The organism is Herbaspirillum sp. SJZ099, assembly GCF_007828355.1.
Taxonomy (GTDB): Bacteria; Pseudomonadota; Gammaproteobacteria; order Burkholderiales; family Burkholderiaceae_D; genus Herbaspirillum.
Genome location: NZ_VIUO01000005.1, coordinates 228418 through 286088, shown reverse-complemented (window position 1 = coordinate 286088; position 57671 = coordinate 228418). Strand labels below are relative to the sequence as shown.

Below are 57671 nucleotides of genomic sequence, written 5' to 3'. Positions count from 1 at the left end.
TCCCGCCTTCCGCCGATTTCTGGCAACAGGCCGTGCGCCTGTTGCTCATGACCGGCCAGCCGCTGGGCGACGCCTTGCGGTCGCAAGCCGGGGACGCGCTCGACTTTTCCTCCTGCCAATTGCTGGTGCCGGCGTTCTCGCATGCGCAGAATTTCAAAAACGCGCTGGCGCGCGAACTGGGGCGGCCTTATCTGGCGCCGCGCATCAATACCCTGTCCGGCTGGCTGGCGATGCTGCCGCCCGACGCGCAGGCGGCGCCCCCGGAAAGCGAACGCCTCATGCAGCTCTATGCGCAACTGCGCGAGCACGGCTGGCTGAAGAAAATGTTTTCCGCGCGGCGCAACGCCGATCTGCTGCCGCTGGCGCATACGCTGCTGTCGCTCTCGGACGAATTGACGCTGGCGCTCTTGCCCGAGATCCGCGCCCATGCCGGCGCCACCGATGCCGCGGACAACCGTTGGCGACAGGCGCTGGCGCAGTTGCTGGAACCGCTGGCGCCATCGGCGCACGGCATGCTGTCCGACGAGGCGCAACTGGTGTGGCAGGTCTGGAAGGGACAACTCGATGCCAGCGACCGCATTGCCCAGCGCTTTTCGGCGATGCTGGCGCTGGCCGGACGCGCCAGCATGCCGCTGGTCTGGATCGGCCCGACTGCGCCTGAACCCCTGGACGCCGCCTTCCTGAATGCCTATGCCGAACGCCAGACGGTGCGCGTGGTGACGCTGGACTGGCATCGGCAAGTCATCGCGCAGCGTCACCCCTTATATATGCAAGCCTGGCCCGAACTGGCGGACGACGCGGAGGGCGGATATCCGCCGGCCGATGCCGGCGCCCCGTCGCGTCCTGTGACGCTGCCCGTGTTGCCCGCCTTGTGCCCGGCCGGCGACCTGGAAGACGCCGCAGTGCAAAGCGCGCAGATCGTGCTGCGCTGGCTGGCGCAAGGCAAGCAGGAGATCGCCGTGGTCGCGCAAGACCGCGTGACCGCGCGCCGCCTGCGCGCCTTGCTCGAACGCGCGCAAGTAGCCGTGGCCGACGAGACCGGCTGGAAGCTGTCCACCACCCGCGCCGCCGCCGCGCTGGCGGCCTGGAACGAGGTGGTGGCCGCGCGCGGCGAAACCGGCGCCTTGCTGGACTTGCTGAAATCCCCCTTCGTCTTTCCCGATGACGCGGCCAAGGCCGACCGCGTCATGCGCATCGAGGCCCGCCTGCGGCGCTACAACATCGCCGGCGAATGGCAAGCGGTGCAGGGCGCCCTGGCCGATGTCGCCGATGGCGCGGATCTGGAATGCGTGGCGACGCTGGCGCGCCAGGCGGCGCAATTCGCCGGCCGCAAGACATTGGCCGCGTGGTGCCATGCCGAGCGCGCGATGATCGATGCGCTCGGCATGGCTGCCGCGCTGCGCCAGGATGTGGCCGGCGAGCAATGCCTGCTGCTGCTCGACGAGATCGCCGCCGAGCAATACGGCCTGGACGGCTCGGCGCTGCAGGACGAGTTCTCTTTCGCCGAATGGCGCGCCCTGCTCAACCTGCGGCTGGATGCGACTTCCTATATGCCGCCCATCGCCGACCGCCGCGTCGTGATGCTGCCGTTGAACGGCGCGCGCCTGCGCCGCTTCGATGCCGTGCTGGTGATCGGCGCCGATGCCGCCCACCTGCCGTCGCCGCCGCAGGAGACGCTGTTCTTTTCCAATGCGGTGCGGCGCGAGCTGGGGCTGGCCACGCGCGCTTCCCGCCAGCGCCAGCAATTGCGCGACCTGGTCGAGCTGCTGTGCGTGAACGACGAAGTGGTGCTGTGCTGGCAGACGCAGCAGGATGGCGAGCCGAACCCGGTCAGTCCCTGGCTGCAGCGGCTGGCATTGAAGCTGGCGCAGGAAGGCCTGCCCGCGCTGGAAGAGATCCGGTTGCCGCCGCCGCCAAAGACCTTGCCGGCGCAAATGTCGGCCATGCCGGCGCCGGCCGCGCCGGAATTGCTGCCGCCGAAACTGTCGGCCAGCGCCTATGGCAGCTTCCTGGCCTGTCCCTACCAGTTCTTCGCTTCGCGCATGCTGCGCGTGGCGGTGATGGATGAACTGTCCGACATGCCCGAGAAACGCGACTACGGCAGCTGGCTGCACGAGATCCTGACGCGCTACCACGAGACCGTGCGCGACGAACAGACCCCGGCGCCGGCGCGCGCGCCCTTGCTGGAAACCATCTCGGCCGAGGTCTTCAACCGTGCGCTGAACCAGCATCCGGCCGCGCTGGCGTATTACGCGCGCTGGCAGAAGGTGATGCCGGCCTACCTGTTGTGGGCTGGCGAGCGCGAAGCGCAGGGCTGGCATTTCGTCATGGGCGAGGAAGCCCTGTCGCACACGCTGGCCTGGGAGGACGGCGCCATCGAACTCTACGGACGGCTCGACCGCGTCGACGAGAACGAGCAGGGCGAACGTGCGCTGCTGGACTACAAGACGCGGCCGTTGGCCAGCCTGCGGCAAAAGGTCAGGGATGAAGACGACCACCAGTTGGCTTTCTACGGACTGCTGGCCGACAGTCGCATCGACGCCGCCCATTACGTCGCGCTGGAGCTGGGCGCGGACAAGAAGATCGGCGATGCCGCCGCCCCGGATTTCCCGCAAAGGCAGCAGATGCTCAAGCAACAAATTGGCGTCACCATGCAAGCGGTGGCGCATGGCGCCGCGTTGCCGGCCAACGGCATCGATTCCGTCTGCCAGTACTGCGACATGCGCGGCCTGTGCCGCAAGGGAGCGTGGCTGTGAGCAGGGACGGAAAACCGGCCGCCTATGAAGTCGACGGCGTCGCGGTCGACGCCGCCACATTCACGCGCGCGGCGTGCGACCCGCGGCATTCGGTGGTGGTCGAGGCCTGCGCCGGCAGCGGCAAGACCTGGCTGCTGGTGGCGCGCATGCTGCGCCTGTTGCTGGCCGGCGCCCAGGCGTCCGAACTGCTGGCCATCACCTTCACGCGCAAGGCCGCGCAGGAAATGCGCGAACGCCTGATGGAGCTGTTGCACCAACTGGCGCTGGCCGATGACGATGAGGCCGCCGGCCTGCTGCGCGAACGCGGGGTGGCCGAGGCCGATCTTGCGCGCTTGTTGCCGGTGGCGCGCGGCCTTTACGAACGGATCCTGTCGAGCGAGCAAAGCCTGTCCATCGACACCTTCCATAGCTGGTTCGCGCGCCTGCTGCAGATCGCGCCGCTGGCGGCCGGGGTGCCGCATGGCTACACGTTGACCGAGAAGAACGGCGAGCTGCTGGACGAGGCTTATCGCCGCTTCATGCAAAGCCTGCGCTCGCCCAAGGGCGCAGCGGTCAAGGCCGCCTTGCTGGAACTGTACGAACTGGCCGGCGACTTCAATGCCCGCAATCTGCTCGACGCCTTTCTCGACAAGCGCGCCGAATGGTGGGCCTCGACCCGGCAGGACGATGGGGAGGGCGAGGGCGAACCGACGCCGCTGGCCTGGCTGGAACAACTATGCGGCAGCGACGCCCGCCTCGATGCGCGCCTGAGCTTGTGGGACGACAGCGGCCTGCGCGAACGCATCGGCCAACTGGCGCTCCTGCTCGGGCAGGGATCGGCCGCCAACAAGGCGCGTGCGACGGCGATCGAAACGGCGCTGACCGAAGGCGCATCGCTGGACAATTTCGACGCCTTGTTCAGCCAGTTCTACGACGACAAGGACAAGCCCCGCAAGAACGGCAAGGTGAAAGCCTTCCTCGCGGCGCTGGCCAGGCATTACGACGCCGATGAAGAGGCCGCGCTGGAAGCCTTCGAACAGGATTTCAACGCCGCCGGCGAGGCGCTGGCGGCGCTGCAGCAACGCAGCAAGGAAAAGACCGTGCTGCAATTGAACCGGGTATTGTTCGGCGCCGGGCGCGCCTATCTCGATTTCTACCAGGAAGTGAAATCCGAGCAGCGCGTGTTCGACTTCGCCGACCTCGAATGGCAGGCCTATCGGCTGCTCAACGACGAGGCCAGCGCGGCCTACCTGCAGACGCGCCTGGATGCGCGCTACAAGCACATCCTGCTCGACGAGTTCCAGGACACCAACCCGCTGCAATGGAGCATCGTGCGCTCCTGGCTGCGCGCCTATGGCGGCGATGTCGAGCAACCCAGCGTGTTCGTGGTGGGCGACCCCAAGCAATCGATCTACCGCTTCCGCCGCGCCGAGCCGCGCGTGTTCGTGGCCGCGCGCGAGCTGCTGCGCGAGCAGGGCGCGGCCATCCTGCGCGCCAACCAGACGCGGCGCAACGCCAGCGCGGTGGTGGCGCTGCTGAACCAGTCTTTCATGCGCGGCGGCAATCCGCTGTTCGCGCAGCAGACCACCTTGGGCATCGATGGCGGCGAAGTATGGCGCTTGCCGCTGGCGAAACCGGTTGAAGCGGAAGCAGAACAAGCGGAGCAAGAGGGCGCCATCGCCTGGCGCAACCCGCTGACCACGCCGCGCGAAGAAGAAGAGGACGAACGTCGCCGCCTGGAAGGCGAAGCGTTGGCGCAGGCGCTGCTCAAGGCTTACCGCGAAGTGCCGGTGGTCGAAGGCAAGTCGGAGCGGGCCATGCGCTGGGGCGACATCATGCTGCTGGTGCGCAAGCGCACCCACCTGGCCGCTTATGAAAGCGCGCTGCGCGCGGCCGGCATCCCGTTCATCTCCGACCGGCGCGGCGGGCTGCTGGAGTCGCTGGAGATCGCCGACCTGATCGCCTTGCTGACGTTCCTGATTACGCCCAACGACACGCGCGCGCTGGCGCATGTGTTGAAAAGCCCGATCGTCGGCGCGACCGACCGCGACCTGATCCAGATCGCGATTCGTGGAAAATCGGGCGGCGACGCCGACAGCGGCCACTGGTGGCAGCGCATGCAAGCCATGCAGCGCGACGGCAGCGCCTCGGCCGAGATCGTGCGCGCGGTCAACCTACTGGAGCGCTGGCTGCAAGCCGCGCCCCATCTGCCGGTGCATGACCTGCTGGACCGGATCCTGCACCAGGGCCAACTGGTGGCGCGCTATGCGCAGAACGCCTCGCCGCTCACACGCAGCCAGACCTTGGGCAACATCGCGGCCTTCGTCGAGTTGTCGCTGAACATGGATGCCGGGCGTTATCCCAGCCTGCCCAAATTTATCGACGCCTTGCGCGCGCTGCAACGCAGTGCCGGCGGCGATGCGCCCGACGAGGCCAGCGTCGATGCCGCCGCCGATGCGGTGCGAATCCTCACCGTGCACAGCGCCAAGGGTCTGGAAGCGCCGGTGGTGGCGCTGCTGGACGCCAACCACAGCGACTCGGTGGATGACAACGTCGGCATCCTGTGCGACTGGCCGCAAGACCGGGACGCGCCCACCCATTTTTCCGCCTTCGGTCGCCGCAGCGAGCGTGGCCGCGCGCGCGCGCACCTGTTCGCCGCCGAGGAATCGTTCCGCCTGCAGGAAGACTGGAACCTGCTGTATGTCGCCGTCACGCGCGCCAAGAAATTGCTGCTGGTGTCCGGCGTGGCCGGCACCCGCGGCGCGAGCGAAGGCGGCTTGCAGGAAGGCAGTTGGTACCAGCGCCTGTTTGCCGCCGAGGCGCCGGTGCGCGATATCGCCATTGAGGCGGTGGCCGGCGCTGCGGCGGCCGATGTGGCGCCGGATGTCGAGATCGCCTTGTTCGATCCGCATCCGATGCCGCCCTCGCTGTTCGGCATGCCGGCCGATGACGAAGGGGACGCGCCGCCGGCTGTCGCCGAAGACGGCACATTGGCAAGCAGTGCCGCCATCGACGAAGGCGTGGCGCTGCATGCCTTGCTGGAGCGCCTGACGTATGCGGCGCACTGGCCGCCGCAGGTGCCGCCGGCGCCCGTGCTGGCGCGCTGGCTGGGCATTTCGGCGGAGATGGCGAAGGTAGTGCATGCGCAGGCGCGGCATGTGTTCGCGCAGCCGGAGCTGGAGCGTTTCTTCAATCCGGCGCTGCACCGCGCGGCGCGCAACGAGATGGAAATCGTCACGCCAGGCGGCGTGCTGCGCTGCGACCGCGTGGTCATGTTCGACGACGAGGTCTGGGTGCTGGATTACAAACGGCGCCTGCTGGACAGCGAACGCGCCGATTATGCGGCGCAGCTGGCGCGCTATCGCAGCGCGCTGATGTCGGTGTTTTCTGACAAACGAATCAGGTCAGCACTGATTACCGCCGACGGACGGTTTTGGGAACAATGAGGCTCCCCTAAATGATTGTCTCTGGAGTCAATGTGCTGCGGATAAATTCCGGACGACGAAAATCAAACGAAGAAAATCAATTATTCCGTTGTAATATAAAAAAGACCATCGCGACGAGCGGCACCATCGGTCGGCCCAGATAATCGGCATCGCCATCATCGGGCAAGCATCCATCGACATGTCGGACAGCTTGCCGGCGCTCGCGCGATCTGCATGATGCATGCGTGCATCGGCGGTTTCAATAATCCGAATCATTTTCAGGAGGAGATATGGAGTGGGCTCTTCCGTCTTTCACCCTCGCACAGACGCTGCAATGGAATGCCTTGCTGGTATTCGGCGGCCTGCTGCTGTTTGGGCTGATCGCGGGCTACGTAGTGTCGAAGTCGCCTTGGGTGCCGCGCATCACCGGTTATCTGCTGGTCGGCTTCGTGCTCGGCGCCGGCGGCCTCAACCTGCTCTCGGGCGAGGTGCTCAAGGTCACCAATGTGTTCGCCGATATCGCCGTGGCGCTGGTGGTCTACCAGCTCGGGCGGTATGTCGACATCGGCTGGCTGCGCCGCGAGAAGTGGCTGCTGATCACCGTCGGGACCTCCGCGGTGCTGTGCTTCGTCTTCGTCAGCGTCGCGCTGACCTGGTTCGGCTCCGATCCGGTGATGGCGCTGTTGGGCGGGGTGATGGCGATCGCCACCGCGCCGGCCGTGGTGCTGGTGGTGCTGCGCGACCTCAAGGCCGAAGGCCAGGTCACGCGCCGCCTGGCGGCGATGACCGCGTTGAACAATTTCGTGGCGGTGCTGGCCGCTTACGCTCTGTTGCCGGTGATTGCGCATGAGGCCGGCACGCCGGTCTCTACGCTGATCCAGCACACGCTGTATTCGCTGTTCGGTTCGGCGCTGCTGGCCTATCTGACTTACTGGCTGATGATGCCGCTGGCGCGCCTGCTGGGGCGCGAAGGCAGTTCGCAGTTCGTGCTGGTGATCTCGGTGATCGCGCTGGCCATCGGCGTGGCGCATGCGCTGCACCTGCCGGTGATGCTGACCATGCTGATCTTCGCCATCCTGTCGAAAAACCTGGATCGCCAGTTCGACCTGATGGAACTTGAGTTCGGCGTTGCCAACGAACTGTTCGTGGTGATGCTGTTCGTCACCGTGGGCGCATCGATGCGCCTGTCGGACCTGACCGTGGTCGGTTTTTCCGTGTTGATCCTGATTGCCGCGCGTTTCCTGGCGATGGGGTGCGGCATCTTCCTGTTCGCGCGTTTCGCGCGCATGAACTGGCGCCAGGCCGGACTGCTGACTTTAGGGACCTTGCCCATGACGGAAGTCGGGGTGGGGCTGATGCAAACCGTGTCGTCGCTGTACCCGCACACGACCGCCAATGCGTTGCCGCTGCTGGCGGGTTCATTGATCGCGCTGGAGTTCCTGGGGCCGGTCGCGACGCAGTTTGCGCTGATCAAATCTGGTGAAAGTGGACGCGAATGAATACCGAGACACTGACCCGAAACGAGCCCGGCCTGGATGCCGGCGCCCAAGCCGGACATGCCGGGCGCCCGCAAGGCAGCGCCGGCATTTTGCCGTTCAGTTCGTCGACGCCATTCACGATGGGCATCGAGCTGGAGCTGCAACTGGTCAACCGCCGCAACTACAACCTGGCCAGCGATGCGGTCGACCTGCTGAACTGGATCGCCCCACGCGAACTGCAAAAGCAGATCAAGCTGGAAATGACGCAAGGGATGATCGAGCTCAATTCGGACATCCACACCCGCGTCGATGAGCTGATCGAGGAGCTGAAAGGCTTGCGCGCCGCGCTCAACAATGGCGCGCGCTATCTCAATATCGACGTCTCCGGCGGCGGCGCGCATCCGTTCCAGCATTGGAACGAGCAGCGCATCACGCCCAGCGAGCGCTTCCATCACCTGCACGAGAAGTACGGCTACCTGGCCAAGACCTTCACCGTGTTCGGCCAGCATATCCACATCGGCGTGCCTGACGGCGATGACGCGCTTTACCTGACGCATGCTTTCTCGCGCTTTGTGCCGCACTTCATCGCGCTGTCGGCCGCCTCGCCGTTCTACCAGGGCGCCGATACCCGCTTCGATTCCTCGCGCAGCAACGTGGTGCGCGCCTTCCCGCTGTCGGGGACGGCGCCGGTGCATACCAAGTGGGCCGAGTTCGAAACCTATTACGACGAGCTCATGCAGATGGGCATCATCGCCAGCATGAAGGATTTCTACTGGGACATCCGTCCCAAGCCCGAATATGGCACCGTCGAAATCCGGGTCTGCGATACGCCATTGACCATCGAGCATGCCGCCCACCTGGGCGCGTATGCGCAACTGCTGGCGCGCTGGGTGCTGACCGAGCGGCCGTTCACGATCACCGACGACTTCTACCTGCTGTACCAGTACAACCGTTTCGAAGCCAGCCGCTTCGGCCTGAACGGCATGCTGGCGCTGCATGGCGCCACGCCGTCGGCGTCGCGCAAGCTACCCATCTTCGAACACCTGCTGCAGCAATTGCAGCTGCTCGAACCCTATGTGCAGAACGAGGCCGAGCATCAGACGCTGCAGCGCCTGCGCCGCATGGCGCATGACCGCCTGTCCGACGCCGGCTGGCTGCGCCAGATGTTCACACAGCGCGGTTCGCTCAACGACATGATGCGCTTGTCGTCCGAACTCTGGATGGGCGAGTCGCCGCCGCCTTACTTCCAGTAAATCGGTCTGCGGCAGCTGCGGGGGCGGGTATCGAAAGATGCCGGCCCCTTGTCTTTGTATGTCCGGATCGCGGACAATCACGGTTTTGAACCAAGCTCGGGCAGCATCCGAGATGTGTGCCGGAGATGAGATGAGTTCCCAACAGTTTGATGTCGCCGTGATCGGCGCCGGCGCCGCCGGCATGATGTGCGCCGCCATCGCGGGGCAGCGCGGGCGCAGCGTGGTGCTGATCGACCATGCGAGCCGCCTGGCGGAGAAGATCCGCATCTCCGGCGGCGGCCGCTGCAACTTCACCAATGCCGGCGCCGGTCCGCAGCACTATCTTTCGCAGAACCCGCATTTCTGCCGCAGCGCCTTGTCGCGTTATACGCCGCAGGATTTCATCGGGCTGGTCAAGCGCCATCGCATCGGCTTCCACGAGAAGCACAAGGGGCAACTGTTCTGCGACGATTCGTCCGACGACATCATCGCCATGCTCAAGGCCGAATGCGATGCCGGCCACGTCGCCTGGCGCATGCCATGCAGCGTGGCGCAGGTGGGCAAGAGCGGCGAGTTGTTCCGCATCGACACCAGCGCCGGCGAGATCCTCGCCTCCAGCGTGGTGATCGCCACCGGCGGCTTGTCCATTCCCAAGATCGGCGCTACCGATTTCGCCTACCGCATCGCCAGGCAGTTCGGCCTCAAGGTGGTGGAGACGCGTCCCGGCCTGGTGCCGCTGACGTTCGATGGCCGCGGCTGGGAGCCCTTTGTCGAGCTGGCCGGCATCGCCTTGCAGGTGGAGGTGGAGACCGGCGCCAAGAAAGAGCGCGGCTACTTCCTGGAGGATTTGCTGTTTACGCATCGGGGATTGTCGGGCCCGGCGATCCTGCAGATTTCCAGTTTCTGGCAACTCAGCACGCCGCTGACGCTGAACCTGCTGCCCGGGGTTGACGTGGCCGAGGCGCTGATTGCGGGCAAGGGGACGCTCAAGAAGAGCCTCGGCAATCTCCTGGCGCAGTGGTTGCCCGGCAGGCTGGCCGAGGGATGGCTCAAGGTCAATGGCTTCGACAGCGGCGCCCGGATCGCGGATATGCCGGACAAGGCGTTGCGCCGGCTTGGCGATTCGCTCAACCGCTGGGTGATCCTGCCCAGCGGTTCGGAAGGCTACCGCAAGGCAGAGGTGACGCTGGGCGGCGTCGATACCCGCGAACTGTCGCAGCAGAGCATGATGGCGACCAAGGTGCCCGGGCTGCATTTTATCGGCGAGGCCGTCGATGTCACCGGCTGGCTGGGCGGCTACAACTTCCAGTGGGCCTGGGCCTCGGGCGTGGCGGCGGGGTCGGCGGTCTGATTCGCTATTCTTGTCGCATAACAAGCCGGGTACAGTTCATGCGCGGCCTTAGCTTGCCGGGAATAAGTGGTTGATTTTTATCCGATTTTTACGTTCCGGGTGGAAAAAATGCCACGTCTGGCCTTCCAATCGGGGTTGCAGTCTGCTAGAATCGCTTTCTTTGCTAATCCAACCTAACCTTTTTGGTTTGAATTTACATGACCACTATTCGTGTTAAAGAAAACGAGCCGTTCGAAGTCGCAATGCGCCGCTTCAAGCGCACCATTGAAAAGACCGGTCTGCTGACCGAGCTGCGCGCGCGCGAGTTTTACGAAAAGCCGACTGCAGAGCGCAAGCGCAAGCTGGCCGCTGCCGTGAAGCGCCACTACAAGCGCATCCGCAGCCAGCAACTGCCGAAGAAGCTGTACTAAGAATTTCTCGCCGCGTGCTCGCGCGGCTGATGTGCAAACCCGCTCCGGTGTTGGTCCGCAGCGGGTTTTCGCATTTTTCGCCAGATTGTGTTTGGCGGCCCCCGGCGCGGCGGCGGGTTTGGCGGTTTATTTGTCAGCGGGTTTATTTTTATCTCCGCGGCCGCATATAGAAAGAACCCGGACGCGATGTTTTATTCTGGCGATAAGCCCATCTATGTTCTACGATCTTAAGGATCGGCAACACGGGCATGCCAGTTGCGTCGTTGCCTGCGCCGGCGGCCAGTCCGCCGCCACGGCAAGAACAACCAATCATCTACCTCATCTTCGGAGCACCTAATGGGTTTGAAAGAGCAGATCACGGAAGACATGAAGGCCGCCATGCGCGCCAAGGATACGGGCAAGCTCGGCACCATCCGCTTGTTGACGGCCGCGATGAAGCAAAAGGAAGTGGATGAGCGCGTCGAACTGACCGATGCGCATGTGCTGGCCATCATCGAGAAGATGATCAAGCAGCGCAAGGATTCGATCTCCCAATTCGAAGCCGGCGGCCGCCAGGACCTGGCCGATATCGAAAAGGCCGAACTGGCCGTGCTGGCCGCCTACATGCCGGCCGGCTTGTCCGAAGACGAAATCAAGGCCGAAGTGCAGGCCGCGGTGGCCGCCACGGGCGCCGCCGGCGCCCAGGACATGGGCAAGGTGATGGGCGTGCTCAAGCCCAAGCTGGCCGGCCGCGCCGACATGACCGCGGTGTCCGCGCTGGTCAAGGCCGCGCTGTCGTCCTGATCGCCGTTTCCGATTTCCCGCACGCAGCCTTCCCCAGGTGATTCCACAGTCGTTCATCCAGGATCTCTTGACCCGCGTCGACATCGTCGACGTGGTGGGTCGGTATGTGCAGTTGAAGAAGGGCGGCGCCAATTTCATGGGCCTGTGCCCCTTCCACAACGAGAAATCCCCCAGCTTTACCGTTAGCCCGACCAAGCAGTTCTACCATTGCTTCGGTTGCGGCGCGCATGGCACCGCGATCAGCTTCCTGATCGAATATTCGGGCATGGGCTTCGTCGAGGCGGTCAAGGACCTGGCCCAGAACGTGGGGATGGTGCTGCCGGAAAACGAAGACCGCATTCCCCCCGCGCAGCGCGCCGAAAACCAGGCCAAGAGCATGGCCTTGTCCGACGTCATGGCGCGCGCCAACGATTTTTACCGCCAGCAATTGCGGACCGCGCAGCCGGCCATCGATTATCTGAAGCGGCGCGGCCTCACCGGCGAGATCGCGGCGCGCTTCGGGCTGGGCTATTCGCCCGATGAATGGGACAGCCTGCGCCAGGTGTTCCCCGAGTACGAGAACGAAGCCCTGGTCGAGTCCGGGCTGGTGATCGACAAGAGCGAAGAGGGCGGCGGCCACCGCAAGCGCTACGACCGCTTCCGCGGCCGCGTCATGTTCCCCATCCGCAATACCAAGGGCCAGGTCATCGGCTTCGGCGGGCGCGTGATGGATGGCGGCGAACCGAAGTACCTGAACTCGCCGGAAACGCCGTTGTTCCAGAAGGGCAGCGAACTGTACGGCCTGTTCGAGGCGCGCCAGGCGATTCGCGAGGCCGGTTACGCGCTGGTGACCGAAGGCTATATGGATGTGGTGGCGCTGGCGCAATTGGGCTTCCCGCAGGCGGTGGCCACGCTGGGAACGGCTTGCACGCCGATCCATGTGCAAAAGCTGTTGCGCCAGACCGACCAGGTGATCTTCAGCTTCGACGGCGACTCTGCCGGCCGCCGCGCCGCACGCCGCGCGCTGGAAGCCTGCCTGCCGCACGCATCGGACAACAAGACCATCAAGTTCCTGTTCTTGCCGGCCGAACACGACCCGGACAGCTATGTGCGCGAAATGGGCGCGGCCGCCTTTGAGGAGCAGATCCGGGAGGCGTTGCCGTTGTCGCAGTTCCTGTTGCGCGAGATCATCGGCGACAACGACCTGCGCACGCCCGAAGGCCGCGCGCATGCCCAGTTTGCCGCCAAGCCCATGCTGCAGGCCCTGCCGGCCTCGGCCTTGCGTTTGCAGATCGTGCGCAGCGTGGCGCAGGCGACGCAGTCGACCCCGTCCGAGATCGAGGCTTTGTTCGAACTGGAAAAGCCGGTGGCGCGCGTGAGGGTGGCGCCGCCGCGGGGCAAGCGCACCGCTCCCGTCGGATTGGAGCGCCAGATCATGCGCCTGCTGGTAGCGCATCCGCAACTGGCCGCCGACCTCGATGCCGAGGCCTTGCAGGCGATCGGCAACATCGCCCCCGACCGCGCGCAGATGCTGGAGCATCTGGTCGGCGTGGCGCAGGGCATGGGGGAGCAGGCCAGTTTCGCCAGCCTGGTGGAACATCTGCGCGAGGCCGGGCCCGAGTTCGATTCGATGATCGCCGAGATTGCCTCCGAATCGGAATCCGAGTTCGACGTCGTCCGCGCCGAAATGGCCGGCGCCATACGGCTGAGCAAGATTCGCGCGATCGAGGAGGAAATGCAGGTGCTGGCGACCGCCAACCTGCGCACCGAAGCCGAGCGCAATCGCTACCGCGAGCTGATGCAGTACAAGGAAGCGCTCAAGCGCCTGCCCGGCCCGGCCGTGGCGAACTGAGCATGGCATCGCCTGCGCGATCCGGGAGATCAGGGGCGGCAGGAGAAAAGGGCCGATTGTCGCCAGGCCGAGAAAGAAAGCGTCAATGAAGGGTAAAGCGGCGCAAATTACCGTCATTTGCCCACTTGAAGGGTGGTTTTCACGGCTTGATCGGAGGGAAAAGAGCCCCATATCTGCTATACTATAGGGCTTTAGTTCCGCCGGATGGCTCTTGCTTCTTACCCTGGCGGCCCTGCGCGGCGCTCACCGGAACCAAGCGGCGAGCGTATCGCAGGAGCGGTAAATGCGACCCCCGGAATGACGAAACTGCCTGTTTTCCGGAATCGCAGGGTAGAGAGGAAAAGGAACGTTGCGCGTGCAGCCGGAGTCTACCGGGTTGTCCAAGCCGGTACCGAAGTTGCATCATTAGCATGACTTGATTGGCGCAATGAGTAAATCTCAATTGGCAGTTGATTCTATGGCAAATGCAATGAAGAAACCCGCAAAAACTCCAGCAGCGTCCGTAAAGAGCACGAAAGCGGCAGCGACGGTAAAATCCGCCGCTATTGCGAAGACCCCCAGGGCGATGGCTGCCAAGCCGGCAGCCAAGGCGACTGCAGCCGTGACCAAAGCAGTGAAATCGACGGCCAAGACTGCGACAGCAGCAACGCCGAAAAAAGCGGTAGCCAAGGCAGCTCCCGTCAAGCCGGTACGTGCAGCAGCGCCCAAAGCGACTGCGGCGCCAGCCAAAAAGTTACCTCAAGCCGCCGAAAAAGCGGTTTCCGTGAAATCGAAGACTTCCGTGACCACCAAGAAACCCGAAACCAAGACCGTTAAGACGACCAAGGCAGCACAGGTCGAAGCCAAAGACGCCAAAGATGTCAATGCAGCAGCGAGCGCGTCGTCCAGCGTAAGCCAAACCACTGATGCCGCTGCGCTGGCAGCCATCGACACTTCCGGCTATATCTTGCCGAGCGTCAAGGTACCGGGCCGCCGTGGCCGCAAACCCAAGGAATTCCAGCCTGAGAGCGACGAAATCGCCGCGCTCAACGCCGTCGAGCGCGCCGAACTGAAGGCCGTCGACAAGGCCAAGGCCAAGGACCGCAAGGCCAAGGAAAAGGCCTTGCTCAAGGACGCCTTCTCTTCCGACACCGAGGCCAGCGAAGAAGAACTCGAACGCCGTCGCCAGAAGCTCAAGACCCTGATCAAGCTGGGCAAGGAGCGCGGCTTCCTGACCTTCTCCGAAATCAACGACCACCTGCCCGAAAACATCGTCGATCCGGAAGCGATCGACGGCATCATCGGCACCTTCAACGACATGGGCATCTCGATCTACGAGCATGCCCCTGACGCCGAAACCCTGCTGCTGTCGGACAACGTGGCCAACGTGGCCAGCGACGACGACGCCGAAGCCGCAGCCGAAGCCGCGCTGTCGACGGTGGATTCCGACTTCGGCCGCACCACCGACCCGGTGCGCATGTACATGCGTGAAATGGGTTCGGTCGAGCTGCTGACCCGCGAAGGCGAAATCGAGATCGCCAAGCGCATCGAAGACGGCCTCAAGGACATGATCCAGGCCATTTCCGCCTGCCCGACCACGATCGCCGAGATCCTGGCCGCGGCCGACCGCATCTCCAAGGATGAGATCAAGGTCGACGAAATCGTCGACGGCCTGGTCGACCTGAACGAGTCCGTGCAGCAAGTCGAAGCCGCCTCTTCCGATGAAGAAGACGCGGACGAAGAAGACGAAGACGAGGACGAAGAAGAAGACGAAGGCGAGAGCAGCGGCTCCGTCGCCGGCGCCGCCGGCTTCTCGGCCGAGCAGCTGGAACAGCTCAAGCGCGACGCGCTGGGCAAGTTCGGCGTCATTGCCCAACAGTTCGAGAACATGCGCAAGGCCTTCGAGAAGGAAGGCTACAACTCCAAGCCCTACGTCAAGGCGCAGGAAATCATCTCCAACGAACTGCTGGGCATCCGCTTCACCGCCAAGGTCGTCGAGAAGCTGTGCGATACCCTGCGCGCGCAGGTCGAAGAAGTGCGCCAGGTCGAGCGCCAGATCCTGGATGTGGCCGTCAACAAGTGCAACATGCCGCGCGCCCACTTCATCAAGGTGTTCCCGGGCAATGAAGTGAACCTGGACTGGGTCGACGGCGAAGTCGCCGCCAACCATGACTACAGCGCGGTGCTGGGCCGCAACGTGCCCGCCATCAAGGAACTTCAGCAAAAGCTGATCGACCTGCAGGCGCGTGTCGTGCTGCCGCTGCCGGACCTGCGGGGCATCAACAAGAAGATGGGTGCCGGCGAGAAGAAGGCGCGCATGGCCAAGCGTGAAATGACCGAGGCCAACCTGCGCCTGGTGATCTCGATCGCCAAGAAGTACACCAACCGCGGCCTGCAATTCCTCGACCTGATCCAGGAAGGCAACATCGGCCTGATGAAGGCGGTGGACAAGTTCGAATACCGCCGCGGCTACAAGTTCTCGACGTATGCGACATGGTGGATCCGCCAGGCGATCACCCGTTCCATCGCCGACCAGGCGCGCACCATCCGTATCCCGGTGCACATGATCGAAACCATCAACAAGATGAACCGCATCTCGCGCCAGATCCTGCAGGAAACCGGCGCCGAGCCGGATCCGGCAACGCTGGCCATCAAGATGGAAATGCCGGAAGACAAGATCCGCAAGATCATGAAGATCGCCAAGGAGCCGATCTCGATGGAAACGCCGATCGGCGACGACGACGATTCGCACCTGGGCGACTTCATCGAAGACAACAACACGCTGGCCCCGGCCGACGCGGCGTTGCACGCTTCGATGCGCGGCGTGGTCAAGGATATCCTCGACTCGCTGACGCCGCGCGAAGCCAAGGTCCTGCGTATGCGCTTCGGCATCGAAATGTCGACCGACCATACGCTGGAAGAAGTCGGCAAGCAGTTCGACGTGACCCGCGAACGTATTCGTCAGATAGAAGCCAAGGCGCTGCGCAAGCTGCGCCACCCGTCGCGCTCCGACAAGCTCAAGTCCTTCCTCGAAGGGAATTGATCTAAGGGGTGTAAGGGAAAGCCGGCGAGGATGCTAAAATCGCCGGCTATCTTTTTGGCCCTCTAGCTCATGCTTGGTTAGAGCAGCGGACTCATAATCCGTTGGTGCCGTGTTCGACTCACGGGGGGGCCACCAGTACCAGAAAGGCTTTCAGTGCTATATGTGCTGAAAGCCTTTTTCTTTGTCTGTGCAACCGCAGTGTAACCAGTTGTTTTCAATCTAATTCCATTCCTATCAGTCACAAATTGTGCCGTCTTACGGATCGCTTCTTGATCCTCTGATTGGTTTGGCATGTGTCGCGCCCGCCGTGTCGAAGGAGGTGCGCGTGATCGACGCCGTCATGCTCCGCCACCATGCGCTCGAGCTTTTCATTCTCAGATTCCAGGTTTATATGGCGCCGCGCATCAGCGGCCTCCATACCGCCGAATTTATTTCCCAGCCGGTAAAAAGCTTGCTCCGTAATGTTGCGGCGCTTGAGCAGATCCGACCTCTCCCCTGATTTGAGTAGTGCGGCGATCTAGAGTCCAATCACGTAGTCAGGAGCTTGGACATGAAGACGCGATTCACCGAAGAGCAGGTCATCGGCCTTATCGATGTCATTGAGGGATTATTGAGAATTTTCGCTCCCTGTGAGGGGGAGGCCGATAATTTCGCTCGAAAGACTGTCTTGCGTCTTTCCAAATGAACCTACCAGAAAAGGCATGAGGCAGTGCGCTAACCCACACGCCAATTAGTGAACATCGTTCTCGCTATCCGATGCCAATGGTCTTATTTTCAAAGAAAGGTATCGGCGGGATAAAGATGGAAATACTAGGTAATAAAGTCAGCATGATTTTCGATAAGGAAACACTGCGTGTCTATTGTCGAACGGGTTGGAGCGGCCAATGTAATGACCGGCCGGATATTGAAATCCGCCATGAAGATCGGCCTGCCGAGGTAATGACAGAAGTGCTGAAGACGCTGTCCGTCATCTATCCGTCGATACAAAACCGCGTTGATATCGTTATAGGCAGCCCTTGGGCGCATTCTGTCGTATTGCCCTGGGCCGACTATGCATGGTCGTTGCGGACCTGGAAATCCTATGCGCAGGCCCAATTTGCCGCGCGTATGCCAGATATGCAATTGAAGATTCGCATTCTGGATGAAGAGCATGGCTACTCCAGGATCGGCGTGGGAATCCACTATGGTTTTCAGATCGCCATCAGGCGCGCGGTTGCTGAAGCAGGATGGAAGATATCGGGTATGCGCGACTTGTTGTCGTTCTCGCTTTCTGCCAATGCCGATGCTATTCAGGACGAGGATTTTTGCTTTCTCCTCGCCGAAAAAGAAGTTGTTACATGCCTTTTCCGGCACCGCAGGGAGTGGCGCAACGCAGTTTCCTTTCCCCGGATCGATAACACGATCGTCGAGTGGATCAAGGTAGGCGCACTGATTTCAGGGCAGCCGGAGCCAGAAAAAGTCTACGCGATTGGTACTGATTTTCTCGGGTGTACAAAGAAATTCGTCACTCGCCAAGTGCCGGATCGTCCGCTTGGACTGCCTCTCCAGCATTCGTATTGCACTGCCTGAAATCGTCGTCTTCCTCCTCCTTGTTAGCCGTTCGGTGATCGGCATGAGCTCGATTTAGGAATGGGCCTATTGAAATCATGATTTTTTGAGGGAATGGCCCATATCAGGCGGAGTCGGATTTTTTTAGAATTTCGTACTGCATATAAAAGTTTATTTGGTCAGGAGACTGTTTGAGCGACGCCGTGTCGGCGAGCCTGGGGATGCATTGCTTTTGCGTCATCGGTGCCGTTTGATGGAGCAGTCGAGTTTCCTCGGCAATTTTTCGTTAGACAGCGCTTAGCATGTGAGTCATGTGCTGGGCGAGCGGTCTGGCGGTGGCGAGGTTCTATTGGATTTTTAGATAAATTTATGAGGTTTTCAGTAGTGGACATCAAGAATCGTGATTTTGATTTCGGGCGCCAGAGGGGCTTCACCCTGATCGAGGCGCTGGTTGTAATGATCGTAGGTATCGTCATTCTGGCGGCGGCGGCTGCGGGTATCGGCAAGCTGTTCCGGTCGTCGGAAATTGCGACGGAGTCGGGCAACATCACCCAGATCGCGGCCAGCGTGAGAGCGCTCAAGAGCGGCGTGGACGGATACAAGGGGCTTGACAATGCCTTGGCCATTCAATACAAGGCCATTCCCTCCAACATGGCGCAGGACGCGAAGACTGGCGCCATCCTCAATGTCTGGACGGGGCAGGTGGACATCAAGGCCTCGGCGAACGATCAGGCTTTCTCCATCACGTACCCCAAGGTTCCGGAGGAGGCGTGCCAGCAGCTGCTGCTGAAGCTGCGCAGCGGCGGATGGGCCTCGGTGACGACGGGAGGGGAAGGCGGCCAGGCCATCACGCCATCGTCATCCTTGGCTGATGTCCGGAAGGCTTGCGCCAGCCCCGACAGCAACACCCTCACGTTTACGTCGCTTTCTTAAATGGGTGCATCCAGGCGCGAGGAGGAAATTGCGTTGCTTCATCGTGTTTTCTTCTCGGCTTTCTTGTTTGCGCGGGAGAGTGGCGAATGAATTGGGGCGCGGCGGCCGCCTTTCCTTTTTTGGGTGAGTGCTGTGCCGGCTTTGTAGGTCTTTGCGTCGGCAGTTTCCTCAATGTAGTGATACATCGGTTGCCGCTGGGATTGTTCGGGCGCGAGGGAAGTGGCGGGGGCGGGTGGGGCATATGCTTCTCGCGGTCCCGCTGCTGCCATTGCCGTGGCGCGATCGCGGCGAGGGATAACGTTCCGCTGCTCAGCTACCTCCTTCTGCGTGCGCGCTGTCGGCATTGCCGCGCGAGAATCTCGCCGCGTTACCCCATTGTCGAAGGCTTGGTCGCACTGCTCTTCGTGGTTGCCGCGATCCACGCGGAAACGGAGTACGCATTAGCCGGGTTCTGCGTGTTGGCGGCGTTTCTTGTGGTCTTGGCCGCCATCGATCTGGATCACCTCATTTTGCCCGACGTGTTGACGGTGCCGCTCATCGGATTGGGCGTCGCTTTCAATGCGGGGCCTGGATTCATCGCGCTGCCTTTGTCCCTGCTGGGGGCGGTCGTGGGCTACGCGTTTCTTTGGAGCGTGGCCAGGGTCGCCGGGCGTATCGCCGGGCGCGAGGCATTGGGGCGGGGCGACGCGAAACTGCTGGCGGCGCTGGGCGCCTGGCTCGGGTTCGGGGCGATCGTGCCGGCGGTGGCGCTGGCCGTGCTGGTCAGCGCACTGGCGATGCTGGTGATGCGCCTGCGGCGCGGGGCCGATGCAACTTTCCATACTTTACCTATGCCATTTGGCCCCAGCCTCGCAGCCGGCGGAGTGCTTGTGGCGCTATACAACATTTGAGGCACGATTATGCGGATCACACGCCCCACACCAAAAACGCTCACCGGGCGAAGGCGGAATGCAGGCTTTACCTTGATCGAGGTAACCGTTGTGATCATTGTGATGACGGCAATGTTGGCTGCTGGAGCCGCCTACCTGAACCGATACAACGACAGCATCGCCAATGAATTGGTCGCCGGCCAGATGCGACGGCTGGGCGACGCGGCGGGGCAATACGTGGCTGACAACTATGAAAAGCTGAGCAGTCAGGAAGGCGGCGCCTTGCTTGATTGGCGCGACATGAAGCGCTATCTGCCGCCGGGTATCGACCAGGACACCGTGAACCCGTTCGGCCAGAGGTACAACGGCGCGCTGAGGGTTGTTCCCTTGAAGGACGACAACAAGCGTATCGAGGTGCTGATCTTCACCGAGCCGGCGCGGGGAGCCAAGCAACCCGACGTGGCGACGCACTCGATGAAGGTGGCGCAGCTCATCGGCGCCGGCGGTCTTTATCTGGATCATGACGGTCGCAAGCCGGGAGCGCGCGCCGTGTACTGGAGCAGTTACGGCCAAATCAATGACCAAAGCAGTCTGGACGGATTCTTTAAGAATAAGCCCGCTGCCGTTGGGCAGATTTTCTACGCGCCGTTCATGCGCGACACCTCCGGTCCGGGGACGCTTGCCGGTGACCTGCTGCATCGCAAGAAGACAGATGGTCATCCTGAATGGAACAAGATGGAAACCGACATCGATATGTCGAAACACAAGATCGATAATGTTGCGAGCGTCGATTTCTCAGGAGCATGGTCGGGAAGAAATCCATCGATTTATGTAGATCAGCGAGGTACTTCTGTCGTTGTCGATCCCGGCGATGGCGGGCGCATTGTGATGGGAGTTGACGGAGCTAATCCAACGGCGGACGTGTTGGCCAACAATTTAAGGGCAGGTGGTGACGTGGAGTTTGGCCAGCGTGTCAACATGACCGGAAAAAAATTTCATTCCGAGGGGGGACGTTGTGATGGTGTGGGCCTGACAATGACTCGTCTGGGGCGTCTCATGACGTGCGTCCGGGGGATCGGCGGTCCTGAGCGGGGGGGCGTTTGGCGGCCAGTCGCGTATAGGTTGGACGAGAGCTATGTTGGGCGATTGAATGAGGGGCGCTCTGGAAGCGATTCTGCCGGAAAAAAAATGCGGTCGGGTAACTGGGATCGTATCGTGAACAACAATCTGACACCTGTTACCGTGATTGTGGCGAAGGCTAAACCGAACATAACTGACGCTTGTGCGATATACGTTTACGAAACACCCATTAGCATCACACCCTTTCGCTCGATGCCGAAAATGAATGACTTCCCCGAAGAGGATGAGTTACCCATTGCGGAGACAGCTATGGAGGCAGGTTATCTTCCTGATGGCTGGGCCTCCGTAGGGGATGGTGGAATGTGTAGCCTCACTTTTGTTGCTCGCGCCAATGCGATTTATTATGTGGTTTATGGCGGTGGTGGTGAAAAAGGGGAGTACGCAGTGCTCCAACCTGACGACTAAATATATGTGAGCGTTCGAAGTGGTACTTGCGCATACAGTCGGAGGAATATCACCGCCGTTTGTCATGCAATCGCTTTCTTCATTTCTGAGCTGAGGTCACCCGGTTCACGGGTGACGCTGATGTTGCCCTCCTCTTCCAAGATTCACTGACTTGCGGTCCGATTCAGATGCGCTTCGTTTCGATTGGGGAGAGGGCGCACGCCTGATATTTCAGTTCTGACTCGATACGCTGAACGTGGCGCTCAAGCGAGAGGGTTTTTCGTTCAAGCGCTACCGCCTGTCGCTCAAAACACAACACTCGCAGGAACTCGTCGTGCAGCAGGCCGCGATCGACCCGCCGCGGCAGGCCGGGCGCGCGAACGCCATTCGCTTGCACTGCCTCGACAACGCAGGCTTTGCGGATATCTGGCGGTTCAACGTAGCTGGTCACCACGACAATTTCTCTCAGATCGAGTCGAGCAAGCGCTGCCAACGCAGCAACTCCAATTCAACACTTGAGGCAGATTATGTGGATAAAACGCCCAACATCCAAGGCATGCGCCGGGCGCATGCGAGCCGAAGGTTTTACCTTGATCGAGGTGACCGTCGCGCTCATCGTGATGGCGACGATGCTGGCCGCGGGAGCCGCCTACCTGAACCGGTACAACGACAGCATCGCCAATGAATCGGTCGCCGGCCAGATGCGACGGCTGGGCGACGCGGCGGGGCAATACGTGGCCGACAACTATGAAAAGCTGAGCAGCCAGGAAGACGGCACCTTGCTTGATTGGCGCGACATGAAGCGCTACCTGCCGCCGGGTATCGACCAGAACACCGTGAACCCGTTCGGCCAGAGGTACAACGGCGCGTTACGGGTCGTTCCCTTGAAGGATGACAACAAGCGTATCGAGGTGCTGATCTTCACCGAGCCGGCGCGGGGAGCCAAGCAACCCGACGTGGCGACGCACTCGATGAAGGTGGCGCAGCTCATCGGCGCCGGCGGCCTTTATCTGGATCATGACGGCCGCAAGCCGGGGGCGCGCGCCGTGTACTGGAGCAGCTACGGTCAACTGACCGATCAGAGCAGCCTGGCCGGTTTCTTCAAGAAGACGCCCACCGCCATTGGGCAGATTTTCTACGCGCCGTTCATGCGCGACACCTCCGGTCCGGGGACGCTTGCTGGTGACCTGCTGCATCGCAAGAAGACAGATGGTCATCCTGAATGGAACAAGATGGAAGCCGACATCGATATGTCAAAACACAAGATCGATGATGTGGCGAGCATTAAGTTCTCTGGGGACGGGCAGGGGAAAAGTCCATCGATTTATGCAAATCAGTCGGGTGGTCCTCTCGTAATCGATCCCGGTGATGACGGCCGTATTGTAATGGGCGCCGATGGAAATAATCCGTCGGCAGGCGTGGTGGTGAACAGCTTGAAAGCAGGTGGCGAAGTGGCGTTTGGCACGAAGATCGTCATGGCCGGCAAGGATTTTTACAGCGAGGGGGAGCGTTGCCATGCTTTGAGCATGACAATGAATGAATCCGGGGACCTCATGACATGCGACTCGAAGAGCCGCGTCTGGCGGCGGCTCTCATATGCGACGCAGTATAGATATACCGGGCGATTGAGAGAGGCGTCTAAATCTTTTGCTCAACATTTTCCGTCTGGTCGTGCGGATGTGGATGCGGTGCGCTATTCGGAAATCAGAAATTCCACGTGGGATTACGTTGTTAACAATTATGATGAACCTGTTACCGTAATCGTGTCGAAGGCTGCAACTCCCAATTCCGTGATGACAGGAGATGATACGAGAATGATAAAAAACGGAAATTACCCTTGCGGAATATTTGTTTATGAATCATTAAATGGCCGGTGGCCGTCTGAGAATGAGCTCCCCATTGCAGAGACAAGCATGCCGTCATTCGATACTGGCGTAAAGGATGCCGCGATATGTAGTCTCACTTTTGTTGCCAGAGCTAATACGACTTACTATGTAGCTTATTCCGGCCAGATGTTTGATCCCAACGATAATGCGGAAAATATTCGTGGCGGGTATGTGGTCCTCCACCCTGACAGCTAAATATATGTAAGCGTTCAAAGCGATACTCGCGCATATGGCTGGAGGGATATTGCTTCCCAAAAGGCCTACTTGGCAGGTTTACTGGGAAACAAGCCGCGCTTGCCGATTTTTGATCGGCCGCGCACGCGAACGCCATTCGCTTGCACTGCCTCGATAACGCAGGCTTTGCGGATCGCTGGCGGTTCAGCGTAGCTGGTCGCCACGAGAATTGCTCTCGAGACCGAGGCGGACGAGCGCTGCCAACGCAGCAACTCCAATTTGCAATTACCGACCAGTTGGGCGCTTATGCCGCGCGCCGGCTCGGCATTCGTATGCGCGGATTGAACTTGCCATCGCCTTTCTCCTGGCTCGCCTTTCGATGATCGGCTCGAGCCCGATTTGGGAATCGGCCTATTGAGATCGTGATTATTTTGAGGAGATGGCCCATATCGGACGGGGTCAAATTTTTTTAAAATTTCGTATTACATATAAAAACTCATTGGCCGGGAGATGATTTAAGTGGCGGCCATGTCAGCGACTCTGAAGATGCATTGTTTTTGCTTTCGTGTCGTTGGTGTTGTTTGCTGGAATAGTCGCGTTTCCTCGAGAATTACCCGTTGGGAAATGTCTTGCATGTTGATCTTGTGCTGGACGAGCAGTCCGGACGGTGGCGAGGTTCTATTGGTTTTTGGATAAATTTATGGGGGCTTAGTGGTGGGCATCAATGATTGTGGTCGTGATTTCGAGCGCCAGAGGGGCTTCACCCTGATCGAGGCCCTGGTCGTAATGATCGTGGGTATCGTGATTCTGGCGGCGGCGGCGGCGGGTATCGGCAAGCTGTTCCGGTCGTCGGAAATTTCTACTGAGGCGCAGAACATCACCCAGATCGCGGCCAGCGTGAGAGGGCTCAAGAGCGGTGTGGGGGGATATAAGGGCCTCGACAATACCTTGGCCATCCAATACAAGGCCATTCCCGCCAATATGGCGCAGGATGCAGATGCTGGCATCATCCTCAATGTCTGGACCGGAAAGGTGGCGATCAAGTCCTTGCAGGACGATCAAGCCTTCTCCATCACCTATCCCAAGGTTCCGGAGGAAGCGTGCCAGCAGCTTCTGCTGAAGCTGCGCAGCGGAGGATGGGCCTCGGTGACGTCGGGAGAGGGGGGCGGCAAGGCCATCACGCCATCGTCATCCCTGTCTGACATCCAGGCGGCATGCACCAGCCCCGATAGCAACACCCTCACATTTACGTCGCTGTCGTAAATAAAGTCCGCGCAAGCGAGCGGGCCGGGTAGGGATTGACCGGCCCTGTGTTGGCGGCGTTTCTCGCGGTCCTGGCGACCGTCGACCTGGATCACTTCATTTTTTTCGATGCGATGGCGCTGTTGCTCATCGGATTGGGCGCCGCTTTCAAATGCGGGGCCTGGATTCATCGCGCCTCTTTTTCTCCTCCTCGGGATCTGCGCGACTTTCCATTGCCGTCCGGAGCAAGGGGCGATGGATAGAGATTGAACAGTAACTATGTGGCCTCTTTCGATTGTTTTTGTCATTGCCATGTTCTTCGCCCATTTCATGGCGGGAGTTTCGGCAAAGGAGCAGCACGTTCAGGATATGCGCCTGCGCGAGAACACCGCAACCATGTTCCGCAGCTACGACGCCGCCGGCGCCGCGATGCTTGCTGCCGCCCCCGCGTTGACGGGCGCCATTGATCGCGCACGCATGGCCCAGGCCTTGAGTGACTTGCACATGGGATGGGTTGGCGTCGATGGATGGTGCGATGGCGGCGCCGGCGCCGGAAAATGTCGCTGGGGGGCACTGGCGGACGACGGGCAGTTCTATGTCTACCGCAAAGATCCTGGTGAAGGCGTTCTGCTTAACGGCGTCTATCACGATCTCCTTGTATGGACCTCTGGGCCCGACCAGATGGGTTTCAAATCCGGCTCGAAACTGCTTGATGCCGGCGGCGCGCCGATTCTCGGGAAAATACTTCCCGCGTCGGTACAGCGCGCAGTACCGGATGGTTCACTGATCAAGATTCTTTGATTGACAAACCGCAATGACGCCTTCCCACGCTGTGCGGCGTGGGAAGGCATGCGGCCTAAGGAAATTTTTATGGAATTCAAGACGACGATGAAGAAGAGATTGATTTGCACCCTGTCGGCGTGGGCCTGCGCCATCAGCGCCGGCGCGCATGCCGACCCCGCAGCACAGCCCGGTCCTCAGGCCTCCTCCGTCTCCGCGCAAGAGGCTGCGGCCGGCGCGGTCTGGCAGGCGCTCCCGGGACAGAGCCTCAAGGAAGTGACCGCCACGTGGGCAGGAATGGCCGGTTACGAGCTGGTGTGGGATGCCGGCTACGACTTTCCCATACGGGCCGCCCTGCAGATGCAGGGCGATTTCGTCGGGGCCATGACCAGCCTGTTCAATGCCTATGTCGCGGCCGATCGCCCACTGCTGGTCGACATCTACAAGGAACAGAAACTCGTGCGCGTACAGGCGCGGGGAGAATAACCATGAATATGAGCAAGAACACGATACGCACCATGATCCGGCTCGGCGTGGCCGCCTCCGTAGTCACCGCCCTTGGTGGCTGCACTTCGGTGATTCGCGGCGCGGAAAGCGCCAACGAGCGAGGGATGGCCGAGGCCGGCGACCGGATCGCCGCGATGCGAGCCGTGCAGGCGCCAGCCGTGCGCGTGCATGAGCAAGGTTATTGGGTGGCGACAAAATCGCTGCTGCTGGAGCCGAAGTCGCAGGACGTCGCATGCGATCTCACGCTCTATGAAGCCAGCCCGGTGACGTTGCGCCAGTTTGCAGACAAGGTGTCGCGCATTTGCGGCGTACGTGTCCACGTCAGCGCCGATGCGCTGCATACGCCACGCAATGTCGGTGCGGACGATGCCGATAAATCCGGGAAGAATGGTCCCCGCACGATCAACATCGGCCCCTCGCGCGCCGGCGCGACCGCGCCGCCGCCGGAACCGAAGGTCTCGCTCAACTGGCAGGGGCCGCTCTCCGGCCTGCTCGATTCGATGGGCTCGCAACTGGACCTTCACTGGCAGTTCCGTGACGGTGCGGTGTACGTGTTCCGCAACGAAACGCGTACCTTCCAGATTTACGCGCTGCCGGGAACGGACGCGCTGTCCAGCAGCGTTGCCACCGATACCAGCGCCTCGGTGGGGGTCAGCGGCGGCTCGCAGGGCTCCGCGAGCGGCGGCGGTGGTGGCGGTGGACAGCAGGGCGGTGTGAGCGGCCAGGGCGGCAGTGTGCAATCGGTTGCCACCACGCTGACCAGCTCGGTGATGGACGACGTCGCCAAGGCGGTGTCCGGCATGCTTACCCCCGGCCAAAGCAAGTTCACGCTTTCCAAGGCCACCGCGTCGATGACCGTGACCGATGCCCCGGACGTGCTCGACCGCATCGCCAGGTACATCGACCACGAGAACAAGCTGCTGACCAAGCAGGTGATGCTCAATGTCAAGATTCTCAACATCGACTTCGATCGTACCGACCAATACGGCGTGGACTGGAACCTCGCTTACAAGAGCGCCCGCGCCGGCGGAGAGCTGATCAGCAACAACGACGTGCTGGGAAACAGCGTCAACGTCCATATCCTCAAGGGACCGTTCAAAGATTCCTCGCTGCTGCTCAAGGCGCTGTCCAGCCAGGGCAAGGTCACGGTGGTCACGCAGCCATCGGTCACCACGCTGAACCTGCAGGCGGTGCCGATGCAGGTGTCCACCCAGACCAGCTATGTCGCCTCCATTACCAACACCCTGGTGGCGCAGACCGGCAATTCCGTCGGCATCGAGCCCGGACAGGTGACTTCCGGCTTCAACATGATGCTGCTGCCGTACGCGATGGCCGACAACCAGTTGCTGCTGCAGTACAACATCAGCCTGAGCAGCCTCGACAAGCTGGAGACCTTTGGCGACAAGGCCACCGGCCAGGTGCAACTGCCCACGGTAGGCCTGCGTGCGTTCGCGCAGAAGGTTCGGTTGCGCTCCGGCGAGACGCTGGCGCTCTCCGGATTCGAGCAAAGCACCGATACCAGCAAGCGCGCGGGCATGGGCAGCCCCGATAATTTCCTTCTGGGCGGCAGCCGCTACGGCCAGCAGCGTCACGGCGTCACCATCCTTCTCATCACGCCAGTGGTGATGGACTGACCTATGGCCAGGATCAATCAAGAGGCGGCCCAAGCCATCCAGACCCAGCATTACGGCAAGCCTCTGGTGGCCGGCCTGACGTGGCAGCCGCCGGTCGCCAAGCTGAGTCGCGCGGCCATGCAACGCCAGGGTCTCCAGGGCGGTTTCGGCGTGACGGTGCGGCGTGCGACAGGCACGGGCATACAGGTGGGCTACGGGCCGAAGGGTATCGGCGATCCCGGCGCCCATTCGTTGGCTGTCCTGCTGGCTGAGGCGGTGCGCAAACAAGACTGGATCGGCGCCTTCCGCCTGTCCGATACCCGGTACGCGCTGGTCGGCGTGCGGCAAGGCGCAATCATGGCCGGCCGCGACGTTATCGGCGCGCGCGGCGAGGTCGAAGCGTTGTTGCGCGAAACGGTGCAGTTGGGCGAAGAGGCCGGCGAACGGTGGGAGGCCATCTATGCGCCCAAGGAGTTCGAAACGGCGTGGCCGGAAGTGCATCTTGTGCAGTTGCTGCCGAAATCGGCGCTGCGGTCGTCGGCGGGCAGGCTGGAGTCGTTGACCAGCGATCTGACGCAGCAGCAAAAGAAGCTGTTGCTGGGTGTCGGCGCGGCCGTGCTGCTTCTGGGTATCGGCGGCTGGGCGTGGCACGACCTCCGCGCGCACCATCGGCAGGAAGAGCTCCTGCGTCCGCCGCAAACCATCGAGGCGCCGCCGCCGCATCCGTGGAAGTCGCAGGCAAGGCCTGCCGCGCAACTGGCCGTCTGGAAACATGCCATGGCGAAAATTCCGCTGTCGCTGGCCGGATGGCGAGCCGAGTGGATCCGGTTCGACGCCGGTTCGGCGACGGTTTCCTATCGGCGCGACGGCGGCATGTCCGTCGACGTGTTCCAATCCACGGTGGCCGCGGTGTTCGGCGACGGCGCACATCTTTCCCAATCGGGAGAGCGGGGCGAAGTCGCCATTGGAGTCGTATCGCCGGCCGGCGAGGACGAGCCGTTGCATTCGGCGAATGCGGCGAACGTCGAATTCGCTTCGCACTTCCAGTCGCTCGGACTGGCGCCGCCCAAACTGGCCAAGCGCGCGGTCGCGCAGCGGCTGGGGGGCGCGGCCGATTGGACGGGCTACAACTGGACGCTCGCCACCGACGTTCCCCCGGAGACGCTGTTCGGCGAGGAATTCCCCGGACTGCGGCTCACCACGATGCAGGTTCTCTTTTCTGAAAGCACTCCGCATTGGGTGCTCAATGGGATTTTCTATGCGAAAAACTAATATGAATGCTTTGTTGCTTGGCGTATCGGCCATGCTTGTATTTTCCGCGGCTCACGCCGAGCCCCGGTCCACTGGCCAGGACGCGCCTGCCGTGCCTGCCGCTATGGCGCCGGCGCCGACTGCATCGCCGGCATCCACCGCCGTCGATGCGGCAGATAACGCGGTGGCCGCGCAGTTGGAGCAGTTGCAGACGGAAGTGATGCTGCTCAAGGCGCGCACGGCGCGGGCGCAGGCCCAGGCCGAGCTCGACAATGCTTCAGGCGTGGCAAGCTCCGGGACCGCAGGCGGCATGCCGGCGGTGAAGGCCATCTTCGGCCGCGGCCAGACCCTGAGCGCGACGCTGCTGCTGGGGAATGGGGCCACGATTGACGCACAGGTCGGCGACAACTTGCCGGGCGGGTATCGGGTATCCCGCATCGGCGCCGGTAGCGTGACGTTCATCAAGGGCGGGCGCGAGATCAAGACGGGCCTTGCCGTCGGCGGAACCGGATTGCCCGCGATGCAGAGCGGCCCGCTCATGCTCGCGCCCCCCCTGCCGGGTCGTGGTTGAGGACAGGGAGGCGATGAATTACACGCTTCCCGACCTGGTTACCCTGGTTCGCGAGGGCACGCCCGTGCTTTCGCTGGAACAAGGTGTGCTTGAGGTCGCCGAGGACAATCGCGGGTTGATGTGCCTGATCGGCGTCCCGCGTCAGCCCGGGCATGGCATCCTGGTTGTGTCGTCCTCGCATCGCCTCGATCCCCACGTGCTCAGCTATCAGGAAACGATACGGCGACACGGGTTGTCCCACGAAGTGGTGGTTTCCAGCATGCGCAATGTGCTGGATCTGTACCGGCTCGGCAAGGGACGATATCGCGCGCCGGTCGGCACGGAGTCGGAGGCTCAGCGTTACATCATCGAAATGGTTCGCGAAGCGGTGACGCTGCGCGCCTCCGATATACACATCGTCGCGCGCCACGATTACTGCGAGATCCGGTGCCGCATCGATGGGTATTTGCGTCCGATGGGACAACTCCGGTCCGAGGAAGGGCCGCGCCTTTGCGCAACCATCTATCAAAGCATGTGCGACGTGGCGGAGCCGACCTTCAAACCGATGCAGGCCCAGCGGTCGCGCATGAAGGACGAGTTCCTCCGCGAATGCGGGCTGTCAGGCGCGCGCATCAATACCCGTCCGCTCGACCGCGGGATGATGATGGTGCTGCGTCTACTGTATGCCGATACCCCGGGCGCCGCCCCGACCCTGGCGGATCTGGGATATCTGCCGGAGCAATGCGAGGCGTTGGACGAACTGATGGAACACCGGACGGGCGTCGTGCTGCTGTCCGGTCCCACCGGCAGCGGAAAAAGCACCACGTTGAAAGTGGTGATGCAGAAACTGATGGCCGAGAACACGGGCATCCACCTGCTGACGCTGGAAGACCCGCCGGAATACGAGATCGAAGGCGCGAACCAGTCGCCCGTGGGCGGCGAGCGCGGTAGCAGCGCCGGCGTGGAGCAGGAATGGGCCAACGCGATCGCCGACGCGATGCGGCTGGACCCCGATGTCATCATGGTGGGCGAGGTGCGCGATGCGGTGACCGCCAAGATGGCTTTCCGCGCGGCCATGACCGGCCACCTCATCTGGACCACCATCCACGCCAACGATGCGCTGGCGATCCTGCCGCGCCTGGAGGACGAAGGCGTGATGCAGTCGCTCCTGACGGATTCCACGCTGGTGATCGGTCTCGTGAATCAGTCGCTGGTGCAGCGGCTGTGTTCCGACTGCAAGATCCCATTGAAGGGCAACGAACACCTGCTGGGGCCGCGTCTGCTCAAGCGGCTCCAGCGCTATTGCGACCTCGACGGCATCTGCCTCCAGGGCGACGGTTGTGAAAGCTGCAAGCAGCAAGGCACGGCCGGAAGAACGGTGGTAGCCGAAGTCGTGCGCACTTCGCCCGGCCTCATGCAGGCCTACGTGCGCGGGCATCACCTCGAGGCGACGCGCTACTGGGTCCGGCACAGCAATGGCATCAGCAAGATCGACGCGCTGATCCGCAAGATCAACGACGGGCTCGTCGACCCGCGCGCCGGCGAGCGCATTGTCGGACCGATCCAGCCGGCCGGCGCCTCTTTGGATTCATTGGAAGCAACCTCATGAACAGTGCACTGTTGGAACGTCTCAACCATCGGATCGCGAAGCTCCAGTTCGGCGCCAAGAAGCGCGTGCGCTTCTATGGCCACCTCACCATGATGCTCGAGAATCGCATCATGCTCATCGATGCGCTGCGCGAAATGCACAACGTCGCCAGCGAAGACGGCAGGAAACCCGATACCAGCGATGCCATCATCCTGGAGAGCTGCCACGAGGCGGTCAGCGAGGGCAGCTCTCTCGCGGACGGCCTGCGCCCCTGGGTGAATGCCAACGAGGTGGCTGTCATCGCCGCGGGCGAACAGTCCGGCGACATGCGCAGCGCCTTCCAGGACGCCATCACGATGATCGAGGCGGGTTCGAAGATCCGCGGCGCGATCGCCGGCGCGGCGATTTATCCCGTAGTGCTGCTGACGATGCTCTGCGTGCTGCTGCACATCGTGGCGGACAGTCTCGTACCGAAGCTGTCCGCAGTTTCCGATCCGGAAACTTGGGATGGCGCCGCGTACATCCTCTACCGGCTGGGAACATTCGTCGACCATTACGGACTCTATGCGCTGGCGGGCGCGCTCGTATCGATCATTGTCATTGGCATCTCGCTGCCCCTGCTGGGCGGCCGCCTGCGCATCTTCCTCGACCGTTTCCCGCCCTGGTCGCTGTACCGGGCGATTCACGGCAGCATCTTCATGCTTAACGTCTCGCTGCTGATCCGCGCCGGCATGATGCTGCAAGCGGCGCTCGAACTGCTCTACGAGCGCGCAGGCTCGCACTGGTTGCGCCAACGCATCGAAGCCACGCTTGAGAACATCGCCGGCGGCGCGGGTTTCGGCGACGCCTTGCATGACACAGGCTACAACTTCCCCGACCGCGAGGGCATCAGTTACCTGCGCCTGTTGTCGCGCCTGCAGGGCTTCGACCAGTCGATGGCCAAGTTCGCACGCCACTGGCTTGACGAAACGATCGCCAAGGTGCAAGGCGCCGCACGAGGCTTCCTGCTGGCATCCATCCTGCTGATGGGCGGCATGCTGGTTCTCGTGGTTTCGGCGGTATCCGACATCGAAAACGCCATCCAGCAATCCGTCTCGCAGCCTGCGGGTTAATCTTGAAACGTAGTCGCATGGACATTGAATCCCCGGCAGAGCTGCGCGAAAGCTTGATGAGCGAGCTTCGCGAGGCCTGCGGCCCCCTCATCCTCGATGCGCTGGACGACAGCGACGTCGTTGAGGTTCTGATCAATCCCGACGGCACGTTGTGGATCGAATCCCACGGCGCGGGCATGCGCATGGCGCAAGCAGACTTTCCCGCCGCGCGCTCGCGCGCAATCCTGCGTCTTGTCGGCCTGCTTCAGAAGTCGCCGGCCGGCGAAGGCGCAGCGATCATCGAGGGCGAGTTTCCGCTCGACGGCTCGCGCGTTGCCGGGCTTTTGCCGCCATTGGTGGCGGCGCCGGCCTTTGCGTTGCGCAAGCATTTCCCTGCGGTGCTTTCGCTGGACGATTATGGAAAAAGCGGCGTCATCAGGCCGATCGGCGCGTTGCCATTTCGTAGCGCAACCGAAGCCACTGCGAGCAAGGTGCGCAGTTTCGCCCACCCGATCGACGCCATCCGCGAGGCGGTATCGCGGCGCAAGAACATCCTGGTGATGGGGGGAACGGGCAGCGGCAAGACAACGCTGGCCAATGCCATCCTCAACGAAATCGCCAGGCAGTGCCCGCGCGACCGCATCGTCGCCATCGAGGACACGCAGGAATTGCAGGTGACGGTGGATAACCGTGCGCTGCTGCGCAGCAGCAAGGAAATCGACATGCGGCAATTGCTGCGCGTGACCATGCGGTTGCGCCCCGATCGCATCGTGGTGGGAGAAGTGCGCGGCGGCGAGGCCTATACTTTGCTCAAGAGCTGGACTTCCGGCCACCCCGGCGGGGTGGCCACGATGCATGCGAATTCCTCCGAAGAAGGTTTGCAGAAACTGGCGCACTACATCTACGAAGACCCGGCGGCGCAGAGCTTCAGGCCCGATGCCATCGGCTGGATGATCGCCAGCGCCGTTAACCTCATCGTAGTCATCGAGAAGCTCGCCTCCGCACCCGGGCGCATGGTGACCGAGATCTGCGAGGTGACGGGTTACATGAACGAGCGCTATACCCTCAACGTGCTGCGGTTGCAGACCGGCACGGGGCGTAGCGAGTACAAACTGCGGATCTGAGGCCGGGTCATGGTGAGGCATCTTTCTGTCGACGGGCTTTTCACCGCCACGCGCCGGGTCGCGTTGGTGCTGGCGTTCTCGGTGCATGCGGCGCAAGCGGCGCACGGCGCCTCGTCGCCAGCCCATGTGGCGGCAAACCTGGACGAACGGATCGCCTGTTCGATCGCCGCGGCGGTCAAGTTCCAGATTCCGGTGAACGCGATGCTTGCCGTGGCCGAACAGGAAGCCGGCCGCCCAGGTTTGAGGGTGAAGAATAGCAACGGTAGCTTTGACCTCGGCGCCATGCAGATCAATACGGCCTATCTCGTGGAGCTGAAGAGATACGGCATTACCGCGCAGGATGTGATCGCCCCCGGTTGCTATCCCTATGAGTTGGCGGCCTGGCGTATTCGTGGGCATATCCTCGCCGACCGCGGCGACATGTGGACCCGTATCGCGAACTATCATTCGCGCACGCCCAAATACAACGCCGTGTACCGCCGCGCCGTGATGGTGAAAGCGGGCAAGTGGGCGGAATGGTTGAAGGTTCGGTATCCGATATACGAGGTCAATGAATTACCCCGGCTGGACTAGACACTTTGAACGCGTACCTTGCCGTGACTGGTTGGCAAGGTACGCGGCAGTCTTTTCAAATGGAGCCACCTCTGATGAGTCTATTGCGAAATTCTTCCGCATGCTGCAACTCAAATGCATCGTCAAGTTGTTTATGCCGACGGATTTTTAGTGTTTCTATGCCGACGTCGCCGATAAACCTTATCAGGGTATCCAACAAGGTTTGCGCTAACGCCTCATCAGTTAAAGTAACGCGGAATATATAAAAAACATGATGCGTGTCGGGATGTAAGCTCATGCATCCACGCTGCCCGATACCAAGCATAAAATTAATTTCGAGCATGTCAGCATATATTTTTGCTGTGTCATCTGATGGGCTCCCCATGTCTATGTAGACAAGTATTCCCTCCGTATCCCCGGTTGTATCGTGGAAAAACGAAATCGTATGATCGTTCATGCGCAATTTTCCACCGCCGAGAAGATGCCTCTTATCTACAAAACCAATCAGTCCACACAGCTCCGTGATCACGCGTTCATAGTTTGATACTGACACGGTTAATTCTCCGCTCTACTGCTGCCCTCTGCAGGCGATGGCATCCTGCGGAATCTTTTTGCCGCGTGAAAACCCGCCAAATTCCGGTCCTGTGTGACGGAGTTTCTTTCTGCTAAAAAGATTTCGTCTTTAACCAGTTCAACGGAAAAATCGTCTCCAAATTTGCTTTCCATAACAATGACGTCGTTCATGCCAAGTAACTCTCTTGCCATATTGCCGACTTCAATGAAGTTACCCGTCGTGATCACAATTGGTTTTGTCGACGGCAAGCGAGTACTCAGGTCTTTTTCCTTTTTACTGCTCATTAATTCCATGATTTTTTCTGCCTGATATTCCATGGGATCAATAACGTCGAGAGAACGACCTAATTTTCTTAATGCGGCTTCTATATGCGGCTTCAAAGCCGGGTAGTGGGTGCAGCACAACCACAGTGATGTAGCATCGTCAGGGATTTTCCTTACGTATTTTTCAACTGATTCCTGAAGTTTTTCAGTTACTTCCGGTTCAGTACTCAAGTGATCAAGCTTGTTTATCATGCTTGCCCATTCTGTTGCGCCGATACGGAACTCCGGTGGTAATGACATCTTCTTATCTGATGCCTGCTTGAGGGCTTCCTCATATTTATTGAGGCCATTTGTTCCCGGCGCTACGACGGCAGGCGTTGCAATGATTGCAGGCTTGTCGCCACCATGATTTACCATGGCCTGCGCGGTTACCTCGATCAAGTCCAATATACGATTATTAACACCCTCCTTCGCCTCTGGAAAAGCTGTGCAAGCGGTATTGCACGCCATTGCAATGACATCGACACCTACAGCATTTGCAGTTTTCAGACCATTCCCAACCAGTGAAACCAGGGTATCCCGGGACTTGTCGCCATAAACAGCATTACCATGGTCCACCACAATGACAAAACGAGCTGTCTGCTGCGATCGCACGGAAATGAACGCTGCTAAATTCTTTGCTGCAATTAAACCGCCATTGCTGGAATCAAAGGCAGCAATTAAGAATGGCGCAGCATTCTGAGGGATGGAGCGGCTAATAAAACCACGATGCATGTTGTCAACAACGCTTTTCAGTAGCGTCACCATTGCGTGATGTACGCCAGGAGCAAACCCATCGACGCCTGTATGCGCTTTTCCATCAACTGACGGCTCTCCAGCAATACGACTCCGGGTAATGCCATCTACCGCACCGGCATCGAGCATGGCATTAATCATGGCAACTTCCTGCTCGGGTGTATGTAATTTTTCGAGCTGACCATGTCTGGCCAATAAAACAGCCGCAATTGCTTCAGCCCCAAAATTCGAGTTCCATGCGGTGACAGGGTATCGCGCCGGGACTGCTGCTTTCATCTCCGAACCATCTATCGCCTTTGGTATGCCGTGAAGGCCACCCATGCCTGCCTCGTTGCCTCCATCACCCACTCCAATGGTAGTAATTTTGAGTTTGTTCGCCTGCAACAGAATTTCGTCTAGCGACGAATTGAAAGAACTGATATCGTCTCCCCGCATGTTGCGTTGAACACCATCAGAATTGCGAGATGGAACCTCAATTGCTACAACGGAATCTGGCATTTCATCACGCAATAATTGTCCGGCGATCGAGCTGATATCGCTTGCGCTCTTAATTGGAAGAGATTTAAATTTTGCGTACTCGGCAAGTTTTGGATTGAGTACATTCAATGCGGCTTTGAGTACGTTGCGATTTTCCCTGTCGGTGACAAATGTCACTACTGTTCCCAATTCATTGAGCGCATGGGCCAACGCGGCAGTTCCTCCAGGTCCATCGGTCTCGGGCATACCTTCTGCCACGTTGAATCCGGTCAACAACATAACCTTTTTTGCGCTCTCCAGGGATTTTGCGGCATCTTCTGCTCCTCCCGGATGAAAGAATTTCCCCAAATCCCGGTTGTTATAGCATTGGAGAAGCGCGTCCAGATTTGACTTCTTCGATTCTGCATGGTCATCACCTGAAGAAGACGCTTGCGACAACGATTGTTGGCCACGTTGTATCGGTTGAAAACTAACACGTGAGGTGACAGGGATCATGAGAATGCTCTTTCCAATGTACTAGTCAACAAAAACTATTTTGATCAATGTAATAAAACTGCGCGTGAATTCAATCTTTCTGCATGCCTGCTAAATTAAGTTCTTTACCGCATGTTTCGGGTAATAGCAGGCAGGCCAGAATCACGATGCCATAGCAAGCAACAGCGATCAATCCAATGCTCTGCCCCAATGGGATACTGGCACTGAGATAGCCGATGAGTGCAGGACAAATAGCGCCAAGCGCCCGGCCGAAGTTGTAGCAAAATCCCTGCCCAGAACCACGTATATCGCTTGGATACAATTCTGACAAATAGGCACCTATACCTGCAAACAAACCGGAGAGAGAGAAACCAAGCACAAAACCGGCTATCAACATCAGATCATTGGCAACCGGAATATTGGTATATAACAAAACCACGGCGGCACTCAGGGACGCAAATAGCATGAAACAGCGACGGCGACCTAACGCATCAGATACCCAGGCGCCTGCCAAGTAACCTGCAAAGGAACCTCCGATTAATACCAAAAGATAAAGACTGGTATCAAGAATAGAGAGATGTTTCTCATTGTTGAGAAAAGTCGGAAGCCATGTCGTGATTGAATAGTAGGCGCCTTGCATGCCCGTTGCTAAAAGACTCGCCAGTATTGTGGTGCGCAGCAGGCTAAAACTGAAGATACGCAGGAAATCATTACGTTTGCCAGTTTCGCGAATGCGCATTTGCTGCGCAAGAAAGACCGGCGACTCCTGCAGGTTGCGGCGGATATACAGTGCCAGTAGCGCTGGCAGAATGCCAATCCAGAAAAGGATTTTCCAGGCCCATTCCGGTGGCAACACGGCATACGCCCCCCAGAAGGCCAAAGCTGATGCGCCCCAACCCACTGCCCAACTGCTTTGCACCAATCCCGAAGCCCTGCCGCGATAACGCGCCGAAACAATTTCGGCAGTCAATACCGCCCCAACCGCCCACTCCCCGCCAAGGCCAAATCCTTGCATGGCCCGCGTAAAAAAGAGTTGAGGAAAAGAATTGGTGAATCCGCTGAGGAAGGTGAAGAAAGCAAACCATACCACTGTCCATTGCAGTACACGAACCCGTCCGAAGCGATCAGCCAAAATTCCCGCTATCCAACCGCCAAGGGCGGATGTGAGCAGCGATCCCGAGGCGATATAGCCTGCCTCGGTTGTACTCATGTGCCAGATTGTGAGCAGTGTTGGGATCAGAAAGGTATAAATCATGTAATCAAAACCATCCGTCGCGTAACCAATGAAGGTTGCCGCAAGGGTTCTTCTTTCAGTTTTTGTAATATGTCTCAACCACATAAGAACCATCCAATCCAGATAGATAACGACTAGAGGAACATCCCGTACGTTTCTATACTGATCAGCTTAGGAGCTCTGCATTCAGCAGATCAGTCACAAGCATGCAGCCTGGAGCGTGGGTGATGCAAAATTCCGGGCATGCAGCAGAAATGGCGGCCTGAGGGGTAACACCGCAGGCCCAGAAAACGGGTAGTTCATCGTCGAGTATGGCAACCGCATCTCCATAGTCTGGTCGACTAAGATCATTGATGCCAATCAGTTCGGGGTTGCCGATATGAATCGGAGCGCCATGCAGGCGTGGAGTTCGGGCGGTGAGTTGAACTGCGTGAATTGCGTCAGCAGCCTTGAGCGGGCGCATCGAAACGACAGTTGGGCCGGCGAAGATGCCAACCTGATTTGTTTGTATATTGCTGCGGTACATCGCTACATTGCGTCCTTCGGTCACATGACGCAATGGAATCCCGGCTTCTAACAAAGTGTGCTCGAACGAATAGGAACAACCCAGGGCAAAAGTAACAAGGTCCTCTCGCCACCATTCGCGTAAATCAGTGACATCCGCTACGCGCGCGCCGTGTTTCCATATGTGATAGCGGGGTACATCGGTACGGACATCAAGATTACGTCCCAGCACAGGCAGCAATGGGGCCCCCGGCTCAGACCAGGTAAACAGGGGGCAGGGAATCGGGTTCAGTTCGCAAAAGCGCCGAAAATCTTCAGCCAAGTTAGCCGGCAGGATCACAAGATTAACTTGAACATGTGCGCTCGCCAAACCACTGGTATGCCCGGAAAGTCGTCCATCACGAGCAGCCAGGCGCACTTCCAATGCGCTGGATTGCGATGTTAAGCCAGATAGTTTCCGATCCTGGGAAATAGTAAAGTTATGCATTTTTGTCTCCTGACTAACACTGAGACCCCTGAGACCCGATCAAACGAAATATGACAAACGGCAAGTTTGTGTTTTTCGGGAACCCAGCAGGTATTTTTATAGTTGATTAGTTGTTGGTTTGGAACTAATGTGTTCCGACTCGGAATCTTGGATCAAATAACACGCTATGAATATGGGGTATTGCCTCAAATATCGGTGAGACATTGACCTCAATTCGTAAAACCGTACACATGTAAAATGAAATGTAGCCATGGCTCCGGAAATTCGGACAGAGGGCAAGCGGAAGTCTTGTTTCATTGATCTGCTCTAGCAGTCATGTAATGCCCCTGAGAGACCTTCTCGCCTTATGCTGCCAAAGAAAATTTCTCAGTCGGTGTCTTCATCTCCGGCGCAGCATCATGCCATCTTCATCAAGGGGCATTCCCAGCAGTTCCGATAAGAGAACGCCATCGTAAGTTGTAGAGCAGCATCTCGCTAAGCGCTCATTTACGGAAAAATCCACAGGAATTTACAGCCAGCTGAGCACATTTCAGTGCAAAGGCAATTTGCGCCAGCGTGAGCTTGCTTTCTGCATGGCATTTCCTCCATTTCCCATTGCGAAAATCATGATCCCCGGCGATAGCTTTCATGTCGGCGGCTAGTTAATTTCCCTCAAATGTTTAGAAAGCATTGAGGAAGTTGGCTACCGATCGTGGATTTTTTCACAATGTCGTCATTGTTTTATAGACGCCAATCGGTTGGGCGACGCCGCAGGATGCGACGTTTCATCTGGCCGCCGGCATTTCTCCCCGATACGATAGGACGCATTCATGAAACGCAGAATCAACGAACGACTCTCCGGCAACAGGCAGGGAGGTTTTACCTTGCTCGAACTGTTGGTGGTTTTATTGATCATTGCGCTGCTGGCGAGCTACGTTGGTCCCAAACTTTTCACGCAAGTGGATCGGGCAAAGGTACGTTCGACCCAGGCGCAGATGAAGACGCTGGGTGACGCCGTGACGCAATTCAGGCTTGACACCGGCCGTTATCCGACAGCCGAGGAAGGGTTGCAGGCGCTGGTGGTTCAACCGCACGACAGCGAAGGCTGGAACGGGCCGTATCTGGCCAAGGACGTGCCCAACGACGGATGGGGGCGGCCATATCAGTGGAATGTGCCGGGGCGCGACAGCGAAGCTGAAATCGTGTCGCTTGGTCGCGACGGAAAGATCGGCGGGGGGAGCGTGGATGAGGATATCGTCTATGGTCTATAGGGCGATGCGGCGGTGGGCAGCGCTTCTTTTTCTCTGTTTCCCTGCCTTGCCCGCCTGGGCCGAAAACTGCTGGAACCGCGTCGGAGCGGCATATGGCATTGATCCGCTGTTGCTGGTGGCTATCGCCAAGGTGGAGTCTTCGCTCAATCCGAAGGCAATCAACCATAACCGCAATGGCACCTACGATGTCGGCCTTATGCAGATCAATAGCGCCAATTTCTCCTACCTGAGGGCAGCGGGCATCACGCAGGAAAAACTGTATGAGCCATGTACCTCGATCAAGGCCGGCGCAATCATTCTCGCCGGGTTCATTGAAACACACGGCTACACCTGGGCGGCCGTGGGCGCCTACAACGCCGGATCTTCACCGGACCGCGACGAGGCGCGCAGACGTTATGCGACCAAGGTCTGGGTGAAATTCACCAAGCTGAAGAAAGACCAGATGGAACGCAAGCGCATCGTGCAGAAATGGTGGGATTGGCGATGATCCAGTTCAAGGTGCGGATGATCGTCGCCGGAAAGCTGGTTCATAAAGAAGTCGAAGGCTCCAGCGAAGCGCATGTGCGAGACAGCGAAAGCGCCAAGGGGCATATCGTGCTGGAAATTCGCAAGACGGCGATGCGGCGTCGAAACAAGGCGCAAGGAAAATTCGAACTGCCCTTGTTCCTGCAGGAACTGACCACCTTGCTCAATGCTGGCCTGGTTCTGGTCGAGGCGCTCGAAGCGTTGCGCGACAAGTCCGATGCACGCCATTTTCGCCGTCACGTGGTTGATTCGATCCTGGCGGCGATGTATGGAGGCGAGCCTTTTTCTCGCGCATTGCAAAGGCATCCGAAGATTTTTCCGGCGCTGCTGGTGGCAACGGTGGCGTCGTCGGAGGGAAACGGACAGATGCCGATGGTACTGCGGCGCTACCAGCAATATGAGGCCAGGATCGAACAGATCCGCAAGCGCGTCGTCAGCGCGCTGATCTATCCGCTCGTGGTCGTCGGCGTGGGGGCCTGCGTGTTGTTTTTCATGGCCTTCTTCGTGGTGCCGCGGTTTGCGGCAGTGTTTGAAACCATGAGCACCTTGCCCTCCTCGGCGCGGGCGATGTTGTGGTGGTCGCATCTGCTGAATGAACACGGCGGCCTTGTGCTGGCAGCAATGGCGGCAACGCTTTGCGGCGTGGTATTCGTCGTCAGGATGCCGATGTTCAAGCGCAAGGCGGCAGGGCTGGTCTGGAATACGCCCTGGGTACGCGACATTTGCGCCTTGTTCGTGTTGACGCGATTTTATCGGACCATCGGCTTGCTCATTTCAGGCGGCACGCCGGTGATCGAGGCGCTTGAACTGTCGGGCGGGATCCTGCCGGCGCGTTTCCAGCCGCGCCTGGAGGCTTCGGTGGGCGCGCTGCGTAGCGGGCGCCTGGTGTCCGAGGTGCTCAAGGAAAATGCGTTGACTACGTCCGTCGCAGAGCGCCTATTGCGAGCGGGCGAACAAAGCGGAGAGTTGGGCGGCATGTGCGAGCACGTCGCCCAGTTCCACGATGCGGAGCTCGACCGCGCGGTGGAATTGCTGAGCAAGGTGATTGAGCCGCTGCTCATGCTGGTGGTGGGCGCCACCGTGGGCGCCGTGCTGATCATGCTGTACATGCCCATCTTCAGTCTGGCCGACAGTATCTGATGAGGCTTTCAACGGCGCCATTCAGGTAGCTGATACTAACGGAAAAAATACGATGCAATACCGGGAAATCGCCAATCAATGGTACAAAGACGCGCATGCCGCCGGCGAAAGCCTGTCGCGCAGCTTGCAGGAAAAAATTGAAGCGGGAAAGGCGGACGCCATCGACGTGGCCGCCTGTTGCGGCCTGTCGCTGACGACGCGTGCGGAACTGGCGCGCGCCACCACATGCTTCGACATGCTGCCGGTACACGACGCATTGACGCTGCGCGTCTTGCCGGTGGAAATCGATGGCGAGCGTCGCCTGATCGTTGCGGATCCTTTTGACCGGCAGGTGAGGGAAGCCTTGCTCGCACGTTTCTTCGGCCAGAAGATGGCGCTGTCCATGGGCGAGCCCGGTGAGGTTGAACGCCTGTTGGACGAGGCCGAATCCAGCGAGCGCGTGATGGACAATATGGCCATTGACGCGTCCGACGAAACGGCCGGAATGACGGTGGAGCTGATCTCGCTGGCAACGATCGCCAAGGATGAAAATCCGGTGATCCGCCTGGTCAACTCCACATTGCATGACGCGCTTCAGTATCGGGCGAGCGATATCCATATTGAATCGACCGCGGAGGGGCTGTCGATCCGCTATCGCATCGACGGTGTGCTCCAGTCGATACGCCAGATCGCCAACCGGGAAATGGCGGTGCAGACCATGTCCCGCCTCAAGGTGCTTGCCACCCTGGATATTGCCGAACGTCGCATACCGCAAGACGGGCGATTCAAGATCGGGATGTCCGGCAGGGAAATCGATCTTCGCGTATCCATCATTCCTGGCGTCTATGGAGAAAATGCCGTGCTGCGTGTGCTCGATCGCGCACAGCGTACCGGCATGGATCTCGATATCTTGGGTTTTGATGACTTCACTGCCGATCGCATTGCCGCACTTTCCCAACGGCCTTATGGCCTGACGCTGGTGACCGGGCCAACCGGCAGCGGCAAGTCGACCACACTGTATGCGATGCTCTCGGGCATCAACACCGGAGACGACAAGATCATCACCATCGAGGATCCGGTCGAATACGAACTCGATGGTGTATCGCAAATTCCGGTCAATGAGCGAAAGGGACTGAGTTTCGCGTTGGGCCTGCGCTCGATCTTGCGCCATGATCCGGACACGATCATGGTTGGCGAAATCCGCGATGCCGAGACCGCGTCGATAGCCGTACAGTCGGCGCTTACCGGCCACCGTGTTTTCTCCACCGTACATGCCAATGATGGCTTCAGCGTGATCGATCGTTTCATCTACATGGGAGTGGAGCCGTCCACTTTCCTCGAAGCGCTCAATGGCGTCATCTCGCAACGCCTGGTGCGTCGCATATGCCGTCAATGCGGCGAGGACGGCGATGGTCGCGCGGATCTCGCTGAGATGCCGCTCGATCAGCTCAAGACGGTCGTCGTTCCAGGGGCCGGCTGCGAGGTCTGCCGCGGTACCGGATACAGCGGCCGCATCGGCCTGGCCGAGGTGCTGACGATGGATGCCGCGATGAAGGCGGCATTGCTGGAAAGATCGATGGAGTCGCGCATGCGGGCTTTGGCCGGCAACCCGAGCTACCGCTCGATGCGTGAAACCGCGACCAACGCCGTCCGACGCAGACTGACCACATTCCAGGAGGTGCAGCGTGCCATCGCTATGGAATGACATCATGCTGCGACTGGACGCCACGACCGTCCATCTTCAGCGCCTTTCCCCGTCGTCCGGACGAGGCGACGGTCCGGCCAGCATCGTCGCTTTGCATGGCGACCGGCCGATCGATACGATCGCCTTGCTGCTGAAGGAGCAAACCAGGGTCAAACCCCTGCTTCGCAATCGAATCCATGTCGCGGTCGGCAGCCCCTGGGCGCAGGCGGCGGTGCTTCCGTGGCAGGAGGGGCTCTTCTCGGACGCGGCTTGGAAGACTTACGCCAGCGCGTTGATCGCCAGGAGCATAAACCGCCTTGATTGGGAAGTCGCCGTGGAAGCGGCGAACTATGGGGCCACCCGTCTGGCGAGCGCGTTGTGTTCCGATCTGGTGGGGGCGATCAAGGAGGTCTGTACCGCCACCGGATGGCGTCTGGAGACATTGAGCGACATGCTCACCATGTCGGTTTTTCATCACGCGGCGACACTGAAGGAGCCTGAGTACTGTTTCATGCTGGTTGAGCCGGAGGTGTTCACTTGCCTGTATCGCGGCCAGCACGGGTGGCGCGATCTGATCACGCTGCCGCGTAACGAACATGGACTGGATGCATGGCTTGCGGCAGGATCGCTTTTGACAAAGCAGCCCCTGCCGGAAAAGACATATGTTTGCGGTGAATTGCCAGAAATCGTGGATGGCGAAAGTGCTTTCCATGTATTGGATGCCTGGGGCGGCGACAGGGCGGCGAAGAAAATCCAGGGGGCTGCGACATGAAGCAACTGCCCGGTTTGGATTTCGTACAGCCGCGATGGAAATTCACGACGTTGACCATGGCGTTGATGGCGGCGGCGGGATTGATGCTGGCGCTGGCCGTGGAAGGCATCTCGCAAATCGACCAGACGCGCACCGAGATCGAGACGATCGAACACAGGATAGAACAGAGGAAACGCGCAAATGAACGTGAAGCGCAGCGCCATAAAAGAATGTCGCCGCAGGAGCGGCATATCGAGAAAGTGCTGAAGGAGCAGGGCATGAATGCGACCGGCTCCGGAATATCGGTGATCGATCGGATCGAGCATGCGTGGACGCCCGAGATTGCGTTGCAGTCAATTGTCGTGGAGCGTGCCGGCCGTCATGTCCGTATCGAAGGAGGCGCGGCCAAGCTGGAGCACATATACACATTCATCGACCGTTTGCGCGAGCAACCCGGGAGCAGGGACGTCGGCCTTTTGCAGCACCATTTGAAAGTTGAAGGTGGAAGAACCATTCGCTTCTTCACATTGAGCGTTGAAAATCCATGATTAGTTTGAATACGAAAGGACATGTCGCGTCGCTTGAAAGGCTTCGTTGGCAGGGCTATCTGGCCAAACGCAGATTGGGGGCGCCCGGTTTGATCATGGCTGCCGTGCTGATGGCCTTGGTGGTGACGAATGTTTTTTTCATCCAGTCCCATGCAAGCCATCTGGAGGCCGTTCGCGATGAGAGCGAGAAAAGGCTCCAGGCCATGCCGGAGCCGCGCATGCACCAAGGAAAGCCAAACCTGACCTTGCGCGAGGTACAGCGTTTGCAGAGCGGCGCGCAGGCTTATTCGATATTCCAGATCCTGAAAAGCCATGGCCTTGCAGGAAAGCAAGCCACCTACAGCCGCCAGATAGAGGCAAAAGGGAAATTACGGCGGCTCACCATCGACATGGCGATGACGGGCAGCTATAGCGGGCTGCGAGCCGCCATCCGTGAAATAGCCGACCAGCCCGCCGCGCGCATCGAGCGGCTTTCCGTCGAACGGGAAAGCATTGAAAGCCCGGTGGTCAACGTGGATCTGAAGATTACCTTGCTGGGGCCGGATTCATGAGGCGTTCATTGCAGGCATGTCTTCTCGCGCTGGTCTGCACGGTGGCCACACCCGCTTTTCCAGGATCGTCCAATGCCGGTGCGAAGGACGTCATCGTCGATATATTCGCCGTTCAGAGCTGGGATTCGCTCGGCGCCATCAATGCGCCGCCCGCGCAGGAAGAGAATCCAGAGGAACCTTCCCCGCCGCCGCCTTCCGATCCGGTTCCCTTGCCGCCGCCGTTCGCGGTGGTGGGGCAATGGCTGGAACGCAATATGCGCATGGTGATCCTGGAGCGCAAAGGGGAGACATTTATCTTATGTTCATCAGCGTGCAATATCCGCGGCGCTGTTCTTGTTGATCAAAAAATTACCGATGGATACCGGTTCAAGAAGATGAACGGCAATGCACTGATCGTTGCCGGCAGTGACGGCATGCTCCATGCGCTGGATCTGTCATGACGGTTTCCTTGAGCGAAGACACTTGAATATGCAAATACTTTACCGATTGTTGCCATTGCTTTGCGCTGCCGCACTGGCAGGGTGTGGCTCACTACCATTGGCCGGCCATGACAGGTCTGGCACGCCGCCTTCATCGAAAGAGCAGTTCGGACTGGCGCAGTTGAAACAATCGCGTCCGGCAGATATCCGCGCCGCGACAGCGATGGAGATAGGGCGCCAGGACTATGTCCAGGCGGAACTGAAGGCGGCGCAACAGGCCGGCGCGCGCGGCAGCGATCACGCTGCCATCGAGCATCTGAACAATGCGCAGCAAGCCGATCCCGGAAACTTCAAGGTCCGGCAGGAACTGCGGCGTCTCCAGCAAAAGGCCAGGACCGATGCCGCCTTGGAGAAAGCCCGCTCGTACGGCGAGCATCGCCAGCAGGAAGCATTGGAAATCCTGGGAAGAATCCTGTCCGAGCAGCCCAATCACGCGCAAGCACGGCGCCTGCGCGATGAATTGCTGCGCGCCGACGAAGCCAAACGGTCAATGCATCCGCAACTTTCCGCCTCGCTGCGCAAGCAGGTCAGCCTGAATTTCAAGTCACAACAGATCGCGACGATTTTCGAGTCGATCTCGCGGGTCTCGGGAGTCAATTTCGTCTTTGACGGCGATGTGGATGTCAACCGGACCGCAAGCATATTCGCCGAAAAGACGACAACGGAGAGCGCCATCAATCTCTTGCTGAAGACCAACCAGCTTGAGAAGAAGGTGCTGGACCGCAATACGCTGCTGGTCTATCCCGCCACGCCCGAGAAAGCGCGTAGTTACCAGGATTACGCGGTCCGTACCTTTTTCCTCTCGCATGCCGATGCCAAGGCGGTCGTAAGCGCATTGCGGCAAGTGATCAAGCCCAAGGACGTCTATGTGGACGAACGGGTCAATGCAGTCATCGTGCGGGACAAGCCGGATAGTCTTATTGCCGCCGAACGGATTGTCATGGGATTGGACATCCCGCAATCGGAGGTGACCCTTGACGTGCAGATCCTGGAAGTCAATATGAACGACAGCGTGGATCTTGGCGTGCAATATCCTGAGAAATTGCAGTTCGGGCCGGCCCCTGACGCGGCAAGCGGCAAGCTGACGCTGGGCGATCTGATGCGGATCAACCGCGACCGCATCAATGTCTCGAGCAATTCAGGCGCATTGTCGCTGGCCATCGACATGCTCCAGAAGCAAGGCCGGACGAAGACCTTGGCCAACCCGAAAATCCGGGTGCGCAACCTCGAAAAGGCCAGTATCAAGATCGGTGAGCGTGTGCCGATCGTCACCACAACCAATGCCAATGGCGTGGTTTCCGAGTCGGTGTCATACCAGGACGTGGGATTGATTCTGCGCGTTGAACCGCGCATCAGCCTCGATGACGAAGTGAGCGTCAAGGTGGACATGGAAGTTAGCAATATCTTGTCGCAGCACACCACCAAGACCGGACTGGTTGCCTATTCGCTGGGAACGCGCAACGCGCAGACCTTGATGACCGCCAGGAACAGCGAGACCCAGATCCTGGCCGGACTGGTCAAGCGCTCCGAAAGCACGCGCGCCAACGGCTTGCCGGGCCTTTCCCGGATCCCCGGGCTGGGGCGGCTCTTTGGTTCGGATGGAAACAGCGATGAGCGTTCGGAGATCGTCCTGTTGATAACGCCCCATATCGAACGAAACCTGGATTTGCCCGCATCGGCGGTGAGCGCCTTCCTGACGGGGACCGAATCAAACGTCACCACCGAGCCATTGACTTTGGAAGCGGCAAAAACGGCGAGGCCGCAGCAGGAACAGGACTTCGACCTCAGCGCGCCGATCGGTGCGGCGCAACCAGCGGCGGCAAGAGACGAATCGCATGGAGCGGGTGCGGATGCATCAAAAGAAGTGGCCAGCGAGGCGCCCGCCGGTATGCCGAAGAACGGCGCGGACACCCACGGGCGGGATGCCCGCGATGCCGGCCATTTCGGAAACGGCATGGGCATGATGCGCACCAGCGCTCTGGAGTCGCGGGGAGGCGAGCCGGCCTTGTCGTTTTTTCCGGGCAATCCGGAGGTGGTCGCGGCCGCAAGGCGATTGGATGAATCGGCGTGAAGCGTTCCGCGAAAAGTCCCATGCATGGATTCTCGATGATTGAACTCCTGGTCACGATCACCTTGCTGAGCTTGCTGGCGACAGCGGCCATGCCGTTACGCGAGGTGGCCAGGCAGCGCGCCAAGGAGTCCGAGCTGCGCAGCGCTCTCATGACGATTCGCTCGGCGATCGACGCATACAAGCACGCGTCCGATGCTGGAAGAATTGAACGCAGCATCGACGACAGCGGCTATCCGCCGACCTTGAGGACATTGGTGGAAGGCGTTCCGGACAAGCAGGCTGCCAATGGAGGCACTTTGTATTTTTTGCGCCGGATGCCTGCCGATCCATTCTGCGAATGTAGCGGCAAGGAGGCCGAAGACACTTGGCAGACGCGTAGCTACGACAGCAGTCCGGAAGCGTTTTCATCGGGAGATGATGTCTTTGACATCCGCTCTTCCAGTCACAAGGAGGGGCTTGATGGCACGCCATACAATGAATGGTAGGTTGAAGCGCCCGTTCAACAATGGATTCACGCTGATCGAACTGCTGGTGGTGATGGTGATCATCGCGACCCTGACGGCATTCGTCGCTCCCGGCTACCTGAAACAAAATGATCGCGCCAAGGAAACGGTGCTGCGCCACAATTTGCATATCATGCGAGAGGCGATTGACGATTATCGATCGGACCATGGGAAAAATCCCGAAACGCTCGATAATTTGGTGCAGGGGCGCTATTTGCGGGCTGTGCCGGTGGACCCTCTCACGGGGAAATCCGAATCCTGGATTTTCAACGCGGGAGATGACGATAATTCTGCCGAGGTGACCAGCGGCGCCAAGGGCAAGGCTTTGGATGGAAGCTCCTATGCGACATGGTAAAGCGCGTCGAGAACAAGCGGGGATAGCCTATATCGGCGTGTTGCTGCTGATATCGGCCATCGGTTTCGTTTCTGCGCAAGCGGCAACGGTGCGCTCGACCATGCTGCAGCGGGAGAAGGAAGCCCAATTGCTTTTTGTCGGGGAGCAATTCAGGGCTGCGATCGAAAGCTATTTTCAATCGGGAAGCGGAGGGCGCTACCCCTTGTCGCTTGATGACCTCGTCGAAGATAACAGGCAGATCAAGCCGATTCGGCACCTGCGCCGAATCTATCCTGATCCGATCAGCGGCTCCGCCGACTGGGGGATAATCCGTTCCGCGGATGGCGGCGTCATGGGGGTGTTCAGCAAGACCGATCGCAAGCCGTTCAAGAGGCAGAATTTTCCCGAAGGCTATGCGGCGTTCAATGACGCGAAGTCTTACAGCGATTGGATATTCGTTTATAAGCAACGTGTTGATCCAAGCGGGGCGGCCGGCAATCATCCGCCGACTGTCATGCCATCCCAGCGATAAAGAGTGACCGCCTGGCATGACAGGGAATTTAGATTCTCTTGAGAAAAATTGTGCTTCTAAACACAAACGGGAAAATGAACGGTGTCCTTAGGGATACGTTTATTAACCACGTGATAGATGCTCATGAAATCAAAACCGAATGCAATCCCAGCAGCACGCTCCACACGCAAGAACAACCAAGGCCTACCTCAATTCACGCTGACAGCCATGGCTGCTGCCAGTCTCTTGTGCTTTTCCAATATTGCCGCCGCAGCTCCTGGAAAACCCTCCTTGAAACAATATGAGATTACTTCCATTCCGCACGGCTTTGTGGAAATCAATCTTCAAAATGCAAGCGGCGCCTCGCCGTACAAGGATATCGTCAAGCTCAATAAAAAGGTGAACGTGCCTTTGCCTTTCGATATCTGGAGCAACGGCAGCGCGGTGAAGGCGGCTGCCGTGATCGATGGCGAGATCGATCCAACCTCGGAAGTGCGCATGTCGGCCGGTTCAACGCAAAGCGGCCAGGTCGTCGCGAACGTGAAGACGCCTGGCAAGAAAAAAATGCAGGTGCGCGTTTTCGATGCCGACGGCAACTGGACAGACAGTGATCCGCTCATGGTGACCGTGTTCGACACCGTGCCAGAGCTGGCTGACGACCTGCCTGATAACGTCGACAAGAAAAACAAGAAGTTCACTCAATCCACCGATGCCGTGGTGGGAACATACTTCACCAGCTGGTCGGTCTACGCACGTAACTTCAGTGTCGACAAGGTGCCGCTGGATAACCTGACCCACATCCTGTACGGCTTCGTCCCGATTTGCGGCGCCGATACGAACGAAGCGCTGCGCGCGGCTGGACAGCCGTATCAGGCGTTGCAGCAGGCATGCGCCGGCTTGCCGGATTTCAGCGTGGCTATCCACGATTCCTGGGCGGAAATCGGCAAGACCCTGCCGGGACAAACCATGCAGTCGCCTCTGAAGGGCGTGCTTGGACAGATGATGGCCGCAAAGAAGAAGAATCCCAATCTGAAGATTCTTCCATCGATTGGCGGCTGGACCCTGTCGGATCCGTTCTTCCGCATGCACGATCCGGCCAAGCGCAAGGTATTCGTCGACTCGGTAGAAAATTTCCTTCGTACCTGGAAGTTCTTTGACGGTGTCGATATCGACTGGGAATTCCCCGGCGGGAAAGGCGCGACGCCGTCATTGGGCAATGCACAGACCGATGGGCAACTGTACGTCACCTTGATGAAGGAGCTCCGTCAGCGGCTTGACAAGTTGTCCAAGGAATTCGGCAAGACGTATCAACTGACCTCGGCCATCGGCGCGCCGCCGGAAAAGGTCAATGTCATCGATTACAAGCAAGCCACGCAGTACATGGATTACCTGTTCGATATGACGTACGACTACTACGGTGCGTGGGACCTTAAGGAATTGGGACACCAGACCGCCTTGTATGCGCCGAAGAATCGCCCCGATACTAAATTTACGACTCACAATTCGGTGGAAGCCTTGCTCAAGCAAGGTATCGATCCAAAGAAGATCGTGGTTGGCGCGGCCATGTACGGCCGTGGATGGACCGGCGTTTCCGGCTACAAGGATGGAAATCCGTTCACCGGAGTGGCCAAGGGCCCGCATGCAGGCCAATGGGAAAAAGGAATCCTGGATTACAAGAAGATCGCGTCCGACATGCTGGGCCCCGACTATGTCGGCATCCGTGGCTATGAATACAATTACGATCAGGCTGCCGAAGCGCCTTACCTGTTCAACAAGAGTACCGGCGATCTGATTACCTTCGATGATGCGCGTTCCGTGCAGGCCAAGGGCGCTTATGTCCGGAAGAACCAATTGGGCGGCTTGTTCTCCTGGGAGATCGACGCCGACAACGGCGACATCCTCAATGCAATGAACAAGGGCCTCGGCCATGAGGAGGGCGGTTCCTCGGGAAATCACCCCCCGGTTGCAGTCGCCGTTGCCAATATGCGTGTGGAGGGGCCGGCGGCAGTGACGCTGGATGCGTCGAAATCGCGTGATCCGGACGGAGATAAATTGACCTTCCGATGGGAGCAGATCCAGGGCGACGCCTTGAAAATTACCAATGCCTCCAGCGCGCAGGCCAGCGTCGCCGTTCCGGCCGTCGCAAGCTCCAAGCAATACACGTTCCGGGTCACGGTTTCCGATCCGGCCGGCTTGAAGGATACCGCACAGACTACCGTGACCGTATCGCCGAAGAAGGACGACCCCGACAAGCCTGATCCCAAGCCGCCGGTTGCTCGCCTGAGCGGACCCGCAGTGGCCGAGGCCGGCCAGTCTGTCGTATTGTCCGCGGCGAAGTCCAGCAGTTCAAGCGGCGCCAAATTGAGCTATTCCTGGGTTGTCCCGCAAGGCGTGAATGCTACGCAAGATGGTCCGACACTGAGCTTCAAGGCGCCGGAACTGGACAAGGACCAAGCCTTCACTTTCAGCGTCAACGTCAAGGAAGGCAAGCTTGTTTCGACTGCCAAGCACACTGTGCAGGTGAAAAAGAAGAGCAGTTCGGAAGACGATGGCGGCGGCGGGAAGTATCCCGCATATAAGCCGGGCGTCCAATATGGCGCAGGCAGCATTGTTTCCAATGCGGGTAAGACATACCAGTGCAAACCGTTTCCTTATTCCGGTTGGTGTTCGGCCGCTCCTTCTGCCTATGAACCGGGGAAGGGCTTTGCTTGGACAGACGCATGGACGGTTTATGGCGGTGAGAGCTCCGGCGGCAAGGAGGACGACACCGGCGGCAAGACGGACGACGGGAAACATTCGCCCTATAAGGAAGGAACGAAGTACGCCCCCGGCCAGGTCGTTGCAAATAACGGGAAGCTTTATCGCTGCAAACCATTCCCCTACGCAAACTGGTGCTCCATGGCCGCCTGGGCTTATGAACCAGGAAAGGGAAGCGCCTGGAATCAGGCCTGGGAGGAATACAAGCAATAAGCTGATTGATTAATGCTCTGCCCGGCCGTGCCATTTCTTCAATACATATTGGAAACGGCACGGTCGGGCTTTTTGATTTGATAAGGAAATATGATGAACCGTCGTCAATTTGGCCTGCTCGGTCTCTCGAAGCTTGCAGTGTTGAGCATCATCGGCTGTTCCCAGGATAATGCCCAAACTACGGTCTTGCCGCCGGAGACCGCTGCGATGACTTCCGCGCAGCAATATCAATTAGCCGCGAAGGCGCATGGCTTTTCAGTAGGTTCTTTGGTTTCGGTCAATAGCGCCTACGTCTTTTTCGATCCCTTGTGCGTCCATTGCTCCGAGCTTTGGAATAACATGAAATCCTTTTCCGGAAAGGCGCATGTCACCTGGGTTCCAACCGGTCTTCTCGCTGGCGCATCAATGCACATCGGCGCCGGGATCCTCGCCGCCGCGAATCCGGTAGTCGCCATGAACGAACATGAAGCGCAACTTGCCCAGAGCCGTGGAAGAATCGAGATAAAGGCGGGCGCGCATCCCGATGAGGAGTCGCAGGTGAGCGAAAACACCCGAATTTTCAAGCAAATGAACGCGCAAGGCGTGCCGTTGATTCTCTACAGGAATGCTGCCGCGGACAGGTATGAAACGTTCACCGGCGGGAGGAGCATCGAACAGTTGGCGGAGATGTTCGACCGATGATATTGGGGTTGATGCTCAATGGCTGTCATCAGCGGCTTAGAGTGAAAACGGGAAGGTGGGGTTAGGTCTTACTTGGATTTCATAAATCCTGAGGGAGGGGGAAATGCTGATTCGGGATATCAAGTTGCAATTATGGGCGCTCATTGTCGTCAATTTGGTTGTCAGCGTGATAATCGGCGGCCTTGGATATATGAAGTTAAAAGAGAATGAGGAGGCGGTGACACAGATTTTGACGTCAAATTTTGATCCAGTGATCCAGATAGCCGACTTTCGGCATAAAGACGCTGTTTTCAATGAATATGTCCTTGTCACTCTTCTCGAGCAGAATTTCCGGGCGAAGGCTCTTCTCAGGCGCCTTCGGCACGACATGGAGCGGAGCTGGCGCATGTACTATGCGTCCGGTGTAAGCAGTTCCGCCGAGACTGTTATCGCAAATAAGATAGACAAGATATTGCCGGAATATTTGAACTCATTGGATAGATTGATGCTGCTGCTGGAATCAAATAATTTTGCAGAGGCGACAGCGGTTTTTTCCGGAGAGGTGCAGTCCAAGCGCTCTCTTATCGAGCAGAATTCAAGGTTGCTCTATGTGGAAAACTCACGGCAAAGTGCCTTGCGTTCCCTGGGGCTCAGCCATAGCGTCGATATCTCCCTTGCGGTGTTCTCCGGATTTTGTATCGTCGGCGTCGGCTTCTCGCTGATTGTCGCGATGCTGGTCTTTCATACCATCTGGAAGTACCTCCGCCAGATACGCCAGCTTGCCAATGACGTCGCCAGAGAGCGCTTGGGGGATCAGCAAGTGGGCGACGAGATAGCTCAGGTCGACCGCCTGCTGATGCTGGCCCGCCAGATCAGATGACGGCAACCTGGCGTGCGGGAGAATCTCCCGACGCAATATGTCTTGGAAAACTGTCCCGAGGCACACCGCCAGACCCGCTTATGGCTTGCCGGTCATCCTCTCCTCGCAGCAGCGCATGCGTTCGCCCATGACCACGGCGTCGCCTCGCCTCGCCGTTTCCACTCCCCCTTCCTGGGCCCGGGTAATGCCCATGCCACGTTCGGCCGCCATTTAATTGCGTATTTAAAGATCGTTGAGAAAATTCGTGTGGGGACAATGCTTCCCGCAAAATGATGAATATGGACAGGATATCTATGGCGCTGGATATCAATTGCAGCGAATGATCGTGACTTCCCATGCCGCTTGTTTAAATTGCATCAATGCTTGTTTGAGAAGGGAGTTTGCCGATTTCCCCATCTGATTTTTGGGGCCTTGGCCTATTTCTTGGGCAATCGACGGTCGTCATAATAGTGGTTTAGGGCGGTATTTCTATTGGGGGAACCGACCGTTTCTTCTATTCCTTCGGCGCTTTTTCAGACTTTATTTCGTCTCTTGTCGGGGCAGAAAACGAGGTTTCGTATTCCGTGTGTTGTCATTCCTCACACTATCCTGTCGTCAGTTTCGGGCTATTCATCATGACGTTTGAAGAAAGGTGAGAACTATTATGGCAACGGTTGATTCTTTCAGGAAGAAATGCATTCGAGTCGGTGTGGCGGACGATTATCCGGTGGTCTTGCGTGGGGTGGAATCCATGCTGGAAACATGCGACGACATTGATCTGGTTTTCTCGGCGGAGACCGTTGAGCAATTGTTCACGAAACTGGGGAAGGACGAGGTCGACGTGCTCCTGTGCGACTACATTTTCGAGAATACGCCGCATGTCGACGGATTGAATCTGTTGAAGAAGATACGTCGGGAAGCGCCGGAAGTGCGGGTGATTTTCTTTAGTTCGTACATCCAGCCGCATAGCATATTCTCATCCCTGGAATACGGGGCAGCTGGTTTCGTCGGCAAGGAAGCGGCGAGTTTCGCCTGCTTGCACCAGGCGATTTCCACGGTGCATTCCGGGCAGACTTTTGTGGCGCCGTCGCTTTCCACGGTTCTTTTTTCATACCTTTGCGGCAACAAGAAAGACGCGGATTTCGGCGCTACTTCATTGTCCCCCCGTGAACTGGTGGTGGTTCGCATGATCAGCGAAGGAATGCCTATCAGGGCAATCGCCGAAAAACTATGCCGGAGCCGTAAAACGATCAGTAACCAGAAGCTTGCGGCGATGAAGAAGCTCGGCGTGAAAAATGACGTCGAGCTCAGCCGGGCGTACCACAGCCTTTACCGCTGAAAGAAGGGGCGATGCCAGCAGCAAGTGTGATGATGCCATCGGTGTCTTACCGGCGCATGCTTTATGGGGCATCGTCTTTGCTTTCGGTGATGATCGTCATCGCCCTCATCTTGCTCGGCTATGGCGAGTTTCTGGAGTTCAGGGATCGCCAGATAAGCGACTTCGTCAGCCAAAAGGAGGATATCAAGACGGAGGTCGATCGCCTTTCCGCCAGGGTGACCCAGTTCTCAGAGATGTTCACCCGCCTGCAGAAAGCCTATGGGACTTTCCATTTTCCGATCGACCTTGGGCGGATCAAACCGGGTGTCGTGACATCCATCGATTCGGGGGAACTGTCCCCCATGCCGCTTTCGTTCGTGGTCGACGGCGGCGTACTCCAAAACAGCCTGCCGCTGGAAAGGCTGTTCCTGATGCTGGGACAAGCCTCGGCATTGCCGATGTTTCACTACAAGGAAGGCTTGATCCTTGAGGGATTCCTGTATACATCGGACCACAGATTCCTTGTGACCTATCCTTCAATGGATAAAGCGGAGGAAGATCTGGTCGCCGCGATGGGCGTCAGGCGCTATATCGATATCCGCAGCAAGACCGCCGACAAGGCCATGGACGATATGGCCATTGTCCGATCAGACGGCCGCGGCAACAGGTTCGCCTGGTTCTCGTTGCCGGGACATGAGGAAGGCCCCGGCGATGCGATTGCCAGGTTTGCCGTGCGGATCTATCTGGCGCCGGATTACTTTGCCACGATCGTCTTCAGGGTGCGCCAGGCGCAGTTCCAGAAGTTCTTTCTCCGGAACGGAAACGGAGGGCGGCTGTTCGTCACCAACAATGCGCCGTTTCCCGCCTTTCTCATGAGGCCGGCCGACCGTGCCGACGGCAGTCTTGACGGCGAGATTCGCGCGGTCATCAAACAATACAACGAGCAACCCGGGAAGAATTATTTCTACCAGGGGGGAAAGCTCTTTCTCATCGACTATGTCAACGGGCCGGACTGGAATATCGTCTATGCTTTTTCGTGGCAAGAAATCGTTCAATACATTTCCTCGGATGTCGCCGTCGGCGCTATTGGCTGCCTTTTCATGCTGATCTTTATCTGGGGAGCTACCTGGTATTTCGATAAGTTCGTATTCCAGCCAAGCCACAAGAACGTCATGGAACTGGCGGAATCGCGCCAATTCAGCCAAAGCATCATTGAGACGCTCCCTGTCGGTATCGTCGTCTACGATCCTCACGCCGGCCATGATGTCTTGAGAAATGCCATGGCGGCAAGAATGATGGCGTCCTCAAACTTGTCGGCAAGCGATCTCCATGCCCACTTCGCAGGATGCCCCAGCGCAGCCGAACAAGAGGCCGTGGGCCAGGACACGGAATCGGTCATGGTCGCCGAGATTGTTCTGGCAGGAGGTGGCGCAACCTACCTGGGCCTGGTTTGCTCGCGGACCCGATTTTCAGGCCGCGACGTACTATTGTTCGGAATGGTCGATATGAACGTGCAGAAGGAGCATGAGGCGCTTCTGCTGGAAGCCAAGAGCGCGGCTGACCGGGCCAACCAGGCCAAGTCCATGTTCCTGGCCGAGCTGAGCCATGAGATTCGCACGCCGTTGCATGGCGCGATAGGGCATCTCGAGCTGTTGAGCCAGGAAGCGCTGGAAGTATCCCAGCGCCGGCGTGTCGACTTGATTCAGACCGCCTGCGCGAGATTGATGGAGCTGGTCAATGACGTGCTCGACGTCACCAAGATCGAATCCAACGAACTGCGCATTGCCAAGACTTCGCTCTATGTGAACGATCTTCTGGAGTCGGTTGCGCAGTTGTTTGCTCCGCTGGCGGCCGGAAAGAAATTAGGATTCCACTGTCTGTTTTCCCCGGCGCTGGAAATTCCCCTCAACGGCGATGGACATCGCCTGATGCAGATATTGCAGAACCTGGTTGGCAATGCCATCAAATTTACGGAGACCGGCATGGTCACCTTGTCAGCGCAATTGCAGCGCCGGGAACACGGAGTTGCATGGGTGCGTTTGGAGGTGAAAGATACCGGCATCGGCATTTCGCCCGAAGCGCAGCAGCGTCTCTTCGAGCCGCTGGAGCAGGCTGACGACTCCATCAGCCGACGGTTCGGCGGTACCGGCTTGGGATTATTCCTGTGTCACCAGCTTGCCCAGCTCATGGGCGGGAAGATTTATTTTTCCAGCATGCCCGGCCAGGGCAGCACTTTCGGTCTCGATATCCCAATGGAAATCATCGCCGGCAATGACCAGGGAATGCAGGCCAGGCCCCTTGCCGGGCGCGTCGTCGATATCCGGTGCGACTTGCAGCAGTACGCAGGGATGTTGCGAGATTTCTTCGAAATGTGGGGCGCGACAGTGTGGAACGGCGAGGTGGAACCGCAGCCGGACGTGTGCCTGCTCTTATCGGACGTCGGACGCAAGGAGCGGGTAAATGACTTTGGGCGCCTCGGCGTCAGGACAGTCATTTTATCGGCGCAAGCGGTTGGCAAGACGGAGGAAGTGGACGGGGTGATCCATGTCAGCCTGTACGCGCGCAATGCATGGCGCGATGCGCTGCTGGCCGGGGACGAAGCGGTCGGCAAGAAAGTGAAAGAGAAACCGGTATTGAGCGGAGAAATCGCCCGTTCGATGGACATCCTGGTCGCCGAGGACGACCTGGTGAATTTCCTGCTGATCAAACATCAACTGGAGACGCTGGGATGCACTACAGTCCGCATGGCCAAGGATGGCCAGGAAGCGTTGACGCGCTGGATGGCGCAGCCTGCGAATATCCTCATCACGGATTTGGGCATGCCGGGATTGGACGGTATCGAGCTGGCCAGGAAAGTGATGCGGCTCCAGCCCGATGCCATCGTAGTGGCCGCCACGGCCGCCCACGCGTTGTCCCCTGCCGAGTCGGATCTCTTTTTCGACATATTGAAGAAACCCGTCCTGCTGAAGGATCTGCAACGCGTGATCGAAAAGGCGGCGCTGGAGCGGCGGCATGCGCAGGTGATGATGCCGGCGCAGGAACCGCAAGCCGCCGTTGTGCCGGAAAAAGTGACCAGGATGCTGGCCGCGGCATTTGTGGAAACGTGGCCCGCGCAAGAGACTCAATTGACCAATGCGTTGGAGAGCGCCTCGGCCGACGATGCATGGCGAGTGCTGCATCGTATCCAGGGAGGATTGATGGTCCTGGGCGAGAGGGAGCTGGCGCGCCAGA

Annotated in this window: 49 protein-coding genes, 1 tRNA gene and 1 pseudogene (2 of these 51 only partly in view); 43 read left to right on the top strand and 8 right to left on the bottom strand. The window is 59.2% G+C overall.

The genetic code is table 11. From position 1 onward, the window contains the following. The 8 genes from FB597_RS13590 to dnaG all read left to right on the top strand — a co-directional run. Positions 1 to 2756 carry the 3' portion of a PD-(D/E)XK nuclease family protein gene (locus tag FB597_RS13590; RefSeq protein WP_144769828.1) on the top strand. 22 nt of this gene lie to the left of the window's left edge, so the window shows 2756 of its 2778 coding nt (coding positions 23-2778); the start codon falls outside the window, past its left edge; the stop codon is at positions 2754 to 2756. Beyond that, positions 2753 to 6181, top strand: coding sequence for a UvrD-helicase domain-containing protein (locus FB597_RS13585; protein ID WP_370454697.1), 3429 nt, complete (start codon positions 2753 to 2755; stop codon positions 6179 to 6181). Before FB597_RS13590 ends, FB597_RS13585 begins: the two co-directional genes overlap by 4 nt. Before the next feature lie 269 nt (positions 6182 to 6450). After that, complete coding sequence (locus tag FB597_RS13580) at positions 6451 to 7659, top strand: cation:proton antiporter (protein WP_141913600.1); 1209 nt, start codon at positions 6451 to 6453, stop codon at positions 7657 to 7659. After that, a complete protein-coding gene (locus FB597_RS13575; RefSeq protein ID WP_144769826.1) occupies positions 7656 to 8891 on the top strand; it encodes a YbdK family carboxylate-amine ligase in 1236 nt (411 codons plus the stop codon). Before FB597_RS13580 ends, FB597_RS13575 begins: the two co-directional genes overlap by 4 nt. Before the next feature lie 130 nt (positions 8892 to 9021). Beyond that, complete coding sequence (locus tag FB597_RS13570) at positions 9022 to 10221, top strand: NAD(P)/FAD-dependent oxidoreductase (protein ID WP_144769825.1); 1200 nt, start codon at positions 9022 to 9024, stop codon at positions 10219 to 10221. A gap of 197 nt (positions 10222 to 10418) precedes the next feature. Then, the gene (gene rpsU, locus FB597_RS13565) at positions 10419 to 10631 is read left to right on the top strand and encodes a 30S ribosomal protein S21 (protein WP_006462949.1); all 213 of its coding nucleotides are present in this window, start codon (positions 10419 to 10421) and stop codon (positions 10629 to 10631) included. Between the two features lie 336 nt (positions 10632 to 10967). Further along, positions 10968 to 11414 carry a GatB/YqeY domain-containing protein gene (locus tag FB597_RS13560; RefSeq protein ID WP_144769824.1) on the top strand — a complete coding sequence of 149 codons (447 nt, stop codon included), beginning with the start codon at positions 10968 to 10970 and terminating at the stop codon, positions 11412 to 11414. Between the two features lie 37 nt (positions 11415 to 11451). Continuing rightward, positions 11452 to 13245 carry a DNA primase gene (gene dnaG, locus FB597_RS13555; RefSeq protein ID WP_144769823.1) on the top strand — a complete coding sequence of 598 codons (1794 nt, stop codon included), beginning with the start codon at positions 11452 to 11454 and terminating at the stop codon, positions 13243 to 13245. Between the two features lie 438 nt (positions 13246 to 13683). Here the strand turns inward: dnaG and FB597_RS20515 are convergent, their stop codons facing one another. Continuing rightward, positions 13684 to 13914 (bottom strand): hypothetical protein, encoded by a 231-nt coding sequence (locus FB597_RS20515; protein ID WP_255463892.1) that lies wholly within the window; start codon positions 13912 to 13914, stop codon positions 13684 to 13686. Positions 13915 to 14026: 112 nt separating this feature from the next. Between FB597_RS20515 and rpoD the strand changes: the two genes are divergently transcribed. Both rpoD and FB597_RS13545 read left to right on the top strand, forming a co-directional pair. After that, positions 14027 to 16267, top strand: coding sequence for an RNA polymerase sigma factor RpoD (gene rpoD / locus FB597_RS13550; RefSeq protein WP_255517169.1), 2241 nt, complete (start codon positions 14027 to 14029; stop codon positions 16265 to 16267). A 56-nt stretch (positions 16268 to 16323) separates the two neighbouring features. Continuing rightward, positions 16324 to 16402 (top strand) — tRNA-Ile (locus FB597_RS13545). 208 nt (positions 16403 to 16610) lie between these two features. Here FB597_RS13545 and FB597_RS20510 read toward each other — a convergent pair. Then, positions 16611 to 16751, bottom strand: a pseudogene (locus FB597_RS20510) (transposase); the annotation flags it as partial. Between the two features lie 66 nt (positions 16752 to 16817). Between FB597_RS20510 and FB597_RS20505 the strand changes: the two are divergent. From FB597_RS20505 to FB597_RS13525, 5 genes are all read left to right on the top strand, one after another. Continuing rightward, positions 16818 to 16952 carry a hypothetical protein gene (locus FB597_RS20505; RefSeq protein WP_255463863.1) on the top strand — a complete coding sequence of 45 codons (135 nt, stop codon included), beginning with the start codon at positions 16818 to 16820 and terminating at the stop codon, positions 16950 to 16952. A gap of 71 nt (positions 16953 to 17023) precedes the next feature. Further along, positions 17024 to 17836 carry a hypothetical protein gene (locus FB597_RS13540; protein ID WP_141913589.1) on the top strand — a complete coding sequence of 271 codons (813 nt, stop codon included), beginning with the start codon at positions 17024 to 17026 and terminating at the stop codon, positions 17834 to 17836. Between the two features lie 363 nt (positions 17837 to 18199). Next, positions 18200 to 18748: a type 4 pilus major pilin gene (locus FB597_RS13535; RefSeq protein ID WP_221292223.1), complete on the top strand. Its 549-nt coding sequence runs from the start codon at positions 18200 to 18202 to the stop codon at positions 18746 to 18748. Positions 18749 to 18834: 86 nt separating this feature from the next. Beyond that, positions 18835 to 19638, top strand: coding sequence for an A24 family peptidase (locus FB597_RS13530; protein ID WP_141913587.1), 804 nt, complete (start codon positions 18835 to 18837; stop codon positions 19636 to 19638). A gap of 9 nt (positions 19639 to 19647) precedes the next feature. Continuing rightward, the gene (locus tag FB597_RS13525) at positions 19648 to 21162 is read left to right on the top strand and encodes a prepilin-type N-terminal cleavage/methylation domain-containing protein (RefSeq protein ID WP_141913586.1); all 1515 of its coding nucleotides are present in this window, start codon (positions 19648 to 19650) and stop codon (positions 21160 to 21162) included. A 163-nt stretch (positions 21163 to 21325) separates the two neighbouring features. On the opposite strand, the gene FB597_RS13520 is transcribed toward FB597_RS13525, so the two are convergent. After that, on the bottom strand, positions 21326 to 21634 hold the full coding sequence (locus tag FB597_RS13520; RefSeq protein WP_141913585.1) for a hypothetical protein: 309 nt from the start codon (positions 21632 to 21634) through the stop codon (positions 21326 to 21328). A 34-nt stretch (positions 21635 to 21668) separates the two neighbouring features. On the opposite strand from FB597_RS13520, the gene FB597_RS13515 reads away from it, so the two are divergent. The 11 genes from FB597_RS13515 (at position 21669) to FB597_RS13465 (ending at position 33520) form a co-directional block, all read left to right on the top strand. Continuing rightward, positions 21669 to 23222, top strand: coding sequence for a prepilin-type N-terminal cleavage/methylation domain-containing protein (locus FB597_RS13515; RefSeq protein ID WP_141913584.1), 1554 nt, complete (start codon positions 21669 to 21671; stop codon positions 23220 to 23222). Between the two features lie 693 nt (positions 23223 to 23915). Next, on the top strand, positions 23916 to 24464 hold the full coding sequence (locus FB597_RS13510) for a type 4 pilus major pilin (protein ID WP_221292225.1): 549 nt from the start codon (positions 23916 to 23918) through the stop codon (positions 24462 to 24464). A gap of 258 nt (positions 24465 to 24722) precedes the next feature. Then, a complete protein-coding gene (locus FB597_RS13505) occupies positions 24723 to 25244 on the top strand; it encodes a hypothetical protein (protein ID WP_141913583.1) in 522 nt (173 codons plus the stop codon). A gap of 69 nt (positions 25245 to 25313) precedes the next feature. After that, a complete protein-coding gene (locus FB597_RS13500) occupies positions 25314 to 25709 on the top strand; it encodes a toxin co-regulated pilus biosynthesis Q family protein (RefSeq protein ID WP_183405711.1) in 396 nt (131 codons plus the stop codon). Positions 25710 to 25711: 2 nt separating this feature from the next. Further along, entirely contained in the window at positions 25712 to 27364 is a 1653-nt protein-coding gene (locus FB597_RS13495; protein ID WP_221292230.1) for a PilN family type IVB pilus formation outer membrane protein, read from the top strand. Positions 27365 to 27367: 3 nt separating this feature from the next. Continuing rightward, positions 27368 to 28615 (top strand): type 4b pilus protein PilO2, encoded by a 1248-nt coding sequence (gene pilO2, locus FB597_RS13490; protein ID WP_141913581.1) that lies wholly within the window; start codon positions 27368 to 27370, stop codon positions 28613 to 28615. A gap of 1 nt (position 28616) precedes the next feature. After that, positions 28617 to 29165 (top strand): type IV pilus biogenesis protein PilP, encoded by a 549-nt coding sequence (gene pilP / locus FB597_RS13485; RefSeq protein WP_183405712.1) that lies wholly within the window; start codon positions 28617 to 28619, stop codon positions 29163 to 29165. A 13-nt stretch (positions 29166 to 29178) separates the two neighbouring features. Continuing rightward, positions 29179 to 30753, top strand: a complete 1575-nt coding sequence (locus FB597_RS13480) for a GspE/PulE family protein (protein ID WP_141913579.1) — start codon at positions 29179 to 29181, stop codon at positions 30751 to 30753. After that, complete coding sequence (locus FB597_RS13475) at positions 30750 to 31844, top strand: type II secretion system F family protein (RefSeq protein ID WP_141913578.1); 1095 nt, start codon at positions 30750 to 30752, stop codon at positions 31842 to 31844. The genes FB597_RS13480 and FB597_RS13475 overlap by 4 nt, the downstream gene beginning before the upstream one ends. 56 nt (positions 31845 to 31900) lie before the next feature. After that, positions 31901 to 32947 carry a P-type conjugative transfer ATPase TrbB gene (trbB, locus tag FB597_RS13470; RefSeq protein ID WP_141913577.1) on the top strand — a complete coding sequence of 349 codons (1047 nt, stop codon included), beginning with the start codon at positions 31901 to 31903 and terminating at the stop codon, positions 32945 to 32947. A gap of 9 nt (positions 32948 to 32956) precedes the next feature. Then, a complete protein-coding gene (locus FB597_RS13465; protein ID WP_141913576.1) occupies positions 32957 to 33520 on the top strand; it encodes a hypothetical protein in 564 nt (187 codons plus the stop codon). 55 nt (positions 33521 to 33575) lie between these two features. Here FB597_RS13465 and FB597_RS13460 read toward each other — a convergent pair whose 3' ends face one another. The 5 genes from FB597_RS13460 to FB597_RS20290 all read right to left on the bottom strand — a co-directional run bounded on the left by FB597_RS13460 (position 33576) and on the right by FB597_RS20290 (position 38936). Further along, entirely contained in the window at positions 33576 to 34052 is a 477-nt protein-coding gene (locus tag FB597_RS13460; protein ID WP_141913575.1) for a hypothetical protein, read from the bottom strand. Positions 34053 to 34054: 2 nt separating this feature from the next. Next, positions 34055 to 36103 (bottom strand): glutamate cyclase domain-containing protein, encoded by a 2049-nt coding sequence (locus FB597_RS13455; RefSeq protein WP_141913574.1) that lies wholly within the window; start codon positions 36101 to 36103, stop codon positions 34055 to 34057. A gap of 70 nt (positions 36104 to 36173) precedes the next feature. After that, on the bottom strand, positions 36174 to 37421 hold the full coding sequence (locus FB597_RS13450; RefSeq protein ID WP_141913573.1) for an MFS transporter: 1248 nt from the start codon (positions 37419 to 37421) through the stop codon (positions 36174 to 36176). A gap of 61 nt (positions 37422 to 37482) precedes the next feature. After that, positions 37483 to 38307: a putative hydro-lyase gene (locus FB597_RS13445; RefSeq protein ID WP_141913572.1), complete on the bottom strand. Its 825-nt coding sequence runs from the start codon at positions 38305 to 38307 to the stop codon at positions 37483 to 37485. A 482-nt stretch (positions 38308 to 38789) separates the two neighbouring features. Further along, complete coding sequence (locus FB597_RS20290; RefSeq protein ID WP_183405713.1) at positions 38790 to 38936, bottom strand: hypothetical protein; 147 nt, start codon at positions 38934 to 38936, stop codon at positions 38790 to 38792. Positions 38937 to 39116: 180 nt separating this feature from the next. Between FB597_RS20290 and gspG the strand changes: the two genes are divergently transcribed. The 17 genes from gspG to FB597_RS13360 form a co-directional block, all read left to right on the top strand. Beyond that, entirely contained in the window at positions 39117 to 39557 is a 441-nt protein-coding gene (gene gspG / locus FB597_RS13440; protein ID WP_141913571.1) for a type II secretion system major pseudopilin GspG, read from the top strand. Next, positions 39547 to 40044 (top strand): transglycosylase SLT domain-containing protein, encoded by a 498-nt coding sequence (locus FB597_RS13435; RefSeq protein WP_255463865.1) that lies wholly within the window; start codon positions 39547 to 39549, stop codon positions 40042 to 40044. The genes gspG and FB597_RS13435 overlap by 11 nt, the downstream gene beginning before the upstream one ends. Then, on the top strand, positions 40041 to 41222 hold the full coding sequence (locus FB597_RS13430; RefSeq protein WP_141913569.1) for a type II secretion system F family protein: 1182 nt from the start codon (positions 40041 to 40043) through the stop codon (positions 41220 to 41222). Before FB597_RS13435 ends, FB597_RS13430 begins: the two co-directional genes overlap by 4 nt. Before the next feature lie 52 nt (positions 41223 to 41274). Beyond that, the gene (locus FB597_RS13425) at positions 41275 to 42906 is read left to right on the top strand and encodes a GspE/PulE family protein (RefSeq protein ID WP_141913568.1); all 1632 of its coding nucleotides are present in this window, start codon (positions 41275 to 41277) and stop codon (positions 42904 to 42906) included. 4 nt (positions 42907 to 42910) lie between these two features. Beyond that, entirely contained in the window at positions 42911 to 43657 is a 747-nt protein-coding gene (locus tag FB597_RS13420; RefSeq protein ID WP_141913567.1) for a hypothetical protein, read from the top strand. After that, positions 43654 to 44184, top strand: coding sequence for a hypothetical protein (locus FB597_RS13415; RefSeq protein WP_141913566.1), 531 nt, complete (start codon positions 43654 to 43656; stop codon positions 44182 to 44184). Before FB597_RS13420 ends, FB597_RS13415 begins: the two co-directional genes overlap by 4 nt. Next, positions 44181 to 44735 (top strand): hypothetical protein, encoded by a 555-nt coding sequence (locus tag FB597_RS13410; RefSeq protein ID WP_141913565.1) that lies wholly within the window; start codon positions 44181 to 44183, stop codon positions 44733 to 44735. The genes FB597_RS13415 and FB597_RS13410 overlap by 4 nt, the downstream gene beginning before the upstream one ends. Further along, positions 44732 to 45175: a hypothetical protein gene (locus FB597_RS13405; RefSeq protein WP_141913564.1), complete on the top strand. Its 444-nt coding sequence runs from the start codon at positions 44732 to 44734 to the stop codon at positions 45173 to 45175. Before FB597_RS13410 ends, FB597_RS13405 begins: the two co-directional genes overlap by 4 nt. Before the next feature lie 28 nt (positions 45176 to 45203). Next, positions 45204 to 47285 (top strand): secretin N-terminal domain-containing protein, encoded by a 2082-nt coding sequence (locus FB597_RS13400; protein WP_141913563.1) that lies wholly within the window; start codon positions 45204 to 45206, stop codon positions 47283 to 47285. A gap of 35 nt (positions 47286 to 47320) precedes the next feature. Further along, positions 47321 to 47770 carry a type II secretion system protein gene (locus FB597_RS13395; RefSeq protein ID WP_255463866.1) on the top strand — a complete coding sequence of 150 codons (450 nt, stop codon included), beginning with the start codon at positions 47321 to 47323 and terminating at the stop codon, positions 47768 to 47770. Beyond that, positions 47745 to 48143 (top strand): type II secretion system protein, encoded by a 399-nt coding sequence (locus tag FB597_RS13390; RefSeq protein ID WP_144769820.1) that lies wholly within the window; start codon positions 47745 to 47747, stop codon positions 48141 to 48143. The genes FB597_RS13395 and FB597_RS13390 overlap by 26 nt, the downstream gene beginning before the upstream one ends. Next, complete coding sequence (locus tag FB597_RS13385) at positions 48130 to 48654, top strand: type II secretion system protein (RefSeq protein ID WP_183405714.1); 525 nt, start codon at positions 48130 to 48132, stop codon at positions 48652 to 48654. The genes FB597_RS13390 and FB597_RS13385 overlap by 14 nt, the downstream gene beginning before the upstream one ends. Before the next feature lie 123 nt (positions 48655 to 48777). Beyond that, positions 48778 to 51603 (top strand): glycosyl hydrolase family 18 protein, encoded by a 2826-nt coding sequence (locus FB597_RS13380; RefSeq protein ID WP_304599178.1) that lies wholly within the window; start codon positions 48778 to 48780, stop codon positions 51601 to 51603. 93 nt (positions 51604 to 51696) lie between these two features. After that, a complete protein-coding gene (locus FB597_RS13375) occupies positions 51697 to 52284 on the top strand; it encodes a thioredoxin fold domain-containing protein (RefSeq protein ID WP_183405715.1) in 588 nt (195 codons plus the stop codon). A gap of 103 nt (positions 52285 to 52387) precedes the next feature. Then, on the top strand, positions 52388 to 53143 hold the full coding sequence (locus FB597_RS13370) for an MCP four helix bundle domain-containing protein (RefSeq protein WP_141913558.1): 756 nt from the start codon (positions 52388 to 52390) through the stop codon (positions 53141 to 53143). 643 nt (positions 53144 to 53786) lie between these two features. Next, the gene (locus FB597_RS13365; RefSeq protein WP_141913557.1) at positions 53787 to 54461 is read left to right on the top strand and encodes a response regulator transcription factor; all 675 of its coding nucleotides are present in this window, start codon (positions 53787 to 53789) and stop codon (positions 54459 to 54461) included. Between the two features lie 11 nt (positions 54462 to 54472). Next, positions 54473 to 57671, top strand: partial view of a hybrid sensor histidine kinase/response regulator gene (locus tag FB597_RS13360; RefSeq protein ID WP_141913556.1) — the 5' portion only. It continues 131 nt past the right edge of the window; the window shows 3199 of its 3330 coding nt (coding positions 1-3199); the start codon lies at positions 54473 to 54475; its stop codon lies beyond the right edge, outside the window.

Excerpts from the sequence above, each read along its gene's own strand:
- FB597_RS13390 (WP_144769820.1), top strand. The coding sequence starts at position 47,745 with ATGGCACGCCATACAATGAATGGTAGGTTGAAGCGCCCGTTCAACAAT.
- FB597_RS13405 (WP_141913564.1), top strand. The coding sequence starts at position 44,732 with ATGAGGCGTTCATTGCAGGCATGTCTTCTCGCGCTGGTCTGCACGGTG.
- FB597_RS13430 (WP_141913569.1), top strand. The coding sequence starts at position 40,041 with ATGATCCAGTTCAAGGTGCGGATGATCGTCGCCGGAAAGCTGGTTCAT.
- FB597_RS13365 (WP_141913557.1), top strand. The coding sequence starts at position 53,787 with ATGGCAACGGTTGATTCTTTCAGGAAGAAATGCATTCGAGTCGGTGTG.
- FB597_RS20505 (WP_255463863.1), top strand. The coding sequence starts at position 16,818 with ATGAAGACGCGATTCACCGAAGAGCAGGTCATCGGCCTTATCGATGTC.
- FB597_RS13580 (WP_141913600.1), top strand. The coding sequence starts at position 6,451 with ATGGAGTGGGCTCTTCCGTCTTTCACCCTCGCACAGACGCTGCAATGG.
- gspG (WP_141913571.1), top strand. The coding sequence starts at position 39,117 with ATGAAACGCAGAATCAACGAACGACTCTCCGGCAACAGGCAGGGAGGT.
- FB597_RS13575 (WP_144769826.1), top strand. The coding sequence starts at position 7,656 with ATGAATACCGAGACACTGACCCGAAACGAGCCCGGCCTGGATGCCGGC.
- FB597_RS13445 (WP_141913572.1), bottom strand. The coding sequence starts at position 38,307 with ATGCATAACTTTACTATTTCCCAGGATCGGAAACTATCTGGCTTAACA.
- FB597_RS13500 (WP_183405711.1), top strand. The coding sequence starts at position 25,314 with ATGGAATTCAAGACGACGATGAAGAAGAGATTGATTTGCACCCTGTCG.
- FB597_RS13525 (WP_141913586.1), top strand. The coding sequence starts at position 19,648 with ATGCGGATCACACGCCCCACACCAAAAACGCTCACCGGGCGAAGGCGG.
- FB597_RS13530 (WP_141913587.1), top strand. The coding sequence starts at position 18,835 with ATGAATTGGGGCGCGGCGGCCGCCTTTCCTTTTTTGGGTGAGTGCTGT.
- FB597_RS13375 (WP_183405715.1), top strand. The coding sequence starts at position 51,697 with ATGAACCGTCGTCAATTTGGCCTGCTCGGTCTCTCGAAGCTTGCAGTG.
- FB597_RS13515 (WP_141913584.1), top strand. The coding sequence starts at position 21,669 with ATGTGGATAAAACGCCCAACATCCAAGGCATGCGCCGGGCGCATGCGA.
- FB597_RS13540 (WP_141913589.1), top strand. The coding sequence starts at position 17,024 with ATGCCAATGGTCTTATTTTCAAAGAAAGGTATCGGCGGGATAAAGATG.
- trbB (WP_141913577.1), top strand. The coding sequence starts at position 31,901 with ATGAGCGAGCTTCGCGAGGCCTGCGGCCCCCTCATCCTCGATGCGCTG.
- FB597_RS13420 (WP_141913567.1), top strand. The coding sequence starts at position 42,911 with ATGCTGCGACTGGACGCCACGACCGTCCATCTTCAGCGCCTTTCCCCG.
- FB597_RS13415 (WP_141913566.1), top strand. The coding sequence starts at position 43,654 with ATGAAGCAACTGCCCGGTTTGGATTTCGTACAGCCGCGATGGAAATTC.
- FB597_RS13560 (WP_144769824.1), top strand. The coding sequence starts at position 10,968 with ATGGGTTTGAAAGAGCAGATCACGGAAGACATGAAGGCCGCCATGCGC.
- FB597_RS13410 (WP_141913565.1), top strand. The coding sequence starts at position 44,181 with ATGATTAGTTTGAATACGAAAGGACATGTCGCGTCGCTTGAAAGGCTT.
- rpsU (WP_006462949.1), top strand. The coding sequence starts at position 10,419 with ATGACCACTATTCGTGTTAAAGAAAACGAGCCGTTCGAAGTCGCAATG.
- FB597_RS13475 (WP_141913578.1), top strand. The coding sequence starts at position 30,750 with ATGAACAGTGCACTGTTGGAACGTCTCAACCATCGGATCGCGAAGCTC.
- FB597_RS13400 (WP_141913563.1), top strand. The coding sequence starts at position 45,204 with ATGCAAATACTTTACCGATTGTTGCCATTGCTTTGCGCTGCCGCACTG.
- FB597_RS13450 (WP_141913573.1), bottom strand. The coding sequence starts at position 37,421 with ATGTGGTTGAGACATATTACAAAAACTGAAAGAAGAACCCTTGCGGCA.
- FB597_RS13455 (WP_141913574.1), bottom strand. The coding sequence starts at position 36,103 with ATGATCCCTGTCACCTCACGTGTTAGTTTTCAACCGATACAACGTGGC.
- FB597_RS13370 (WP_141913558.1), top strand. The coding sequence starts at position 52,388 with ATGCTGATTCGGGATATCAAGTTGCAATTATGGGCGCTCATTGTCGTC.
- FB597_RS13395 (WP_255463866.1), top strand. The coding sequence starts at position 47,321 with ATGATTGAACTCCTGGTCACGATCACCTTGCTGAGCTTGCTGGCGACA.
- FB597_RS13385 (WP_183405714.1), top strand. The coding sequence starts at position 48,130 with ATGCGACATGGTAAAGCGCGTCGAGAACAAGCGGGGATAGCCTATATC.
- FB597_RS20290 (WP_183405713.1), bottom strand. The coding sequence starts at position 38,936 with ATGAAAGCTATCGCCGGGGATCATGATTTTCGCAATGGGAAATGGAGG.
- FB597_RS13570 (WP_144769825.1), top strand. The coding sequence starts at position 9,022 with ATGAGTTCCCAACAGTTTGATGTCGCCGTGATCGGCGCCGGCGCCGCC.
- FB597_RS13480 (WP_141913579.1), top strand. The coding sequence starts at position 29,179 with ATGAATTACACGCTTCCCGACCTGGTTACCCTGGTTCGCGAGGGCACG.
- FB597_RS13495 (WP_221292230.1), top strand. The coding sequence starts at position 25,712 with ATGAATATGAGCAAGAACACGATACGCACCATGATCCGGCTCGGCGTG.
- FB597_RS13380 (WP_304599178.1), top strand. The coding sequence starts at position 48,778 with ATGAAATCAAAACCGAATGCAATCCCAGCAGCACGCTCCACACGCAAG.
- FB597_RS13465 (WP_141913576.1), top strand. The coding sequence starts at position 32,957 with ATGGTGAGGCATCTTTCTGTCGACGGGCTTTTCACCGCCACGCGCCGG.
- FB597_RS13425 (WP_141913568.1), top strand. The coding sequence starts at position 41,275 with ATGCAATACCGGGAAATCGCCAATCAATGGTACAAAGACGCGCATGCC.
- FB597_RS13435 (WP_255463865.1), top strand. The coding sequence starts at position 39,547 with ATGGTCTATAGGGCGATGCGGCGGTGGGCAGCGCTTCTTTTTCTCTGT.
- pilO2 (WP_141913581.1), top strand. The coding sequence starts at position 27,368 with ATGGCCAGGATCAATCAAGAGGCGGCCCAAGCCATCCAGACCCAGCAT.
- FB597_RS13505 (WP_141913583.1), top strand. The coding sequence starts at position 24,723 with ATGTGGCCTCTTTCGATTGTTTTTGTCATTGCCATGTTCTTCGCCCAT.
- pilP (WP_183405712.1), top strand. The coding sequence starts at position 28,617 with ATGAATGCTTTGTTGCTTGGCGTATCGGCCATGCTTGTATTTTCCGCG.